This is a genomic window from Micromonospora sp. NPDC048830 (assembly GCF_043198215.1).
Lineage (GTDB): Bacteria > Actinomycetota > Actinomycetes > Mycobacteriales > Micromonosporaceae > Micromonospora.
The window spans coordinates 1-57671 of record NZ_JBICUP010000034.1 but is presented as its reverse complement, the minus strand read 5'-3'; the positions used below and the strand labels follow the sequence as shown (position 1 = coordinate 57671).

General features: G+C 68.7%; 45 protein-coding genes and 3 pseudogenes (1 of these 48 running past the window's edge). 24 read left to right on the top strand and 24 right to left on the bottom strand.

Annotation, left to right across the window (positions count from 1 at the left end; genetic code table 11):
* Together ACGFIZ_RS24980 and ACGFIZ_RS24975 are read right to left on the bottom strand one after the other, a co-directional pair.
* On the bottom strand, positions 1-241 hold the 5' portion of the coding sequence (locus tag ACGFIZ_RS24980; RefSeq protein ID WP_393423018.1) for a hydroxymethylglutaryl-CoA reductase, degradative. The gene continues 1043 nt to the left of window position 1, outside the view; the window shows 241 of its 1284 coding nt (coding positions 1-241); it begins with the start codon at positions 239-241; its stop codon lies off the left edge, out of view.
* Positions 242-399: 158 nt separating this feature from the next.
* Positions 400-2337, bottom strand: a complete 1938-nt coding sequence (locus ACGFIZ_RS24975; protein ID WP_393423016.1) for a helix-turn-helix domain-containing protein — start codon at positions 2335-2337, stop codon at positions 400-402.
* A 78-nt stretch (positions 2338-2415) separates the two neighbouring features.
* On the opposite strand from ACGFIZ_RS24975, the pseudogene ACGFIZ_RS24970 reads away from it, so the two are divergent.
* Together ACGFIZ_RS24970 and ACGFIZ_RS24965 are read left to right on the top strand one after the other, a co-directional pair.
* A pseudogene (locus ACGFIZ_RS24970) lies at positions 2416-2550 on the top strand (DUF6244 family protein); the annotation flags it as partial.
* Between the two features lie 326 nt (positions 2551-2876).
* Positions 2877-3131, top strand: coding sequence for a hypothetical protein (locus ACGFIZ_RS24965; RefSeq protein ID WP_393423014.1), 255 nt, complete (start codon positions 2877-2879; stop codon positions 3129-3131).
* A gap of 79 nt (positions 3132-3210) precedes the next feature.
* Here ACGFIZ_RS24965 and manA read toward each other — a convergent pair whose 3' ends face one another.
* The 9 genes and pseudogenes from manA to ACGFIZ_RS24920 all read right to left on the bottom strand — a co-directional run.
* Positions 3211-4302: a mannose-6-phosphate isomerase, class I gene (gene manA / locus ACGFIZ_RS24960; RefSeq protein WP_393423012.1), complete on the bottom strand. Its 1092-nt coding sequence runs from the start codon at positions 4300-4302 to the stop codon at positions 3211-3213.
* Positions 4303-4345: 43 nt separating this feature from the next.
* Complete coding sequence (locus ACGFIZ_RS24955; RefSeq protein ID WP_393423011.1) at positions 4346-5092, bottom strand: GntR family transcriptional regulator; 747 nt, start codon at positions 5090-5092, stop codon at positions 4346-4348.
* Between the two features lie 56 nt (positions 5093-5148).
* Positions 5149-6501, bottom strand: a complete 1353-nt coding sequence (locus ACGFIZ_RS24950) for a M20 family metallopeptidase (protein ID WP_393423009.1) — start codon at positions 6499-6501, stop codon at positions 5149-5151.
* The gene (locus tag ACGFIZ_RS24945) at positions 6498-7307 is read right to left on the bottom strand and encodes a PfkB family carbohydrate kinase (RefSeq protein WP_393423007.1); all 810 of its coding nucleotides are present in this window, start codon (positions 7305-7307) and stop codon (positions 6498-6500) included. The genes ACGFIZ_RS24950 and ACGFIZ_RS24945 overlap by 4 nt, the downstream gene beginning before the upstream one ends.
* A complete protein-coding gene (locus ACGFIZ_RS24940) occupies positions 7304-8080 on the bottom strand; it encodes an ATP-binding cassette domain-containing protein (RefSeq protein WP_393423005.1) in 777 nt (258 codons plus the stop codon). The genes ACGFIZ_RS24945 and ACGFIZ_RS24940 overlap by 4 nt, the downstream gene beginning before the upstream one ends.
* Entirely contained in the window at positions 8077-9033 is a 957-nt protein-coding gene (locus tag ACGFIZ_RS24935) for an ABC transporter permease (RefSeq protein WP_393423003.1), read from the bottom strand. The genes ACGFIZ_RS24940 and ACGFIZ_RS24935 overlap by 4 nt, the downstream gene beginning before the upstream one ends.
* Positions 9034-9172: 139 nt before the next feature.
* Positions 9173-10249 (bottom strand): substrate-binding domain-containing protein, encoded by a 1077-nt coding sequence (locus ACGFIZ_RS24930; RefSeq protein ID WP_393423001.1) that lies wholly within the window; start codon positions 10247-10249, stop codon positions 9173-9175.
* A gap of 18 nt (positions 10250-10267) precedes the next feature.
* Positions 10268-11281 (bottom strand): SIS domain-containing protein, encoded by a 1014-nt coding sequence (locus tag ACGFIZ_RS24925; protein ID WP_393422999.1) that lies wholly within the window; start codon positions 11279-11281, stop codon positions 10268-10270.
* A gap of 524 nt (positions 11282-11805) precedes the next feature.
* A pseudogene (locus tag ACGFIZ_RS24920) lies at positions 11806-12489 on the bottom strand (transposase); the annotation flags it as partial.
* Positions 12490-13434: 945 nt separating this feature from the next.
* On the opposite strand from ACGFIZ_RS24920, the gene ACGFIZ_RS24915 reads away from it, so the two are divergent.
* The 3 genes from ACGFIZ_RS24915 to ACGFIZ_RS24905 all read left to right on the top strand — a co-directional run bounded on the left by ACGFIZ_RS24915 (position 13435) and on the right by ACGFIZ_RS24905 (position 15826).
* Complete coding sequence (locus ACGFIZ_RS24915; RefSeq protein WP_393422997.1) at positions 13435-13974, top strand: cupin domain-containing protein; 540 nt, start codon at positions 13435-13437, stop codon at positions 13972-13974.
* Positions 13975-14301: 327 nt separating this feature from the next.
* Positions 14302-14610, top strand: a complete 309-nt coding sequence (locus ACGFIZ_RS24910; RefSeq protein ID WP_393422995.1) for a hypothetical protein — start codon at positions 14302-14304, stop codon at positions 14608-14610.
* Positions 14611-14614: 4 nt separating this feature from the next.
* Positions 14615-15826 carry a PLP-dependent aminotransferase family protein gene (locus ACGFIZ_RS24905; RefSeq protein WP_393422993.1) on the top strand — a complete coding sequence of 404 codons (1212 nt, stop codon included), beginning with the start codon at positions 14615-14617 and terminating at the stop codon, positions 15824-15826.
* A 98-nt stretch (positions 15827-15924) separates the two neighbouring features.
* Here ACGFIZ_RS24905 and ACGFIZ_RS24900 read toward each other — a convergent pair whose 3' ends face one another.
* Positions 15925-16191 (bottom strand): hypothetical protein, encoded by a 267-nt coding sequence (locus ACGFIZ_RS24900; protein WP_393422991.1) that lies wholly within the window; start codon positions 16189-16191, stop codon positions 15925-15927.
* Here ACGFIZ_RS24900 and ACGFIZ_RS24895 point away from each other — a divergent pair.
* Together ACGFIZ_RS24895 and ACGFIZ_RS24890 are read left to right on the top strand one after the other, a co-directional pair.
* Positions 16190-17647 carry an endo alpha-1,4 polygalactosaminidase gene (locus ACGFIZ_RS24895; RefSeq protein ID WP_393422989.1) on the top strand — a complete coding sequence of 486 codons (1458 nt, stop codon included), beginning with the start codon at positions 16190-16192 and terminating at the stop codon, positions 17645-17647. The genes ACGFIZ_RS24900 and ACGFIZ_RS24895 overlap by 2 nt on opposite strands.
* Before the next feature lie 114 nt (positions 17648-17761).
* Entirely contained in the window at positions 17762-17920 is a 159-nt protein-coding gene (locus ACGFIZ_RS24890; RefSeq protein ID WP_393422987.1) for a hypothetical protein, read from the top strand.
* Here ACGFIZ_RS24890 and ACGFIZ_RS24885 read toward each other — a convergent pair.
* A complete protein-coding gene (locus ACGFIZ_RS24885; protein ID WP_393422985.1) occupies positions 17889-18800 on the bottom strand; it encodes a LysR family transcriptional regulator in 912 nt (303 codons plus the stop codon). The genes ACGFIZ_RS24890 and ACGFIZ_RS24885 overlap by 32 nt on opposite strands.
* A gap of 108 nt (positions 18801-18908) precedes the next feature.
* On the opposite strand from ACGFIZ_RS24885, the gene ACGFIZ_RS24880 reads away from it, so the two are divergent.
* The 5 genes from ACGFIZ_RS24880 to ACGFIZ_RS24860 all read left to right on the top strand — a co-directional run bounded on the left by ACGFIZ_RS24880 (position 18909) and on the right by ACGFIZ_RS24860 (position 24111).
* Positions 18909-19490 (top strand): Glu/Leu/Phe/Val dehydrogenase dimerization domain-containing protein, encoded by a 582-nt coding sequence (locus ACGFIZ_RS24880; protein ID WP_393422983.1) that lies wholly within the window; start codon positions 18909-18911, stop codon positions 19488-19490.
* A complete protein-coding gene (locus tag ACGFIZ_RS24875) occupies positions 19409-19930 on the top strand; it encodes an aldehyde dehydrogenase family protein (protein WP_393422981.1) in 522 nt (173 codons plus the stop codon). The genes ACGFIZ_RS24880 and ACGFIZ_RS24875 overlap by 82 nt, the downstream gene beginning before the upstream one ends.
* Positions 19927-22143, top strand: a complete 2217-nt coding sequence (locus ACGFIZ_RS24870; protein WP_393422979.1) for a thiamine pyrophosphate-dependent enzyme — start codon at positions 19927-19929, stop codon at positions 22141-22143. Before ACGFIZ_RS24875 ends, ACGFIZ_RS24870 begins: the two co-directional genes overlap by 4 nt.
* On the top strand, positions 22140-23315 hold the full coding sequence (locus ACGFIZ_RS24865; protein ID WP_393422977.1) for an acyl-CoA dehydrogenase family protein: 1176 nt from the start codon (positions 22140-22142) through the stop codon (positions 23313-23315). Before ACGFIZ_RS24870 ends, ACGFIZ_RS24865 begins: the two co-directional genes overlap by 4 nt.
* Positions 23316-23775: 460 nt before the next feature.
* Positions 23776-24111, top strand: coding sequence for a molybdopterin cofactor-binding domain-containing protein (locus ACGFIZ_RS24860; protein WP_393422975.1), 336 nt, complete (start codon positions 23776-23778; stop codon positions 24109-24111).
* Between the two features lie 94 nt (positions 24112-24205).
* Here ACGFIZ_RS24860 and ACGFIZ_RS24855 read toward each other — a convergent pair whose 3' ends face one another.
* The 6 genes from ACGFIZ_RS24855 to ACGFIZ_RS24830 all read right to left on the bottom strand — a co-directional run bounded on the left by ACGFIZ_RS24855 (position 24206) and on the right by ACGFIZ_RS24830 (position 29740).
* A complete protein-coding gene (locus ACGFIZ_RS24855; RefSeq protein ID WP_393422973.1) occupies positions 24206-25399 on the bottom strand; it encodes an NAD(P)/FAD-dependent oxidoreductase in 1194 nt (397 codons plus the stop codon).
* The gene (locus tag ACGFIZ_RS24850) at positions 25389-26381 is read right to left on the bottom strand and encodes an ornithine cyclodeaminase family protein (protein WP_393422971.1); all 993 of its coding nucleotides are present in this window, start codon (positions 26379-26381) and stop codon (positions 25389-25391) included. The genes ACGFIZ_RS24855 and ACGFIZ_RS24850 overlap by 11 nt, the downstream gene beginning before the upstream one ends.
* Positions 26378-27058: a GntR family transcriptional regulator gene (locus ACGFIZ_RS24845; protein ID WP_393422969.1), complete on the bottom strand. Its 681-nt coding sequence runs from the start codon at positions 27056-27058 to the stop codon at positions 26378-26380. Before ACGFIZ_RS24845 ends, ACGFIZ_RS24850 begins: the two co-directional genes overlap by 4 nt.
* Before the next feature lie 83 nt (positions 27059-27141).
* Positions 27142-27948, bottom strand: a complete 807-nt coding sequence (locus tag ACGFIZ_RS24840; protein WP_393422967.1) for an SDR family NAD(P)-dependent oxidoreductase — start codon at positions 27946-27948, stop codon at positions 27142-27144.
* Between the two features lie 26 nt (positions 27949-27974).
* Positions 27975-28799 (bottom strand): M55 family metallopeptidase, encoded by an 825-nt coding sequence (locus ACGFIZ_RS24835; protein ID WP_393422965.1) that lies wholly within the window; start codon positions 28797-28799, stop codon positions 27975-27977.
* On the bottom strand, positions 28796-29740 hold the full coding sequence (locus ACGFIZ_RS24830) for a N(4)-(beta-N-acetylglucosaminyl)-L-asparaginase (RefSeq protein ID WP_393422963.1): 945 nt from the start codon (positions 29738-29740) through the stop codon (positions 28796-28798). Before ACGFIZ_RS24830 ends, ACGFIZ_RS24835 begins: the two co-directional genes overlap by 4 nt.
* 154 nt (positions 29741-29894) lie before the next feature.
* Between ACGFIZ_RS24830 and ACGFIZ_RS24825 the strand changes: the two genes are divergently transcribed.
* From ACGFIZ_RS24825 to ACGFIZ_RS24795, 7 genes are read left to right on the top strand one after another with little or no spacing between them, the layout of a single operon-like run.
* Positions 29895-30836 carry a dipeptidase gene (locus tag ACGFIZ_RS24825; protein ID WP_393422961.1) on the top strand — a complete coding sequence of 314 codons (942 nt, stop codon included), beginning with the start codon at positions 29895-29897 and terminating at the stop codon, positions 30834-30836.
* Positions 30833-32203, top strand: a complete 1371-nt coding sequence (locus ACGFIZ_RS24820) for a serine hydrolase domain-containing protein (RefSeq protein WP_393422959.1) — start codon at positions 30833-30835, stop codon at positions 32201-32203. Before ACGFIZ_RS24825 ends, ACGFIZ_RS24820 begins: the two co-directional genes overlap by 4 nt.
* Before the next feature lie 53 nt (positions 32204-32256).
* A complete protein-coding gene (locus ACGFIZ_RS24815; protein WP_393422957.1) occupies positions 32257-33858 on the top strand; it encodes an ABC transporter substrate-binding protein in 1602 nt (533 codons plus the stop codon).
* Positions 33855-34877 carry an ABC transporter permease gene (locus ACGFIZ_RS24810; protein ID WP_393422955.1) on the top strand — a complete coding sequence of 341 codons (1023 nt, stop codon included), beginning with the start codon at positions 33855-33857 and terminating at the stop codon, positions 34875-34877. Before ACGFIZ_RS24815 ends, ACGFIZ_RS24810 begins: the two co-directional genes overlap by 4 nt.
* A gap of 2 nt (positions 34878-34879) precedes the next feature.
* Positions 34880-35743: an ABC transporter permease gene (locus ACGFIZ_RS24805; RefSeq protein ID WP_393422953.1), complete on the top strand. Its 864-nt coding sequence runs from the start codon at positions 34880-34882 to the stop codon at positions 35741-35743.
* A gap of 23 nt (positions 35744-35766) precedes the next feature.
* Positions 35767-37632 (top strand): dipeptide ABC transporter ATP-binding protein, encoded by a 1866-nt coding sequence (locus ACGFIZ_RS24800; RefSeq protein WP_393422951.1) that lies wholly within the window; start codon positions 35767-35769, stop codon positions 37630-37632.
* A 17-nt stretch (positions 37633-37649) separates the two neighbouring features.
* Positions 37650-38405, top strand: coding sequence for an MBL fold metallo-hydrolase (locus ACGFIZ_RS24795; protein ID WP_393422949.1), 756 nt, complete (start codon positions 37650-37652; stop codon positions 38403-38405).
* A 195-nt stretch (positions 38406-38600) separates the two neighbouring features.
* Here the strand turns inward: ACGFIZ_RS24795 and ACGFIZ_RS24790 are convergent, their stop codons facing one another.
* From ACGFIZ_RS24790 to ACGFIZ_RS24780, 3 genes are all read right to left on the bottom strand, one after another.
* Positions 38601-38987: a hypothetical protein gene (locus ACGFIZ_RS24790; protein ID WP_393422947.1), complete on the bottom strand. Its 387-nt coding sequence runs from the start codon at positions 38985-38987 to the stop codon at positions 38601-38603.
* A complete protein-coding gene (locus ACGFIZ_RS24785; protein ID WP_393422945.1) occupies positions 38987-47896 on the bottom strand; it encodes a SpvB/TcaC N-terminal domain-containing protein in 8910 nt (2969 codons plus the stop codon). The genes ACGFIZ_RS24790 and ACGFIZ_RS24785 overlap by 1 nt, the downstream gene beginning before the upstream one ends.
* 290 nt (positions 47897-48186) lie before the next feature.
* Entirely contained in the window at positions 48187-49887 is a 1701-nt protein-coding gene (locus tag ACGFIZ_RS24780; RefSeq protein WP_393423053.1) for a 2-isopropylmalate synthase, read from the bottom strand.
* 261 nt (positions 49888-50148) lie between these two features.
* On the opposite strand from ACGFIZ_RS24780, the gene ACGFIZ_RS24775 reads away from it, so the two are divergent.
* The 3 genes and pseudogenes from ACGFIZ_RS24775 to ACGFIZ_RS24765 all read left to right on the top strand — a co-directional run.
* On the top strand, positions 50149-50817 hold the full coding sequence (locus ACGFIZ_RS24775) for a FadR/GntR family transcriptional regulator (protein ID WP_393422943.1): 669 nt from the start codon (positions 50149-50151) through the stop codon (positions 50815-50817).
* Positions 50814-51632 (top strand): ABC transporter ATP-binding protein, encoded by an 819-nt coding sequence (locus ACGFIZ_RS24770; protein WP_393422941.1) that lies wholly within the window; start codon positions 50814-50816, stop codon positions 51630-51632. Before ACGFIZ_RS24775 ends, ACGFIZ_RS24770 begins: the two co-directional genes overlap by 4 nt.
* Positions 51633-51679: 47 nt before the next feature.
* Positions 51680-52275: pseudogene (locus ACGFIZ_RS24765) on the top strand (transposase); the annotation flags it as partial.
* 66 nt (positions 52276-52341) lie between these two features.
* Here the strand turns inward: ACGFIZ_RS24765 and ACGFIZ_RS24760 are convergent.
* A complete protein-coding gene (locus tag ACGFIZ_RS24760; protein ID WP_393422939.1) occupies positions 52342-53064 on the bottom strand; it encodes a hypothetical protein in 723 nt (240 codons plus the stop codon).
* A 408-nt stretch (positions 53065-53472) separates the two neighbouring features.
* Here ACGFIZ_RS24760 and ACGFIZ_RS24755 point away from each other — a divergent pair, with 408 nt between their 5' ends.
* Positions 53473-54765: a serine/threonine-protein kinase gene (locus ACGFIZ_RS24755; RefSeq protein ID WP_393422937.1), complete on the top strand. Its 1293-nt coding sequence runs from the start codon at positions 53473-53475 to the stop codon at positions 54763-54765.
* A gap of 91 nt (positions 54766-54856) precedes the next feature.
* Positions 54857-56617, top strand: a complete 1761-nt coding sequence (locus ACGFIZ_RS24750) for a substrate-binding domain-containing protein (protein WP_393422935.1) — start codon at positions 54857-54859, stop codon at positions 56615-56617.
* A gap of 3 nt (positions 56618-56620) precedes the next feature.
* On the opposite strand, the gene ACGFIZ_RS24745 is transcribed toward ACGFIZ_RS24750, so the two are convergent.
* Positions 56621-57565, bottom strand: a complete 945-nt coding sequence (locus tag ACGFIZ_RS24745) for a LysR family transcriptional regulator (protein ID WP_393422933.1) — start codon at positions 57563-57565, stop codon at positions 56621-56623.
* Positions 57566-57671 lie beyond the last annotated feature (106 nt).

Here is a 57671-nt window from a genome sequence, read left to right as displayed (position 1 = left end):
GCACGAGTACGTCACGGCCATTGATCGTGAAGTTGGTGGCCACGCCGACCGGGAGGCTCATCACGCCGATGACGTTCTCGATGAGGTGATTGGCCTGTTCCACCTGCAGCCCAGACACGGGTTCCAGCACGTCAAGACGCGCCAGTTCCACGCCGGTGTTCTCTGCGATGAGCCGGCGCCGCTCCGCTACCGTACGGTCACGCAGCCCGGCCAGCCTGCTGGTGGTGGAGGTGGTGGTCATCGTTCCTCCTCGCGCGGCGAAGGCCGCGCCTGTGGTTTGCCGACAGCGAACTGGTTCCGCCTGTCGACCCACGCTAGAAGCAGGTGATCTGCACCACCATAGATCAGAAATCCAGTGTCAAGCGGCAACAGGTAGATGTTGCATCCATGCAGGGGCGGTCAGATGGTCACCAAGCGGTGCAGCCGCACGGCGATGGCGACGCGGAACCGCCGCTCCGGCGTCCGCCAGTCCGCGCCCAGGAGCTCGTCGACCCGATCCAGCCGCTGCAACACCGTGTTCACGTGGATGCCAAGCGCGCGGGCGGTCCGGGCCGGGCTGCCCTGCTGATCGAGGTACAGGGCCAGCGTTTCCAGCAGCTCGGTGTGCCGTTCGGCGTCCCAGGTGAGCACCGGGCCGATCAGTTCGCGGGTGAACGCCTTGACGTCCACGGCGCTGTCACCGAACAGCGCGAGGTAGGGCGCGTAGGCGTCGACGCTGGTGACGCCGGACGCCACGCCGAGACGATCCAGCAGCCGCACGCAGTCGGCCGCCTGGGACCACCGGTGGGCGAGATCACTCAGCGTGCCGGGACGGCCGACGACGACAAGGGGCTCCCGGCCGGTCGCTGCACGCACCCGCCGAGCCACGGCCGCGCCGGCCCGCTCACCGCTCTCGTCGGGGGACAACACGGCGACCAGCGAGCCCTGCTCGCCGGCGAGCAGGGCGACAGCCGGGTCCTGCAGGGCGCGCACCGCCGCCGACCGGTCGTCGTCGCGGACCCACACGGCGATGGGCACGCGCGCGGCCTGCAGATCGACGTGGCGGGCGCGGGCCCGTTGGCGCAGGTGCGCATCGGGTGGCCGTGACGAATCCAGCAGGTCGGCGAGCAGCTCACCACGGACCTGCTCCTCGGCGCGTACGACGGCGTCCTGCTGCAGGGTTTGCAGCGCCAGGATGAGCCCGGCACGCTCGACCGTGCGCTTGTCGACCGCGCCGAAGTCCTCCGCACCCGAGCCGACGATGATGGCGCCCAGCGTCGACCGCCCCGCCACCGCCGCCGCCACGCCGTACACGTCGGCCGAGGGCACCTCGACGAGCTGACCCGACCAGCTGCTCTCGTCGAGCGCTGCGGCGATCGCGGTGGTGGATTGGAAGGACAGCGGGACCGGGCTGCCGTTCGCGTCGGTCGCGGCCACCGCCATCAGTGAACGGTCGGTGATCACCACGGCGCGGCGCAAGGCGCGGCTGAGGGTTGCGGCGATGCCCCCGGCGTCCCCGCCGCCGAGCACCACAGCGGTGAGCTCCTCGTGCACCTGCGCGGCCCGCTCCACCGCAGCCGCGTGCCGCGCGGCCTCGGCCGACGCCTTCTCGGCCTCCCGCGCCGAGCGATGGGCAATCTCCAACAGCTCGACGGTCTGCAACACGACCGCCGCGTGATCGGCGAAGGCGGACAGCAGCGCCACCTCGTCGGCGGTGAAGCGGTGGTCGCTGCGGTAGGCGGCGAACAGCACGCCGAGCACCTCGTCCCCGGCCAGCAGCGGCACCCCGAGCAGCGAGACCAGTCCTTCGCCCGCCACCGCGGCGTCGATCTGCGGGTCGTGGCGGACCTGGGCGGTCGGGTAGCCGCTGATCCAGCGCGGCGCCCGGGTCTGCGCCACCTCGCTGGCCAGGCCCGCGCCCGGCGGGACACGCAGCCGCCGAAACGCGTCGGTGATCGCCCCCAGCGTCGAGCTGACCCGCAGCTCACCAGTTTCTTGGTCGAACTCCGACAGGTACATCACGTCGCTGCCCACCAGATCATGAGCGCGTTGCACCAGCCGATCCAGCAGCGGGCCGACACTGCGCAGCTCGGCCAGCTCCCGGGCGCTGGAGAACAGCGCCGACAGCTGCTGGTCGCGGCGCCGCCATCGGCTGACCGCGGCGTGAACCTCGCCGACCCGGCGCCGCAACTCGGCGCCCTGCGCCGCCGTGCCACCCTCACTCAACCGGTCCAACACATCTGCTGGGATCTCCTGGCCAGCCGTCAACCCGTCGATCAGGGCCAGCACGGCGTCGACGCCGCCGGTCTTTGGCCGCCGGCCCTGCCCCACCGCCAGCTTGCTAGACGGATCAACCATCAGCTGCCCCTCCCGGCTGGATGACTCATACATGGTCGCACACGTCACGTCGTTTCAACGTGTCCCGAAATCCGCCATCAGCCTGGGCCGCTGCTGCACGCGTTGGACAGCATCAAGCAGGTCCTGGTACTAGCGCTCCAGCGCACCGGCACCGCCCGGCAGTACGTCGAGGGCCATTCAGAAGTAGGTCGGCGCCCATGGATGTCACGGTGAGTAGGATCGGTGTGCGCTCGCGACCGGGGTTCGGTCTCTTCCGGCGCCGGGCCGGTCACCGGGGCCGCGGTAGCCGTTGCGCCAGCGCGAAGCCGGCGCTGCTCAACAACAGCAAATCGGATCACCTCAAGCCGGGATAGCTGCGTGACCTCGTCACCGAGGGACTCGGGCTTCCCAGGAAAGGCTGCATCTGCTGGAGAGGTGCGTGGATGAGCGGGAGATCGCGTGGGCGCTGCTGTCGCTGCCGGCTTCAGTCATAGTGGGCTTTCTGGCCTTCCCTGTGCCTGGGCAGCGTTGTGCTGGGGAACCGCGCCGGGGTCCGGGGGGTGACCTGGGCGTCCAGGGACGCCGCGCGTAGCGCCAAGGCCACAGCCCGGTCGCGGGCCGCGTCGACCCGCTCGGCGGTCGGCCGATCCATCCTGACCATCGTCTGGCATCTGCTGTCCGACGACCAAGCCACCTTCACCGACCTGGGACCCACCCACGTCGACAACCGCGCTGGCACCCAACGCGCCATCCGCAACCACATCCGCGGCCTGAACGCCCTCGGCTACCAGGTCACCCTCCAACCCGCCGCCTAACCACATCAGCAACCCTCATCCCAGCTCCGCCTCGCTGCGCCGGGATGCTGCCGCGCGTACAGGAACGGTCATTTTCGGATTAGGATTCGCGGCCGGGACCGGCCAGCACGAGACGGCCCGGCCCCCGCATCGACAGGCCTTTCGCGTCGGCCAGGTAGGCGGCCTGGCCCGGGCCGAGCTCGAGCCGGTCTGCGCCGTCGATGAGTTCGACCGGCCCTTCGACACAGAGGGCGATCTGCTGTCCGGCCAAGGAGAGCGGCACGGGCTCCGGGCTCGCCGCCGTGGCGTCCAGAAGCGCGAATTCCGTCACCGCAGGGGTATAGAGCCGTCCTGCGCTGTGGTACCGCGAAACCTCGACGGCCGCTTCGCTGTCGAAATCGACACACCGCATGAGCGCGTCCACGTCGACGAGTTTGGTCGTCAGCCCGGCCCGCAGAACCGTGTCGGAGTTGGCCATGACTTCCAATGCCAGGCCCGAGGAATAGGCGTGAATCATGCCGGAGGGCACGAAGACCGCCTCCCCGGGCGCCAGGACGAACCGGCGCAGCAGGACGGCTGCGGCGACTCCGGCGTCCCCAGGGTATTGCTCGGCGAGGTCGGCCAGCCAGGGAAGCTCGCCGCCGAATCCCTTCACCTCGTCGGCGGATGCGTCCAGGGCAGTCTGCAACGCGCGGCGCCGTCGGTCGCCATCGGGTCCCGGGCCGGTGAGCTCGGCCCGCATGCGGCGAGCAAGGTCCGCGTCGAGCCGGTCGAGGTCGCGAACGCATTCGGCGACGGGGCGAAAGCCGACCAGGCCGGTGAACGGCGTCAGGGCGAAAACCATCTCGGGCTTGTGGACCGGGTCCTTGAACCGCCGCCGGGGATCGTCCCGCGGAATGCCCCGCGCCTCGTCCTCGCGAAAGCCGGCCTCGGCCAGGTGCGGCTCGGGGTGCACCTGCAACGAGACGGAACGACCCGGGGCGAGCAGCTTCACCAGAAACGGAAGCCGGCTGCCGACCACGTCGAGAAGGGTCTTGTCACTGCCGGCAACGGGACTGGGCGCGTCCTCGTGGGCTCCGAACCACACCTCGGCCACCGGCCGGTCAGGATCGGGCGGATCGCCCAGGAACGCGGGGATGGCGGTCGGTGATCCCCAGTCGTAGTGCCGGGCGACGGCCAGGATGCGTTGCACTGCCGTGTCCTTCGAGGTTGTAGGGGGTGACCCGGTCTAGTCACTAGCGGCGGCGGACGACGTTGAAGGCGATCTCGCTGCTGCGGTGGTAGTCGATGGCGTACAGCAGCCGTTTGCCCTCGCGGGTCACACAGGTCTCCTCGACCAGCAGCCAGGGGTCGTACCGGGCCAGATCGTAGGTCTTCGAGTACTCGGCCGGGAGGTTCGCGGCGGACAGCCGGGCGATCGAGAAGGCGATGTAGTGCCCGTGCCCTTCCAGGCTCTTGGTGACGGACGCGCCCCAGTTGCGGAACTTCAGCGGGCCGGGCAGTGCGTCCCGCCGGACGATGTTGATGCTGAAGACCATGGGCTGGTCGTCGCCGAGCCTCAGGCGCACGAGCCGGATGACCGGGTCGCCCTCGTTCAGCTGCAGCTCGCGGGCGACCCGGGCGTCCGCGGTTCCCTCTTCCACGCTCAGCACCACATTGGTGACCTTGTAGCCGAGTCCCTGCAGCAACGCGGTGATGCTCTCGTAGATGTTCACCGGCCGCTCGATCGGCACTGAACCCAGGGCCGACACGAACCGACCTCGTCCCTGGATGGCGGTGACCAATCCGTCCTGCTCCAGCAGCTTCAACGCTTCCCGGATCTTGTTGCGGGAGACTCCGAAGTGTTCTGACAGCTCGGGTTCGGTGGGCAGCTGATCGCCCGGCCCCATCTCGTCCTGGGTGATGAGCTGGCGGATGGCTTCCTTGAGCTGGGGAGCCATGGTCGAGCGCTTGGCGGGGCGAGCGCCGGCTGGGGACGTCAAGGTTCTCTCCTCGTCAGAGCGCGGCCACGGGGAAGCAGGCATGGGTCACTTTACGTTCAGTGGCCGAGCCGGCCGTCTGAAGACTGCTGCTGGCTGTTGCACCAGGCCAGCGCGGCGCGGGCGAGGAAGGAAGCGGACAGGGCGATGTTCCCCAGCAGCACGCGCTCGTCGGCCGCATGAGCACGACGGACGTCGCCGGGCCCGCACACCAGGGCCGGGATCCCCATGGCCTCGTAGAAGTTGGCGTCGGACTGCGCTGCGGCCGTGACCGGCGCGGCCAGCGGATTGACCCGCGCGTCGGCACTCGCCAGACGCGTCCGCTCGGCCATCATCCGGCGGACGAATTCGCTGTCGGGGTCGGTGTACGCCGGGGGCCAGGTGTCGGTCCAGGTGAACTCGACCGGGTGCTCGCGCAGCCACGGGTCGAGCTCCGAGGCCGTACGGATGTGGTGCTCGATCTCCGCGCGGATCTGCTCGGAGGTGTTCCCGGGTGGGAAGGACAGCAGGTAGTCGATGCGCGCCCGGTCGGGGAAGAACGGCGCCGCCTCGACGCCGACGTCCGCGCGCAGGACACCGGGATGAATGATGAAGGCGCCCGGCGGGAAGGCCGGATGCGCCTTGCTGAAGGCCCACTGCTCCTCGAGTTGGCGCATGGCGTGGTAGACGTAGACCGCCTTGTCGATGGCGTTGACGCCGATCGCGTCGCCCGAGCCGCCGGCCCGGATGGCGAGATTACGCGCGGCCCAGTGCGCCGACTTGCCGCGAACGGTCAGCGAGAAGAGGTAGTTGCCCGCCGCGACGTTGGAGATGTCAAGAACCCGTGGCTCCGGCGACGTGGGCTCCGGCACCAGAGCACCGTCCACCGTGTAGCCGGCTTTCAGCACAGCGGTTGTGCCGATTTCGTGGCTCATCGTCTCTTCGCCGACCACAGAGTGGATGTGCAGGTCTCCGGCCAGCGTGACGCCGGTGTCCCGGAGGGCCTTGGCGGCGAGCCACATGGCCGCGTGCCCGGCTTTCATGTCAGTGGCGCCGAGCCCGTACAGGTAGCCGTCCTCGACGACCGCCTTCCAGGGGTCGTCGAAGCGGCCCTGCTGCGGGGCCACGGTGTCGATGTGCCCGTTCAGCGCCAGGGAGCGACCGCCGCCGCGGCCGGGCCGCACGGCGACCAGGTTGGGCCTGCCCTCGGCCTCCTCGACCCAGTTGAGGTCGAAACCCAGGGGACGCAATGCCTCGGCCAGGACCTGGTTGGCGCGGCGTTCCCCGCCCTCGTAATCCGCTGCGTTGACGCCGGGCTGCAACGGGTTGACGCTGCGGCAGGCGACCAGGTCGACGAGCAGCTGTTCGGCGTCGCCGGCGGAGGCGGCGATCGAGGCGTCGATCGCCGCCAGGGTGCCGTCAAGGTCGTTCACCGTGACTCCTTGTCCAGTGGCAGGTGGGGCCAGCCCGAGTGGTACGCGCAGGTGGCCGCCGCGAAGCGGGCGCCCGTCTCCAGCGCCTCGGGCAGGGATCGGCGGCTGAGGCGGGCCGCGATGAAGCCGGCGATGAAGCTGTCGCCGGCGCCGGTGGTGTCGACGATGATCGCCGGTAGGGCGGCCTGCTCGTACCAGCGGTCCCCGCTGAGACAGACCGAGCCCTCGGCGCCGCGCGTCGCGACGACCACTCCCACTCCGGCGGCGGCCGCGCCGGCGGCGAGCTCGCGGGCGTCGCCGGTCTCACCGGCCGAGAGGAACGCGACATCGAGGTCGGCCAGCCCGGCGGCGACCGCGCAGTCCTGGCTGACGGTGCTCCGGCCGGCCAGCGCCTTCCGCAGTCGGGTCGCCTCCGGCAGCATGCCGATGTGCACCCAGTCGGCCTCGGCGATTTGATCGAGCTGCGCCTCCGTGGGGAAATAGGCTGCGGTCACGCCGAAGTCCTCCCGATCGAAGGTGCGGTCGCCGTTGGCGGCGACGCTGATCTCCGTGACCGCCGTGGGTCCGTCGAGCACGGTGAGGTCGTCGGTGGAGATCCCGTTGACCTCGAGCCCGGACCGGATGACCGCTTGCAGCGCGTCGGTGCCCACCGCGCCGAAGTAGCGCACCGCCACTCCGGCCCGGGCGAGCTGGACCGCCACGTTGAAGGCGTTGCCCCCGGAGTAGTCGCGGTCCTCGCTGCCCCGGTAGCGGTCCACGCAGTTGTCGCCGACGACCGCGACCCAGGGCTGTCGTCCGGTGCTCATAAGGTCTGCGCTCCGGTCATGATCGCGACGGCGTCGGTCATCGAGTGGCTCTGCGGGGTGATGGTGCCGGCGCACTTCCCCAGGCGCTGAATGTGGATGCGGTCGGCGACCTCGAACACCTGGGGCATGTTGTGGCTGATCAGAATGACCGCGGTGCCCCGGTCGCGCAAGGTTCTGATCAGCTGGAGCACCTGGTTGGACTCGCGCACCCCGAGCGCGGCGGTCGGCTCGTCCAGCACGACGACCTTCGACCCGAAGGCCGCGGCCCGGGCCACCGCGACGGCCTGACGCTGGCCGCCGGAGAGGTTCTCGACCGGCACGGTCACGTCTTGCAGCGTCGAGATTCCCAACTCGGCCAATTCGGCCCGAGCCCGCTCGCGCATTCCCTTGACGTCGAGGGCCCGCAACATCGTCCCTGCGAAGCCCTTGCGCCGGATCTCCCGCCCGAGGAAGAGGTTGGCGGCGACGTCGAGCGTCGGGGAGACCGCCAGCGTCTGGTAGACCGTCTCCAGTCCCGCGTCCCGCGCGTCCTGGGGCCGCTTGAAACTGACCGGCGAGCCGTTCATGAACAGCTCACCCGAGGTCGGGATCTCCGCACCGGTCAGGCACTTGATCAGCGTGGACTTGCCTGCGCCGTTGTCGCCGACCACGGCGAGGATCTCACCCGGGAAGAGCTGGAGCCCGACTCCGTCGAGGCCTACCACCCGTCCGTACGTCTTGACCAGGTCCCGTGCCTCGAGGACGGGCTTGCCGGCAACTGTCTCGACCGTCATGACTTCGCCTTCCGGATCCACTGGTCGACTGCCACGGCCACGATCACCAGGATTCCGACCGTCAGGGTCTGATAGAGGACGTCGAGGCCGGCGAGTGCCAAACCGTTGCGGAACACACCGACGATGAGGGCGCCCAGCAGCGTGCCCCAGATGGCGCCCCGGCCACCGAACAGGCTCGTCCCACCGATGACGACCGCGGTGATGGAGTCCAGGTTGAGGTCGATGCCGGAGTTCGGGCTGGCCGCGTTGGTACGCCCGATCTGGATCCACGCGGTGACCGCGATGATCGCCCCGGCGACGAGGTAGACCGAGGCGAGCACCCGGTCCACGCGGATACCCGAGAGCCGCGCGGCTTCCTTGTCGTCGCCCACGGCGTAGACGTGCCGCCCCCACGCCGTCCGGTTCAAGACGTACGCGATCAGGATGTAGAGGGCGAGCATGATGAGCACGCCGACGCTGACCTTGATGCCGAGCACCGAGAGAGTGTTGCCGGTGAGGGTGAGCGTGTCGGACAACTGCGAGCCGCGCACCGTGTTGCCGCTGGTGTAGAGCAGTGTCAGAGCGGTGAAGATGCTCAGCGTCCCCAGTGTCACGATGAACGGCGGAAGCTTGAGGCGAGTCACGAGAAGCCCGTTCAGGCCGCCCGCGGCGATGCCGGCGAGGAGCCCGAGCACCAGGCTGAGCGTCGGCGGGACGCCGGTGGACGACGCCGACTGAGCCATGACCATGGCGGCCAGGATCATGGCCGCGCCGACCGAGAGATCGATCCCCGCGGTCAGGATGACCAGGGTCTGTGCGATCGCGAGGGTGCCGACGACGGCGACCTGCTGGGTGATCAGGGAAAGGTTGGCCGGAGCCAGGAAGCGGTCGTTGAGCAGTCCGAACACGAGCACCGAGACGACGAGGACGACGGCGGGGCTGATGGCGGGATGCCGGTGCAGCAGGTCGCGCACGCGAGAAAGAGGTGTCGAGCGGTCGAGAAAGGCCGAAGACAGATCTGGTGCCGCGGTCGGCGGCGGTACCGTGTTGGTCATCTGAGTTCTCCAGAACCGTGCCGGGCGGGGGTGCTCGCGCGCCCCCGCCCTCCAGCCGTCAGAAACAATCCTTGAGGCCCTCGGTCGTGTCGATGCTCTGCACGCCGTCCTGAGGGTCTTCGGTCACGAGGTTGACGCCGGTGCTGACGAAGTCCTTGCCCTCGTCCGACTTCGGTTCCGTGCCGTTGACCACCAGGTCGTGGATGGCCTTGACGCCCATTTCCGCCATCTTCAGCGGGTACTGCTGGGCGGTGGCCTGCAGGATGCCGTCCTTGACGTAGTTCACGCCGTCGCAGGCGCCGTCGATCGAGACCGTGATCAGGCCCTCGGTCTTGCCCGCCGCCTTCAGCGCCTGATAGCCGCCGTACGAGGCCGGCTCATTGATGCCGTAGATGACGTTGATGTTCGGGTTCTTGCTGAGCAGCGTCTCGGTCGCGGTGCGGCCGCCGTCCTCGGTGCCCTTCGTCGGCAGGTTGCCGACGATGGTGTACTTGCCGCCCTTGCCGCCCGTGTAGTTGCCGGTCTTGGCCTCGTCGCCGTTGACCTTAGGGTCCGCCACGTCGATGCCCATTCCGGTGAGGAACCCCTGGTCCCGGGCGTAGTCCACGGTCAGCACCTTGTCGCCGAACAGGTCGAGAAGGGCGATGATGGCGTCCTTGCCGTCGAGCTTCTTCGCCGTCCACTCGCCGACCAGGCGGCCCGCCTCGAAGTTGTCGGTGGCGTAAGTCGTGTCGACCAGCGACGCCGGGTCCGGCACCGTGTCGAGGGCGATGACCTTCACGCCGGCGTCCCGCGCCTTGGCGATGGCGTCGAAGACTCCCGGCCCGTTCGGGGTGATGAGGATGCCCTGGTCGCCGCGAGAGATGGCGTTCTCGATGGCCTGGATCTGGGTGTCCTCGTCGCCATCCACCTTGCCGGCGGCGACGGTCAGGTTCACGCCCAGGTCCTGCGAGGCCTTCGTGGCGCCGTCGGCCATCTTCTTGAAGAAGGAGGTGCCCTGGGTCTTGATGATCAGCGAGACCGACACCTTCTTGTCGTCGCCGCCGGCTGAGGAGCCGCTGTCCGACGAGCAGGCCGCGAGGCCCATCATGAGGAGCGCCGCGCTGGAGGCGGCGAGGGCCTTCCGATTAACCATGGGGGTTCCTTATCTGGGTCAGTAGTCGATGCGGCGGTAGTACCGACGGGTCGTCAAAGGGTGGTTGCGGACCTTCTCGAGGTGCACGCTGAAGCGCTCGAGAACGGTCGCGTGCACGACGTGGCTTACGAGGGCGCGCAGTCCGGCGCCGACGCCGGGCATCGCGAAGTCGGCCGTGTCGATGACGGTGAACGTGTCGGTCACGGTCGGGACGAAGCGCTCGACCCGCTCGGCGAGCTCACGGGTGGGGCCTTCCCCCTTGAGCAGAAAGACGCTGACGCCCTTCTCGACGAGCTCCAGCGTTCCGTGGAAGAAGTCCGAGGCGTGCACCGGACGCGTCCGGATCCACTGCATCTCCTCGAGGATGCAGGTGGCGAAGTACCACGACTCGGTCCAGGACGGGCCGGCCCCGGTGAAGATGTGGTAGCGCTCGTCGGAGAACTGGCTGGCCAGCTCGGCGGCGCGATCCTCGAACGCGCGCTTGATCTCGAGCAGGTGGCCTGGCAGTGACTTCAGTCCGCTCACCAGCTCGGCGTAGTCCTCCCGCTCGCCGCGGTGCTTCTGGATCGAGAGGGCGATCAGCAGCGACTGCAGATAGAAGGACTCGGACGAGGTGTCGTCGGCGGCCCGGACGGTGAAGTTGTGATCGGCCGCCTTCGCCAGCGGGGACTCGTCGTTCCCCGTCAGCGCGACGACCGTGGCGCCCCTCTGCTGAGCGAACTCGCTGATTGCCAGGGCCTCCTTGGTCGTGCCCGACAGCGAGGGGATGACGACGATGGACTGCGGGCCCAGGTTCTTCGAGTCCACGGCCAGCAGCTCAGCCGCGTTCTCGAGGAACGTGGGGAACGCCGACTCACGCTGCATGAGCTGCGCCGCCGGTTGCATGAGGACACCGGCGCCGCCGGCGCCGAGGAAGAAGAGATTCTGGGCGCCCGCGTTCAGCAGCCGGCCGACGAGGGCGTCGATCGACTCGGCCAGGGCGACCGCGGACGCCTGGATGGCCACGAAACGGTCTTCGTCGAAGTTCAGCAAAGCTCTGGCTCACTTTCGTGCGGAACGCGCGGTGCTCGCGCTGAGCGATCGGGCTTCCGCCCTGTTGTCCCTGACTTGCAATGCATCACCGACCTCGGTTGTCTGATGACTCGGCAAGTCGATGGACGATAGTTTTGTGTTGTCTGATGATCCTGTCAAGAGTGCGAACGAGCTCGTAACCGGACCTAACAGATGGACAATGTTCCGTTACGCACGGTGTTACCAGAGCCGGAGATTTGCTCCGCAACGACGAGATCCCTCAGCGCACGCCCGGGGGCTGCCGTAGACGTGGCGCCATTCGTCCGGTACGCATGTGTTTGGCGTGTTCAGTGCGCTCTAGGGCCTGTGTCGAAGTCGATCACAGCCACTCGCTGGTCGGGGCGATCTGCACGGTGGCTTCGTAGCGCACGGCGAGCTTGTCGAAGCGGGTCGCGACGGCACCGTTGCGCTTCAGGCGGTTGATGCCGCATTCCACGGCATGGCGCTGCTTGTACCACTCGGGGTCGAGGGCTGGTGGCTGGACGCCCTTCGAGCCGAGTTTGCGGCGTGGCGGCGAGGACGTTGCCGATCTTGTGGAACCAGCAGCGCTGCTCCCGTGTCTCGGGGAGCACCTCACGCAGCGCGTTCCAGAACCCGAGCGCGCCGTCGCCGACGGCCAGGATCGGGGCGCGCATGCCCCGCCGCTTGCAGTCGCGTAGCAGGTCGGCCCACGACCCGGCCGACTCGCGGTAGCCCTCCGCGAGGGCGACGAGTTCCTTACGGCCGTCGACGCGCACTCCGACGATCACCAGCAGGCACAGTTTTGCCTCGTCGAGGCGCACGTTCAGGTGCACGCCGTCGGCCCACACGTACACGTAGTCGGCCGCCGACAGGTCCCGGGCGTTGAAGGCGCGGGCCTCGTCCTGCCACTGCACGGTCAGCCGGGTGATCGTGGCCGCGGACAGCCCGGCGCTGGTGCCCAGGAACTGCTCCAGGGCGGGCACGAAGTCCTGCGAGGACAGGCCGTGCAGGTACAGCAGTGGCAGCACCTCGCTGATTTGCGGGGACCTGCGGCACCACGCGGGCAGGATCGCCGAGGCGAACCGCCGCCGCTCACCCGTCTCGTCGACGCGTTTGTCGTTGACCCGCGGCGCCACGACCTCGACCGCCCCGGCCGAGGTGAGCACCTGCCGCGGCCGGGCGTGGCCGTTGCGTACCACCATCCTGCGGAGGCCGCCGACCTGTACGCCGCGCTCCGACCGATCCACGAGGCGGCGTACGCCGCCCTGGGGCCCACCATGCGGCAACTGCGCGACCTGTCCGCCAGATAGGTGGGTACGCGGCTACCCGTTCTTGGCCACAGTAGCCGCTGGCGATGACGGGTCCCCAGCCCGCACGACCACGAGCAGGTCCAAGGAGACACTCGCGGACTGCGCCGGAGTCCTGGGATCGGACCCGACGGCGCGCCCGTGGCGCGGGGGCTCGACAGTGGTCATGCCCCAACCGACCCGGGTGGCACCGGTTTGTGCGCTTCGTGGGTTAAGAGCGATTCCCAAGATAGCGGACAGCCAGTTGCGCAGTTAACAAGCGAGCATACGATGTGCGCAGTAGATCAACGAGCCGGTGCTTGTCCGCGGTACCGCCCCAACCCACCATCGTGCTCAAGGAAGGCCTTCGTGCATGGAGCCGTCGTAGCCTAACCGGTCGAGTGTGGAAGAGGTCCCTCCCGAGTGGACCGCGCCGGGCGCCTGACCAGGAATCGTTGACTGTGGCGCGCGGCCACCAACCCGGCGCAGGCGTGTTCTGCTCGGCGGCGCCGCTGGCCCTCGGCGACCAGATGTCACCGCCGGCTGGCCGCCAGGTAAACGTGCTGCCTCCGCGTCCGACCATGGCGGTGCCGCGGCTGCTCGCCGACGTGTCAGGCGTCCTCGAACCCTGGGTCGGGCCACCGTGACGCCACGAGCACACCACGTTGGCCGGATCGAACCTCATCGGCCCCGCATGCCACGTCCGACGGTCGATGCAGGCGAAGGTCTTCTAGTCGTTCTCGAATAGTCGTTCCCGAACAGGACCGGAGCAAAGTGCGGCTCAGGTCAGACCCAATCATGTCTTTGCGGACTCTTGCATCACCACCGCTACTCGCTGCACCTCTGCGCACCGACGGGAGATTTGACATGCTTGCGCCAACGAATACGAGCAACGGAATTGGCTATCACGCCGGCAGCAAAAAGGTAGCGGTCCACTCGGCCAAGAATGGCGATGGTCTAGCCAGCCCTCAGGGGCAGACGTTGATCCCGACGATCAGCCAGCAACTGTGCGGGACGAACGGAATCTCGGCATGCACCGTAGTCATGCAACCGGGCAAGGTGTCACGGCTGCATTTACATGCGCGGACTGAGATCGTGGTGGTTTGCGTGGAGGGTTGGGCGGCCACGTTGATCGGGCCCGATTTCGAGCCGGTACTGCATGGACCTGGTGAGTTCCTGTACGTGCCCGAAGGCGTCCTCCACGCTGCCGTGAATTTGAGCTCGGAGCATCGTCTGGTGGCGTATGAGTTTCGGACTGACCCGAAGCTCAACGAGGATGTGGTGTTGGTGCCTGAGCAGGAAGAAGCCATGCTGGAGGCGGCGGCAGAGCTACAGGGTGGTTTTGCGGAGGGCAGGCTGAAGCTGCCGATCCACTGGGATCTCACGGGAACTTCCAACGGGTTTTGAGTCCGCAGTCAGGGTTCACACAGCACGCGTACCCGTATCACCACTGACCGGGCATCGACCGGAACGTCCGCGACAGTCGCTGATGGCACCCCTGCACTCCGCACGATACGGCTGCGCAGCGCGGTCAGGCCACCGTCCGTTAGGAGCCGGGGCCCGCACCAGGATGCGCTCTCCGTCGTCCACCACGTCATCGATCACCAGCGGGGTAACTTGGTCATCCCCGGCTCTATGGCCCCGTATCGCGTGTAGGAGATCGTGAAAATGGCCCCATCACCAATCGTTGGCGTCTGGCGAGTCAGGACCGAGGGAGCTCCTGTTCCGTACCACATGTTTGCCTTCCACTCCGACGGCACCCTCCATCAGTCCAATCCCCCGCTCGGCAACACCATCACAAGCGACACGGCCGGCTTGGGCGTCTGGCAGGAGCGAGAAGGCGCTGTCAAGGCCCGCTTCGAGGAGTACCGCCTCGCCTACCGCGACCACAGCATGACCCGCGGCGTAATAGAGCTCACGCTGAGCGTCAGCCACAACTCGTTTACCGGTACCGCCGAGTTCAACGTCTACGACCTAGATGACAAGCATCTTGACGGCCCCCTCCATGCCACCGTGGAAGGACGAAAAGTGACTTTGGAGTAGTCCCATGCCGGCAAACACCCCGCTGTCGTCCCTAGCCGATCGGGCCGTCGCTGACCCCATCGCGCCAATCTTTGGCGAAATCATGTCGCGACAAGCGGCCGATTCCTCGTTTGTCTCGCTGGCCGCGGGCTCACCCGACAACCGCCTGCTCCCCAACGACCTGCTCGACGCCCTGGTTCAAGACGCCCGCCAGGCCGACCAGCACCTCGGCCTACTCAACTACACCATGCCCCAAGGCCTGCCGTCGCTGCGTGCGCACTTTGCTCGGCTGCTCCAGGATCAGGGCGTCCGGTGCACTCCCGAGGGCCTGCTGATAACGAGCGGGGGCATGGAGGCCATCAGCCTGGCCGCAGAACTCACTCTCAACCCCGGAGATGTCGTCCTGGTCGAGAGCCCGGCCTTCCCCGGTGCCATGAGCGCCTTCCAGCGCTGCGGGGCCAGGGTGATCCATGTGGACTGTGACGACGACGGCATCATCCCCGAAGCTGTCGTCGAGGCCATCGCGCTGCATCGGCCCAAGCTCCTGTCGGTCATGCCCGACTTCCAGAATCCGTCCGGGCGGGTCATGCCCGCCGCGCGCCGGGAGCGCTTGGCGCTGATCATCGAGGACACCGGCGTCATGGCGATAGAAGACGGCGTCTACACGCAGCTCCGGTTTGCCGGCGATCCCCTGCCGCCCCTGCAGTCCTACGCGCCCGACCACGTCCTCTACGCCTCTTCCGTCTCGAAGATCCTCGCCCCCGCCATGCGCGTAGGCGCCCTCGTAGCTCCGCCCGCCTTTGTGGAGCACGCCCGACGCGTCAAGTCGGCCTACAACATGCAGGCCTCGGGATTCACCCAAGCCATCGCAGCTCGATTCCTGGACCCTGGAAAGTCTGTTCTCACGGACCACCTCCAGTCCCTCCGCACCGCCTACGCTGATCGGTACAGGGTCATGGACCAGGCACTCGCACAACATTTCCCGGGCAGCGCCGGCTATACCTGGACCAGACCCTCGGGCGGCATGTTCCTATGGCTCGAAGGGCCAGACTCCGTCGACTTCACCGCAGCCCTCGGCCTGGCACTGAAGGCGGGTGTGGCCTACATTCCCGGCTCGCTGTTCTATTCCGACCCCGGGCGTGGTCACCAGGCCGCCCGGCTCAACTACGCCAGCACCTCGCCTGACCGAATTCCTGAGGGCGTCGCCCGGCTCGCCATGGCGCTGTTGGGCTGGTAGCGGGATGCTCCCGCCACAGTCGTCGCATCACCCGGCCGGCGGTGGTGCACGGATGCTGACCGGCAGCCGTGCTCCGGGTGAGACCCCGTCCGCGTAGGTCAGGTGACATACGATGACTTGTACGACAGGTCCAGCGGGAGGCCCGTGACGGCGGATACGGTGCCCGTCAGTCCAGACTGACCGGTCCCACCCTCGCCGGCGACAATCGGACCATCACCACCGGCTACCAGGACCTGCGCATTCCGCTGGCGGCAAACCGTATCAACCGCACCACCCCAGGTGAGCTCCATCTCGATTTCTGGCACGACGGCAGCAGCACGGTGCACTTTGAGGAAATTCGCTTTGAATAGGAGTCGTGCTGCCATGGCCAAGACAAGAGCCCGCTACCTCACTGGGATCGGCGTCGTGGTACTGGCCGTCGTCCTCGGCCTGGTCGCAGCCCTGTCGCCTCGTGCCCAGGCCAGTACGACGGCAGTTACGGCTACGCAGCTCACGACAACGACGGGCCGGACGGGTCAGGGGCAGCCGGTGACCAACCTGGCCGAGGCCGATCTCACCGGCACCACCGATGACTGGAACCGCTACGTCGAGTTCATCGGCCGCTACTCCGGATACCTCACCTTCGTCGCGCCGCCCGACGTGTCGCCCAGGGAGGTGACCGCAGTCGACGTACGGGTCAACTACCGCGGTCCGGACCCCGAGACCCAGACCTGGACGTTCGCACTGTTCGATTGGGCGGCGAGCGGCTGGGTGCGCGTGGGCACCAATGGCGGCGCTCCACACTGGGGCCCGTGGACGTCGCTCGCCTGGCCCGGGTCCGCACCCTACGCCTGGTACATGTCACCCACCGGCGAGCTGCGGCTACAAATCACCTCCAACAACCGCCGTGACGCAGCCGACCTCGACTATGTCGCCATCTCGCTGACCTCGACTCCCGGGCAGCCGGCACCATCGGGCGGGGCCAGCTCCCCGTCCGCGTCAACTCCGCCACCCCCGTCGACCCAGCCGCACGTACCCACGTCACCTCCCGCTACGACGCCAACGACCGCTCCGCCGTCCCCGTCTACCCGACCCGTGACCACGACAGGCTCGGTACGGTGCCCCGACTGCTGGCGTCCGCCGCTGCAAGTCAGCTGGAACTGGGTCATCGCGGGCGTGCCAAAGCCTCCCTTCCGGGATGTCGACATCTACGACATCGACGGTTTTGATGCGTCCTCGGCGGACGTCGCCGCCCTCCATCGAGCCGGAATTCGAGTGGTCTGCTACATCAGCGCGGGCTCCTACGAGGACTGGCGCCCCGACGCGGGCCAGTTTCCGGCGAGCCTCCTCGGCCGGAACCTCGACGGTTGGGCCGGCGAACGGTGGCTCGACGTCCGCGGCATCAGTCCCACGAGCCCGCTGGCCCGCATCATGACGGCACGGATCGACATGTGCCGGGCGAAGGGGTTCGACGCTGTCGAGTTCGACAACATGGACGGCTACATCAACCGGACCGGGTTCCCGCTCACCGCCGCCGACCAACTCGCGTACAACCGGTTCCTCGCCAACACCGCCCACGCCCGTGGCCTCAGCACCGTGTTGAAGAACGACCTCGACCAGATCGACGATCTCGTCGACTACTTCGACATGGCGCTCAACGAGGAATGCAGCCGGTACAACGAGTGCGGCGAATACCAGCCGTTCATCGCCGCGGGCAAGCCGGTCCTCCACGCGGAATACGGCTCCTCGACCGCCTTCTGCCAGGCTGACAACGCGGCCAACATCAACGGCGTGCTCTTCTCACTCGACCTGGACGACTCCGTCTATCGCCCGTGCCGCTGAATCCCGTCATCGAAGCGCCGGCGGATCCATCGAGATCCGCCGGCGCTTTGCCGCCTCGCCGTTACTCGGCCGACCAGCAAGCAGGACAGCCTGCGGGTCCTGGAGGAGCGGGAGATGGACGAACACCTGTCGTGTCTGGAGCGCATCGGGGCCGACGGAACCGGGCGGGTCCAGGTCCGCGAGATTCCCGAATTCATGCTGCCCTACCGCGACCGGCGCACTCCCGCGTCGAGCCGCGACGTCAGCGACGCCGGGATCGCGCGGACTGCCTGAGCGCCGTGACGGCCGGCCCCACCACCGGGTCGCGGCGGTCGGACCGGTACAGAGCCAATACCTGACGCGAGACCGGCTCGGCAGCCGGCCCGAGGACCTGGCGCAGCTCAAGGCCCTCGTTGACGCCGCGGGCGAGCGCCGGCACGACCGCGACCCCGAGGCCAGCCCGCACGAGCTCGCGAACCACCTGGTAGTCGTTGCTGCGGAAGGCGATGCTCGGACTGAACCCGGCATCGGCGCAAAGGCGCACCAGGTTGCGCGAGCCGGCGGAGCCTTCCTTGCTCGCGATCCACTGCTCGTCGCCGAGATCAGCGAGGCCCCAGTCGGCACGGGCCGCGACCGGGTGCGCTCGACTGATCATGATCATAAGCGGGTCGTCCTGCAGCGGTACCGCCGTGAGCCCGGCCGGCCACGACCGCGGGACGAGCGGGTACTGGTACACGACGGCGATGTCGATCGCCCCGCTGAGCAGCGCGGGCAGCAGCTCGTCCGGCTCCCCCTCGTCCAGCAGGACCGCCACCTCGGGGTGGCGGCGCAGCAGCCGGGCCAGCGCCCCCGGGACGATGCTGGCACCGGCGGTGGGGAAGCTCCCGAGGTGGATGGCGCCCGCCGCCCCCGCGGCGAGCGCCCGGGCGTCGCGTTCCACGGACTCCAGCTGGCTCAGCAGGCCGGCGCTGCGCCCGGCCAGCCGATGGGCCGCCGCGGTGGGACGGGCGCTGTGGGGTCCTCGCTCGAACAACACCACGCCCGCCGCCCGTTCCAGGGCGCTCATCTGCTGCGAGACGGCCGAGGCCGTGTACCCCAGCGACTCCGCGGCCGCAGCGAACGAACCGCTCTGCACCACCTCCGCGAGGGTGCGCAGATGATGCACGTTGAGCATAAGTAGATCTTACGCTGGCCAGGTCGAGATCGTCTGCTCCGAGTCTTCCCCGAACCCGCCGGAGGCTGAGAGCGTGGCCGGACGAGCAGTACCGTTGGAGGCTGGACGATGCGCAACGGGAGTACCGGCGACATGCTCGCCGAGATGAACGAGTGGGGCCCGGAGAAGGTGGACCGCGTTCAGGATCAGCGGCTGGGCATGCGCGGGGTGCTGGTCATCGACAACGCCACGCGGGGAATGGGCATGGGGGACACCCGGATGAGCCCGACACTCACCGTCACCGAGGTGGCCCGCCTGGCCGGCACGATGACGTGGAAGTGGGCCGCCGTAGACCTGCTGTCCGGCGGGGCCAAGGCGGGCATCCGGGCCGATCCGGCGGCGGCGAACAAGGAGCAGATCCTCCGCTCGTTCGTGCAGCGCCTGCACAATGAGATTCCGCAGGAGTACGTGTTCGGACTCGACATGGGCCTGACCGAGAACGACGCCGCGATCGTGGCCGACGAGCTGGGCCGGGCGGCGGCCGTCGGCACCCCGGCCGAGCTCGGCGGCCTGCCCTACGACGAGCTGGGCATCACCGGCTACGGCGTGGCCGAGGCCGCCGACGCCGCGTGTGCGTGGCTGCCTGCGACGGCGCGCTCTTCTCCGGCTTCGGCACCGCCGGCCAGCGCTGCACTTCGCTGGGCACCGTGATCGTGCACGAGTCCTGGCACGACGAGTTCCTTGCCCGGTTCGGCGCGGCGGTCGAGGAGGCGGCCATCGGCGACCCGTTCGCGCCGGTCCTCTACGGGCCGATGCTCGACCGGCGTTTCGCCGAGCGGTTCGAGGAGTACCTCGGCTGGATCCGCCCGCACCACCCGGCCCACGGGTCGCCGCACATCAGCAGGATCACCGCCGCGAAGCCCCGGCCAGGATTCGTGAAAGACCCCGGGGCCGGGATCTTCTACCACCCGACCATCGTCTCCGGGGTGCGGCCGGACGACGAGCTGTTCCGCTCCGAGACGTTCGGCCCGATCGTCGGCGTGCTGGCCTACCGCGACCTGTCCGAGGCGATCCGGCTGGCCAATCTGCCCGGCTACGGGCTGTCGTCCTCGACTACGGCCTGTCCTGAGGCGCCCGGAGCCCATCGATGATCGAGTCTGTTGACGAGCACTTCGTCCGGCAGGTCACGTCGTGGACGAGCGAGCCGGACGGTGCCGACCGCCCGGACGGTGACCGTGCGGCCGCGTCGCCCGACGTGCTGTGGGCCTACTTCGATGCGCAGGTGCAGAGCCGCCATCTCGACTTCGCGGCGCGCTGGTTGCAGGAACGGGGCGAAGGCTTCTACACCATCGGCTCGGCCGGGCACGAGAGCAATGCCGCGGTCGCCATGGCGTTGCGCCCCACCGACCCGGCTCTGCTGCACTACCGGTCCGGCGGGTTCTTCGCGGCCAGGGCCCGTCAGGTTCCGGCATCGACGCCGATCGCCGACGTGTTGCGTGGCCTTATGGCGGTGGCCGACGATCCGATCTCCGGTGGGCGGCACAAGGTCTTCGGCCATCCCGCCTACGGCATCATCCCCCAGACCTCGACGATCGGCTCGCACCTGCCGCGGGCCGTCGGGCTGGCGTTTTCGATCTGTCGGGCCGCGGCGCTCGGGGTCACGACCCGGTGGCCGGCCGACTCAGTCGTCGTCACCAGCTTCGGTGACGCCTCGGCCAACCATTCGACCACGGTCGGTGCGCTGAACGCGGCGGCCTGGTGCACGCACCAGGGACTGCCTATGCCCCTGCTGATCGTCTGCGAGGACAACGGCATCGGCATCAGCACCAAGTCGCCGCCCGGCTGGATGGAGCACGCGCTGGCCCGCTACCCGGGCATCCGGTATGCCCGCGTCGACGGGGCCGAGCCGGAGCTGACGCTGGCCACGGCCCGCGACGTCGCTGCGGCGGTGCGGGCCGAATGGCGGCCGGCGATCCTCCACCTGAAGACGGTGCGGTACATGGGACACGCCGGCTCCGACGCGGAGCTTGCCTACCGGTCGCGAACCGAGATCGTCCGCGACTACGCCCGTGACCCGCTGCTGGCCACGGCCCGCCGTCTCGTCCAGCGCCGGCTCGCGACGCCGACCGGCATCCTTTACCGGTACGAGGCCACCCGCGCCGAGGTGATGTCCCAAGCCAGAGCGCTGCTCGGTGGGAAACGGCTCGACGACGCAGCGCAGGTCATGGCCCCGATCGCGTTCCCGCCCGTCGCCGCCACCCCGCCGCCCCGCCGGCCGCTAGGCGCGCCGGCGCCCGACGGCGAGCCGACCGCGACACTGGCCCAGGCCATCAACGCCGCGCTCGCCGGCGTGCTCGCCGAGCGGCCCGAGGCGGTGGTCTTCGGTGAGGACGTCGCCGCGAAGGGCGGCGTCTACGGGATTACCCGGGGCTTACGGAACCGCTTCGGCAGCGGTCGGGTCTTCGACACCATCCTGGACGAGCAGAGCATTCTCGGCGCCGCGCTCGGCGCCGCGCTGTCGGGCCTGCTGCCGATACCGGAGATCCAGTACCTGGCGTACCTGCACAACGCAGAGGACCAGTTGCGCGGCGAGGCGGCCAGCCTGGCCTTCTTCTCCAACGGCCAGTTCCGCAACGGTCTGGTCGTGCGGATCGCCGGGCTCGCCTACCAGCGCGGGTTCGGCGGCCACTTCCACAACGACAACTCCGTCGCGGTCCTGCGCGACATCCCGGGCGTCGTCATCGCCGTGGCAAGCCATCCGGCCGAGGCCGGGGAGCTGCTGCGCACCTGCGTCGCCCTGGCTCGCGATGAGGGCCGGGTGTGCGTCTTTCTCGAACCGATCGCCCTCTATTACACCCGCGACCTGCATCGACCCGGCGACAGCCTGTGGACGGTGCCGCGCTCGGCGGCGTCGGTCTCGCCGGGCGGTGACGCGTTCGGCCGGGTCAGTCTTCACGGCTCGGGCCGCGACCTGCTGATCGTCACCTTCGGCAACGGCCTGCCGATGAGCCTGCGGGTCGCGGGGCGCCTCGCGGAGCAGTCGATCCACTGCACCGTCCTTGACCTGCGTTGGCTGGCACCGCTGCCGGCCGCGGACATCGTGGCGGAAGCACGGCGGTTCACCCGGGTGCTGGTCGTCGACGAAACGCGCCGCGCCGGTGGTGTGTCCGAGGCCGTGGTCGCCGTGCTCAACGACGACGGGTACCAGGGCCGCGTCGCCCGGGTCAACAGCGACGACTCCTTCATCCCCCTCGGACCAGCGGCCGCTGCGGTCCTGCTGTCGGAACCGCAGATCCTCGCGGCGGCCCGCGGCCTGTGCGCCGAGCCCCCGGGCACCCCTCTGGTCGAAAGGAAAACGACATGACGAGCCCCCTCGCGCTGTTCGACGCCGAGACGCTGATCCACCCCGACGACGCGGCCATCCGGGATGTCGTACGGCAGTTCGTCGCCGACCGCATCCGCCCGGGCATCGCCGCCTGGTACGAGGCCGGCGCCCTGCCGGCCCGCGAGCTCGCCAAGGAGCTCGGCACCCTAGGCGTGCTCGGCATGCACATCGAGGGCTATGGCTGCGCCGGCACCAGCGCCACCGCGTACGGGCTCGCCTGCCTTGAGCTCGAGGCCGGCGACTCCGGCCTGCGCTCGCTCGTGTCAGTGCAGGGCTCGCTCGCGATGTTCGCCATCCACCGGTTCGGCTCGCCGGAGCAGAAGGACGCCTGGCTGCCCCGCATGGCGGCCGGCGAGGCCATCGGCTGCTTCGGCCTCACGGAACCCGACTTCGGCTCCAACCCCGACGGCATGCGCACCACAGCCCGCCGAGCCGGACCGCAGGAAGGCGCGGACTGGGTGCTGAACGGAAACAAAATGTGGATCACCAACGGCAGCATCGCAGACGTGGCCGTCGTGTGGGCGAAGACGCCGGACGGCATCCGCGGGTTCGTGATACCGACCAGCACGCCCGGATTCTCGGCTCCGGAGATCAGGCGGAAGATGTCGCTGCGCGCGTCGGTGACCAGCGAGCTCGTGCTGGACGAGGTGCGCCTGCCCGCCTCCGCGATGCTGCCCGGCGCCCGGGGCCTGTCCGGGCCTCTGTCATGCCTCAACGAGGCCAGGTACGGCATCGTCTTCGGCGCGCTCGGCGCCGCACGGGACTGCCTCGAGACGGCCCTCGCCTACGCCGGCGACCGGGAGATCTTCGGCCGTCCCCTGGCCGCCTTCCAGGCGACGCAGCTCAAGCTCGCCGACATGACCCTCGAGCTGGGCAAGGGCATGCTGCTCGCGCTGCACCTCGGCCGGCTCAAGGACTCCGGAGGCCTCCGGGCCGAGCAGGTCAGCCTCGGCAAGCTCAACAACGTCCGCGAGGCCATCGCCATCGCCCGCGAGTGCCGCACGATCCTCGGCGCGGCGGGCATCACGCACGAGTTCCCGATCATGCGGCACGCGAACAACCTGGAGTCCGTACTGACCTATGAGGGCACCACGGAAATCCACCAGCTGACGATCGGAAAGGCTCTGACCGGGCACAAAGCGTTCCGGTGACCGCGCAGGCATTCGGCCTGCCGGTGGCCCGGTCAGCGGGCGGAAATCCGCAGCGCGCCGTCCATCCCGGACGGTCTCGCCGGCGAGAAGTCGTCCTCGATTGGAAGCCCAGCTGGGCCCGCAGAATTCACCGCACCCGGCGGCCGTGCGTTGCTGGGCTTTCCGTTTCAGCGCCATGGCCGGGTCGAGGACATCGGCCTGGGTGCGCTGGCTCGTCTGCCGCGGCGCGGCGAACCCACCGGCCCGCAGTCGCGGGTCCACCGGTCCATCGTCTGCCGGGGAGTCGCACCCGCGGCCCGAACGCATCAGGGTGTTCCATCGCAGCTCTCGCCCGCACCAGCCGGCCCGCTCACGGGTGGAGTACGCCGCCGGGTCCCGCAGCCTCCTGGATCAACCGGTAACGAACAACCCCGCCGCCCGCGCCCGCTGCATATGCTTGCTTTCCTCACGGTCCGCCATCGTGGCGTACGGCTGCGGCGCGGCGATCGACCGCCCGGGAGTGGTCGGCCAGCTGACCGGCGGCACCGTGCACGGCCACGGCATCGCGCTGACCGAGGCGCTGCGCCACGACGGGGCGGGCAGCCCGACGGCGGAGTCCCTCCTGCAGTACCGGATCCCCACCGCCTGGGACGCGCCCGATGTCACGGTGCGCATCATCGAATCCGGACGGCGCGCAATGCCCCGGGGCGTCAAGGGGGCCGGCGAGGCCGGCGTCGTCGGCACGCCCGCCGCGATCGCGGCAGCGGTACGCGACGTCCTCCGGCGGGCTGGCGCGAGCCCCGGGCAGACCGCTTGACTCGATCACCTGCCAATCCGGGAACTGGTCATCCGCCGTCTACTGCGCGAACACCGAGGCAGGTTCGGATCCCATTACGGGCCGACGCGCTCAGTCAGCGAAGCGGGTCGAGCGCGAGCAGTTCGGATGCCGGCTCACCGGTAGCGATCTGGCGAGCGAGGAGCATGCCCGTTGCGGGTCCCTGGGTCACTCCCCACATGCCATGACCACCGGCGGCGTAGACACCGTCGATTCTGGTGCTGCCGACCACGGGGATCCCGTCGGAGGTGATGGGCCGCGACCCGACCCATTCGTGCGCTCGCGTGCTCCAGTCCACTCCGCGAAGAACGCCCGCGGCCGCGCGTGCCATCGCATCGAGGCGGCCTTCTCGTGCGGGTGCGGACTCGGGCGCGAACTCCATGATCCCCGCGATCCGCAGACCCCCCGCAACCGGGGTGCAGGCGAGTCGTTGCTCGGGGAGGTAGATGGGATACGGAGCGGGTACGTCGGTCGCGACCGTGAAGGAGTAGCCGCGCCCCGCCCGGACGGGTGTCCGCACCCCCAGAGGTCTGGTGAGGGTGCTGAGCCGGGAACCCGTGGCGATCACCGCGACATCGGTCTTGATGGTGTCGAGGTGCGTCACGACGCGGACACCGGGTCGGATTTCGACCACATTGCGGGCCTTTATGTAGCCACCGCGCTCCTGCACGGCGTGCGACAGGTCGGCGAGGAAGGCCGCTGGATCCACGTGCCGCGTGTCGATGAGCTCCACGACTGACTGGATCGCCGAGCCGAGCTGCGGCGCCTTGTGCTGAGCCGCCTCGACGGAGAGCTCGATCAGGTCAGGACCGACAGGAAAGTGTCTCGCAGCACCTCGGTCGCGGTACCCGACCAGGATGGGGCTGTGCGTGACGGAGGCCGTCACACCGTGCGCCGCCAGCTGGTCGAACGCCTCAAGGCATCGGCCGTTCAGCCCGCTCATGGCGTGCCGCGCAGCCTCCCAGCGGCGACGGGTGCAGTTGGCTGCGAAGCGTGTCAGGAACCACCACATGCTGGGGTCCGACCAGGAGCTGACCGAGAAAGGATGGCTGCTTCGGAACAGCCCGTGCAGCCCCTCGCGAACCGTGCCCGGCTCGGTCAGGGGTACGGCGCGCGCCGGCATCACCCAGCCGGCATTCGCCCAGGAGCTCCCGGCGCCCACTGACTCCCTCTCCAGCACGGTCACCTCGAAGCCGTCCTGCTGGAGGAACCAGGCCGTGCAGAGGCCGACGATCCCGCCACCCACGACGATGGCCCGTCTAGTGGTCATCGCCGAGGCCCGGGGCGAGCAACCGTGCGACGGCGAGATCGGACACCGCCATGCCCACCGACTTGAACACCGTCTGTCCGGAACGCTGCTGCGGCTGGGCGAGCGCGGCCGCCAGCGAGCGCAGCTGGTCGGCGTGGAGGGCGCCGACGCGGATCGCGGAGATTATCTCGCCGGCCTCGGCAAGGCAACCGTGTACGTCGTCGACGACGATGTCAGTCGCTCGTGCGAGCAGATCACCGGGGAGCTCGGCCATGTCGGCACGGTAGGACCCGACAGCGTTGACGTGGACCTCGCTCGCCAAGGACGCGGCGTCGAACAGCGGCCTCGTGGACGCCGTTGCACAGCAGACGACCTGCGCCGTTGACACGGCCTCGTCGGCGTCGCGGATCACCTCGAAGGTGACGCCAGGAGTGTTCGCGCTGAGATCAGCGACCAAGCGCTCAGCGCGCTCGACTGTGCGATTCCAGATACGCACCTCGCTGATCGGGCGCACCAGGCGGACCGCCGCCACCTGCTCGCCTGCCAGGTGGCCGGCGCCCAGGATCGCGAGTCTGGTCGCGCCGGGGGGCGCGAGCACGTCTGTCGCGAGACTGACCATGGCAGCGGTGCGGAGGAGGGTGAGCCCGGCTGCGTCAGCACTCCAGATCGCTTTGCCCGAGCCGTCGAGCCAGAGGATGAGGCCGTCTACAGTCGTCAGCCGGGCCGATTCGGTGTCGGCGTGCGCGCTGACCCGCAGCACCTTCACTACCGCGTGTCCGTCGACGGAGCTCCGGGCGGCCATCACGAGGAGTCGTCCGTCTCCCAGGGACAGACGGAGGGGCTGTTCGACGGCGCCGTCCGCGCTGGCCATCACCGCCTCGCGTACGGCCACGCAGGCTGCACTGAGCGACACCTGCGCTCGTACGGAGGGCGACGTGAGGAACGGAAGGGTGGCCGGCTGATCGATCGTCTGAACGTGCCTGACAGCACTGCCTTCTTTCACTGCGGGCTCTCGTCCCGGCCCGCCCAGAGGCCACGCGTGTGCATCAAGTGCCTTCTCATCAGATCCGAGGCTGCATCGGGTTTGCCCGCCTCGATGAGATCCAGGAGCTCTGCGTGCTCCTGAGCGGAGTGCAGGAACGCGGCTGAACCGGCGACCTGTTGAAGACCGTAGAGGCGCACCTGGTCGCGCAGCAGACCCACGGTCTTGACGAGTCGCGCGTTGCCGGTGAGCTCCAGGATCCCCAGGTGAAGGTCACGGTCCCGCGCGACGAAGTTGACCATGTCTCCCTGGACCGCGAACTCGGTGGTCTCCGCGGCTATCTCCCGTAGTGCCGTCAGGTCCGGTGTCAGGCCCATCGCCGCGACCCGCGCGACTCCGGGCACCTCCAGCATCATGCGTAAATCCATCAGCTCGTCGAGGTCGGCGTCGGTGAGCGTCACGACACGGAATCCCCGGTTGCGCACCATCTCGACGAGCTCGTCTCGCGCGAGGTCCAGCAGCGCTTCGCGAACCGGCGTAATCGAGACGGCGAGCTGGTTTGCGACGGACCCGATCGAGTGAAGCTCGCCCGCGCGCAGCCCGCCGGAGATGATCAACGCTCGGAGTGCCTGGCCGCACTGGTCCCGAAGTGGAATGCGGGCGACCTCGGACAGCCCCGGGATCGAAGGTGTGGTCATGCCAGGCCTCTCTGAATCGATGGTCTGTGGCCGAGTGCACGTTGCCGCCGGCTCAACCTATGCGATGTCGTGGCTCCCACTGTTCAGTTGCTCGCATCGCCGTAGTTGAACGTTGTCAGGCAGCCGCCATCTACGGCGAGGATCGATCCGGTCATGAACGTGGACGAGTCCGATGCGAGGAACAATGCGACGTCGGCCACCTCCTGCACGGTGCCCTGCCGCCCGAGCGGTTGTCGCGCGGCCGCCCGTTCCCGGATCTCAGTTGCGACCGTGAACTGCTCCGGGGTCAAGGTGGGTCCGCGCCGGCCCAGCCCGGTGTCGATGTATCCGGGACAGATCGCGTTGACGCGCACGCCCTCAGGGCCGTAATCGACAGCCAGTTGACGAGTCAGGTTGATGATCGCGGCCTTCGAGGAGCAGTAGGCCGCAGCCAGCGGAGCCCCGATCAGGCCGTACGTCGATGCGATGTTGACAACGGCGCCGCCGTGCTTGGAGGACATCAGATGAGGCAAGGCGTACTTCGTGCAGTTGAAAGTGCCACCGATGTTGACCGTGAGCACGCGCGCGAAGTCTTCAGGCTCAACCTCGTGCAATCGCGCCTTGGTGCCGCCGACGCCCGCATTGTTGACGATGATGTCCATGCCGCCGAAGCTGCCCACTGCGCGTTCGACGAGTCCCTCCACCTGCTTGGGTTCGGCGATGTTCACCTGATCGAAAATGGCGGCGCCGCCGTCGGCCGTGATCTCACGTGCGGTGCGCTCCGCGTCGTCGCCGAGGACGTCGACCACGACCACGTTCGCTCCAACTCGGCCCAGCGTGGTCGCGATCGCCCTGCCGATGCCGTTGCCGGCCCCGGTGACCATCGCAGTGCGTCCGGTGAGTCGCGTCATCACGATCCTTTCGGAGCGGGCCGGCGTCATTCGACCAACCCGCGACAGAGCAGCACTACCGTGATGAAGCAGCGGTAGAGCGTGAGGGGATCGTCGGCGCGGAGGACGGCCGTGTGCGAACTCGTGCGTTCGACCCCCGCCACGCGGGCCGCGAGCTCGCAGTAGTCGGACGTGTGGAAGGCGATGTCCATTGTCAAGGGAGCCGTGAACTGCGGTGGTGTTGCCGCCTCGGCATCGGACACGGCCTGATATGCGGTCTCGCGGATGAGGTCTCGAGCCGACTGTGGGTGCAGGGACTCGGCCGCGAAGCGACTCACCGACCGTTTCACGACCGCCGCCCGCACCCGCGGCGCGAAGGAAGCGGTCTCCACGGCGGTGGCCTCGTCCCCCGTCACGAGAACAATCGGTACGCCGTGCGCCGCAGCGACCAGCGCGTTGACTCCCGACTCGCCCGCGATGACTCCGTTGATGCGGACCTCCGCGATCGCCGGCCGGAAGTAGGTGTGTGACAGGGCTGACCCGGCCGCGCTCATGGAGCCGTGGTAGGCGATCAGGAACACCGCGTCGAAGGAGCCGTCGAGCCCTTCCATCATGTACATGGGCTTGTAGCGACCGGAGAGGTACCGAGCGTTGCCAGCGAGCGAGTCCGGTTTGATGTTGCTCATCTTGGAGTGGGCGTCGTTGACGACAAACTCCGTGGCACCCGCCGCGATCGCGCCTTCGATCGCGGCGTTGATCTCACCGGTCAGCAACTGCGTGAAGTACTCGTACCGGGGGCCGCCGGCACTGACCTGTTCCCAGTCGACCACCCCTGCCACCCCCTCCATGTCGGAGGAAACGAACACCTTCACAGCATCGCCCTGGGATGGAGCTCGGGTCCGGTGGAGGACTCGGTCATGACGACGTAGTACCCGCCAGGCTTGCCCGCCGCGGCTCCGTGGCGACCGTCCGGCGTGAGCGCCAGGCAGCGCAGCTCCGCTCGGAAGTCATCGGGCAGCGTTGCGGCATCCTCGAGCATGTGGCGACAGGCTTCGTCGGGGTCCAGGCCACGCGCCAGCGCGCTCACCACAGTGCGAGCGCCCACGGCACGCATGCTCAGCTCGCCACGACCGGTGCAGGCCGCTCCGCCGTACCGGATGTCGGCGTAGTTGCCGGCGCCGGGGAGCGCCGAATCCCCGACGCGCCCCGGGTACTTCCACGGGTACCCGCTGGTCGAGACGCCGACAACCAGTTCACCGGCGCGGTCCAATGCCAGGATGTCGACGGTTCCCCAGGGGCCATCGGGCGGGTTGAGCCTGTGTACAAGGCGGAGAGCCGTCTCTCGATACCGAGCGTCACCCTTCTGCGCCGGGGTGGCGTCGCCCTCGACCGACTCGGTCGAGGGCCTCAGTCCGGAGACGAAGAGGGCTCTTGCTTCCTCGGTGAGCAGCTCGGCCTTCTGGAAGCCGTTCTCGTCAGCGAACCGCTCGGCGCCTTCGCCGACCAGGAGGCAGTGCTGCGGTAGTCGCTCCAAGACGCGTCGGGCGATCGAGATGGGGTTGGGGTAGGAACGCACGGCACCGACGGCACCGAACTGACGCGTGGAGCCGACCATGATCGAGGCATCCAGCTCTACGATGCCCATGGCATTGGGCAGGCCGCCGGTGCCGACGTAGTGGTCCGCGAGATTGTCCTCGCACAGGATCAGGCCCGCCTCAACAGCATCGAGCGCCGATCCGCCCGCGGCGAGGATCTCCATCGCGCGGGGAAGTCCGACCTCGCTGCGCTCGCTGCCGATCACTACCGGTTGCACGGGATTCCTTGTCGTCCTCGGTGTTGCGCTGGCGGATCCTCGCGATGCCTCTGTGGCCGCTGTTCCCAGAACCCTTGACACGGTGCGAGTAAGGTATTACACCTTACCTCTCGAAGCAATAGCGTGGCGGAGGACACAGTAAGAGGGAGTCGCTGTGATCGTCGACGGAACCTGTACGCCGGACTCGTGGTGGTCCGGATACCAGGACTGGATCGAGGGTGGCTTCACTGCCTGCGTGCTGAGCGTCGGCGGCGGAAGCGCGCCCGCCTCTGCGGTCGCGGCGCTGGGCGAGGTCCACCGACGCCTCCGCGAGACTGCCCGCCTTCAGCTGGTGCTGACCGCGGCGGAGATGCGTCACGCAGCCGCGCAGAGCCAGCTTGCGGTCCTCCTGCACTTCCAGACCACGCACCTACTGGGCGGGAATCCCGATCTGGTGGAGGTGTTCTGGCGACTCGGGGTGCGGATGTTCGGTCTGGCGTACAACCGGACCAGCCCGGTCGCTGGCGGGGCGCTCGACCCGGTCGACGAAGGCTTGAGCGCAGTCGGACGGCGCATGATCGCCGAGATGAACCGATTGGGCATCCTGGCCGATTTCGCCCACACCGGCTGGCGTTCCTGCGCCGAGGCGCTGGAGCTGTCATCGGGGCCCTGTGTCGCTTCGCACTCGAACGCGCATGCCGTGCACGCCCATCCGCGCAACCTGCCTGACTCGATCATCAAGGGCATCGCGGCATCAGGGGGAATCGTGGGAATGAACGGGTTCCCCGCTTTCGTATCGAGCGATGCCGCACCCACGCTCGATCAGTTCATCGACCACATGGTCCACATCGACAGCCTCGTCGGCCCTGGTCATGTCGGCTTGGGGTTGGACTACTGCACGATCACCTCGGCCGAGTACGAGGAGATGGTCGACAGCGGGGACTGGACCACCGACGACTACCCACCGCCGCCGTGGAACTACCCGCAAGGGATCGAGAATCCGCGGTCGATCGATTCGCTCGCCCAGCGCATGAGCGCGCGAGGGTACGCCGACCAGGAGATCAACGGCATCCTGGGGGCGAACTGGATGCGCGTGTTCGAGTTGGCGTTCCCATGAGCGACCGTCCCGTACACGCCGGCGGTGAGCTGAATCCCGAGCTGATCGAGCAGGCGCGGCGTGCCATGTCGCGCGGCGACGTCCCGGGCATGGCGATCGGCGTCCTTCACGACGGTGCTGCCGCGAGCGCTGGACTCGGGGTCACCAACATCGAGCATCCCCTTCCCGTCACCGGCGACACGCTGTTCCAGATCGGCTCGATCACCAAGACCTTCACCGTCACGGCCCTGCTTCAGCAGCTCGAGCGGGGCCACATCGATCTGGACGATCCCATCCGCCGGTTCATTCCCGACTTCGCCGTCCGAGACGCCGACGTATCAGCAACGGTCACTCTGCGTGACTGCATGACCCACTCGTGCGGGTGGGAAGGGGAGTTCTTCGCCAACACAGGCTGGGGCGACGATGCGTTGGCCGCGATGGTCGGCCGCATGTCCGAGCTGCCCCAGACGACGCCGATCGGGCAGATGTGGTCCTACAACAATGCCGCGTTCTATCCGCTGGGTCGCGTGCTCGAGGTCGTGGAAGGAGCGCCCTTCGAGCAGGTGATCCGTCGGTCGATCCTGGAACCTCTTGAGCTGGAGGGCGCATGCTTCTTCGCCCATGAGCTCCTGCACCGCAACTTCGCCGTAGGTCATACCCGGCGCGACGGGCGCACGATGATCGCGCGTCCCTGGGCGATGCCACGCAGCTCGAATCCGGTCGGCGGGATCGTCGCCAGCGTCGACCACTTGTTGTCCTACGCGCGTTTTCAGCTCGAAGGTGGCACCCTCCTCGGCGACAGCCTTCGCCTCGCGGCCCAGCGGCCGAACGGCCCAGCGGCGGACACTCCGAGCGTCGGGCTGGGGTGGTGGCTCGCCGGAGACGGTGAGGACCGGGTGGTCGAGCACGGCGGGGGCGCGAACGGCCAGCCGGCCCTGCTCGCGATGCTGCCGGAGCGCTCCTTCGCGATCGCCGTACTCACCAACGGCAGCGGCGGCTGGCTAGCTGCGCACGAGCTGCTCGCGTGGGTCAAGCAGGCCTACTTCGGCATCGAGGATGCGCACGCCACACGGTTGCCGGAAAGCTCGCTCGAGGACTGCACCGGCGCATACGAGACCATGCTCGACCGCTATGAGATCCGCGAGGACGACAGTGGCAGGACCCTGAGCGGAAGCGTGCTGGGGGACTGGCTCGAGGACATGGACCCACCGACTTCCGCAGAGCCCTGGATCGTTCCGGTCGAGCGAGCCACCGGCGACACGCTGCTCATGTCGCCCGGAACCCCTTCCGAGCAGGAGGCGAGCTTGCTGCGACGCAGCGACGACACCGTCGGCTGGTTGCGTCTCCACCGCCGCGCGGTGCCCCGCGTCCACCACCAGGCGGGCTGACCGATGTCCATCACGCGGTGCGGTACCCACTCCCAAGAAGGAGACAGAAGCACATGATAAAGCGATCTGGCATCGCCGCCGTCGTAGCCGTGGCCCTCGCTGTCCTCGCAACAGGCTGTTCGAGCAACGACCGCGCGCCGAGTGATGGAAGGTCGAAGTCTCGACCCATCGCCAAGCTCACCATCGGATCGACCCAGGTATCGACCCTCGACTACACCAAGAACAATGCGGGATACGGATCCGGCGTGGGCAGTCTGGCGCTTGAACCACTGCTGGTACTCGGCACCGACGGCAAGATCAAGCCGTGGCTCGCGGAGTCGTGGAGCCAGCCCGATGCCACAACGTACGTCTACCAGCTCCGCAAGGGCGTGAAGTTCACCGACGGCAACGAGCTGAAGGCGAGCGACGCGGCATTCTCGCTCAACTACTACCGCCAGCCCGGTTCGACCAACGCATATAACTTTCCCTCGACTCTGCAGAGCATCACGGCAACAGAGCCCTACACGCTGACGATCAAGTTCAGTGAGCCGAACGCCGCATGGGCGTCGGCGCCCACTCGAGCGTCCTTGGGCATCTTCGGGCAGAGCCATTTCGAGGCGCACAAGGCAACGTTCGGTAAGCCCGGAACGGCAGTCGTCGGGACCGGACCGTGGAAGGTCGACTCGTTCAATCCGACGGTGGGCGCCGAGCTCTCGAAGAACACGGCCTATTGGGGCGGGCCTGTCAACATCGACCGGATCGCTGTCAAGTTCTTCTCGAATGAGACGAGCCAGGCGATCGCGTTCCGCGCACACGAGATCGACATGGCCTTCCCGTTCGACAACCGCTCGTTCGCAGCTACCGCCGGAACCAAGATCCTGACAGCTCCCGGCCCCGGCGACCAGGGCAACTTCAGCATGAACGTCCTCCAGGCGCCCTGGGACGATGTCCACGTGCGGCGCGCGGTGGCCTACGCCTTGGACAAGGAGTCCTTGATCAAGGCGTACGGCGGGTACGCCGAGCCGCTGGACACGCTGATCTCGCCAGGGCTGCTCGCACAGCTCGGGAATAAGAACGACGTCGACGCCACGCTCGCGAAGGTGACGGACTACCCGTTCGATCTCGACAAGGCAAGGGCAGAGATGGCGCAGTCGAAGTATCCGGACGGAGCAGATGCGACTCTGTCGGTCTCGGACTCGGGTCAGACCTTCGCGACGACGAGCCAGGCGATCGCCGCACAGCTCAAGGAGATCGGGATCCGCGTGAAGCTCGACGTGCAGACCTCGGAAGCCAACTCCGCCGAGGTCACCGGCGCGGATCGCAAGGCGATTCGAGCTGGTTTCAGCGTGTGGGGTGCCGTGTCCGCCGATCCGGGTGAAGCGTTCGGCTACAGCATCGGCAGTGCCAATGCCACCCAGGGCAACTGGAACGCCACCAACTGGAGTACGCCGCAGACCGACGCGCTCATCGCCGATGGAATGCGTGAAAGCGACCCTTCGAAGCGGCTCGCGATCTATGGCGACCTGCTGCAGGACTTCGCCGCGGACGTGCCGTTCGTTCCGTTGTTCCTGATCGATGCGACCGCCGCTCTGTCCCCGGAGTTTGCCTGGCCCCACTTCGACGGGTTCTGGCGCTTCCGTGGCCCCTGGGCGCTGGAGATCGAGAAGGCCTCGTGACTCAGGCCATTCTCAGCACCAACGAGGTCGAGGTCGTTCCGCCGGGGCGTCGGTGCCGGCGGAACGACCGATGGGGACTGGTGGCGTTCATCGTTCGCCGGTTGGCCATTCTGTTGCTCCTGCTCCTTCTGATCTCGTTCGCCGTCTTCTCGCTCATCTACCTGGCGCCCGGCAGCCCGATCGACGCTCTGCTTGGTCCCCATCCACGCACGCCCGAGGCCGTCGCTGCCCTCACTGAGCGCTACCACCTGGACGAGCCGTTTCTCCAGCAGTACTGGCACTGGCTCGGCAACGCCGTGCGGCTGGACCTTGGGACCTCCATCCAGACCTCCCTGCCCGTGACCGACGAGATCGGTTTTCGTGCTCCGACCACGCTCCTCCTGGGTCTGTACGCGTTCCTGCTTACCCTGGTCCTCGGGGTCAGTCTCGGGATCCTCGCCGCGCTGAAGCAAGGATCAGCGGTTGACCGCAGTACGGTCGCAGCAGTCGTGGTCGCGCTGTCGACGCCGACCTTCGTGCTGGCCGTATTCCTCTTGTACCTCTTCTCCGTCCGCTTGGGCTGGTTCCCCGCGTTCGGCAAGGGCGAAGGCTTCCTCGACGGTCTGTGGCACCTGACCCTCCCGGCCCTGGCGCTTGCCCTGGGCGGATGTGCCTTCGTCGTCAAGCACACGAGGTCAGCGCTGATCGGAGTCCTCGACCAGGACTACATCGTGTTCGCGAAAGCCCGTGGCCTGGCGTATCGCCGCGTGCTGTTCTCCTACGCGTTGAAGAACGCCCTGATCCCGGTCATCACCATCAGCGGGCTGATCTTCTCGGGGTTGATCATCGGTGCCGTCCTCATCGAGGTGGTCTTCTCCGTCCAGGGGCTCGGACAGCTATTGGTGCAGTCGGCGACGGCCAAGGACCTACCTGTCATCCAAGGAGTCACGTTACTGACCGCGACACTCATCATGTTGACGGCCCTGGTGACTGATCTGGTCTACATGCTGGTGGATCCGAGAATTCGGGTGGGAGCCTGAGCATGAACCTGCAGCGCACGGAACTCGGCGCCGGGCCTACGCGCAAGCGTCGCCGACCGAGGCTCACCCTTGTCACGGTCTCGTTCGTGGTCATCGGCATCGTCGTCCTGCTCGTGCTGTTCGGACCTCTTCTTGCGCCCCAGGACCCAACTGCGCAGGACCTCGCCGACATCAACGCCGGGCCATCGACCGCGCACCTGTTGGGCACGGACGTGCTCGGACGCGACACATTCTCGCGGTTGATCGTCGGCGCGCGCTCGGCATTCATCGGGCCCCTGCTCATCGCCCTCGGTTCCATGATCATCGGCAACATCCTCGGCCTGGTCTCCGGTTATCGCGGCGGCCGCGTGGATGCGGTGATCATGCGCTGGGTGGACTTCATGTGGTCCGTCCCGACGTTGTTGGTCCTGATCGTCGTGGCGGCCGCGGTCGGAGCGAGCTACTGGCTGGCAGTTGGCCTGATGGTCGCGCTCACGGCGCCCTTCGACACGCGCGTGATCCGCGGAGCGACGTTGGAGCAGGTGCCGCGGCCATATGTGGAGGCCGTCAAGGTCCTGGGCGTCTCGGACCGACGCATCATGGTGCACCACATCTGGCCGAACCTGTCCGCCACCGCTCTCGCCAACGCCTTCCTCATCTTCGCGAGTTCTGTCGGCATCCTTGCCGCGCTCTCCTTCCTGGGGCTGGGGGTTGCGCCTGGCACGCCCGACTGGGGCTTGATGCTGGCAGAGAACGAGAGCCTGCTCTTCAGTCAACCTCTGGCCGCGCTCGCACCGGGTCTCATGCTGGCCCTGACCGCGACGTCGATGAACCTGGTGGGCGACTGGATCTACGAGCGCATGTCGAACCGAGGCATGTCGCGTTGACTGCGGCGAAAGGCGTGGGTGGCGTGAACACTTCGATCGGGGCGACGTCGTCGCATGCACCGCTGCTCGCGGTGAGGAACCTCACGGTGGAAAGGCGTTCCGGCGAGAACGTGCAAGCGATCGTTTCGTCGGTCAACCTCGCCGTCGGGTCCGGTGAGGCCGTCGGCATCGTGGGTGAATCCGGCAGTGGAAAGTCAGTCACCGCTCGGGCCATCGCGGGCCTGCTTCCCCGTGGGCTGCGCGCGACCGGCAGCGTTGAACTCGGTGGCAGCGAACTTCTCGGACTTTCGGAACGCGAGTGGCGTCGATCGGTTCGAGGCAGCGAGATCGGCTTGATCATGCAGGACCCGTTCACGATGCTGAACCCGATCATGCGTTGTGGCGACATCGTCGCGGAGTCGCTGCAACCCGGGCGGCACCGGACCCGGCGTCAGGACCGCGAGGAGGCCGTACGCCGGTTGGCAGAGGTGGGCATCACCGATCCGACCGTCGCCGATCGCTATCCGTTCCAGCTCTCGGGCGGTATGAGGCAGCGCGTGGGCATCGCCGCAGCGTTGGCGCGAGACCCTCGGATACTCATCGCGGACGAGCCTTCCACTGCCCTTGATGTCACGACTCAGCGAGACATCCTCGCGCTCATCAAACGGATCCAGGCAGCCCGCGGGATGGGACTCATCCTGATCACCCATGACCTGCGGGTGGCGTTCTCGATGTGTGACCGCGCGTACGTGCTGTACGCGGGAACCGTGCTCGAGCAGGGGCCGGCGGACGAGCTCGACACAGCACCACTTCACCCCTACAGCCAAGCGCTGCTGCTCTCGGAGCCGCCCATCGATCGGCGCCTCCACAAGCTCGTGACGATCGCCGGATCCGTTCCGAGCCCGGACACGACCCCCCGTGGCTGCGTGTTCGGACCCCGCTGTACCTGGGTCGAGCCGGCGTGCGGGCAGGCAGCGCCGGCATTGATCGAGGTAGCGCCGGGCCGCAAGTCCGCGTGCCTGCGAATCCTTGCCATCCGACCCGAGATGGAGGATCAGCGTCGCGAGATCGAGCAACCTCACCCACCTGTCGCACCAGCCGGCGGAAAGCCGTTCGTCGCGACCCGCGCTCTCTCGAAGGTGTACGGCACCGGCGTCAGAGCCTGTGACGACGTCTCCATCGAGGTCAGGGCCAACGAGAGCATCGGCATCGTCGGCGAGTCCGGGTCGGGCAAGACGAGCCTCGCGCGGATGCTCGTCGGGCTCGAAGAGCCGACCGGGGGCTCCATCGTGATCGACGGGATCGAGGTCACGAGTTGGCAGCGGGTCAAGCGGGCAGACCGTCAACACATCCGGAGCATCGTCCAGATCGTGTTCCAGGACCCGTACTCGAGCCTCAACCCGATGCGAACCGTCGGCTGGACTCTACGGGAAGCCGTGCTCACGCACCGACCCGAAACCGTTGACGCCGACAACGAAGTGGCCCGCCTGCTGGATGAGGTCGGTCTGGATCCGAACGTCGCGCAGCGCCGCCCCGGTGGGCTTTCCGGCGGTATGAGGCAGCGGGTCGCCATTGCCAGGGCACTGGCCACTCGACCGCGGCTCCTCATCTGCGACGAGTCGGTGTCCGCGCTCGACGTCTCCGTACAGGCGCAGGTCCTCAACCTACTCGGTCGACTCCGCGGCGAGCGGGGCATCGGCTACGTCTTCATCACCCACGACCTCGCCGTGGTTCGGCAGGTGACCGAGCGGGTGTACGTGATGCATCGTGGCCGCGTGGTCGAGTCGGGACCCACCGACCGAGTCATCGACGCACCCGAAGACCCGTACACCGCGAAGCTGCTTGCCTCGGCCCCACGGGGCGACTCCGGATGGCTCACCGAGCCCACGGCTGGCAGCGGGCCGGCATGACAACGGGGCGACTCCCGGTGGTGGAGGACTGGTTCCGCGCCACCGACATCGATGAGGTCGTGACGCTGATCGAAGAGCCCCACGTGCATCCGTTCCTGTGTGCGAACTCGTGGCTGATCAGGGGTGCCCGTCGCAACCTGCTCTTCGACTGCGGTCTGGGTGTCGCGTCGATGCGCGCGTTCGTCGTGGAGCATCTCGGGCTGGCCGAACCTGTAGCGGTGCTCAGCCACGGCCACCTCGACCACATGGGTTCCGCCCACGAGTTCAGTCAGGTCTGGGCTCATCCGGCCGAGCAGCCCTGGCGTCCTGGTCAGGGCTCTCTCGTGGGCACCGAGCTCATGAGAATTCTGGGCATGGACGACGCGGCGGTCGCGTCGATGCCCGAGATAATGGTGACAGCGGCCCCCGCCGCCGACTGGCTCGTCAAGGACTACGAACTGCGTCCCGTCACGCCGACCAGGTCGCTGAGCGACGGCGAGCGGATCGATCTTGGCGATCTCACCCTCGACGTGCTCCACCTGCCTGGACACACGCCGGGGAGCATCGCGCTGATGGTGCAGGAGACTCGCATGCTGCTGACCGGTGACGTGCTCTACGAGGGAACCTTGCTGGACCAGCTCCACGGGTCGAACATTCCGCAGTATCTGGAGTCGATGAGCCGATTGGGCGAGCTGGAACCGTCCCTGGTACTGCCAGGGCACGGACCGGTGTTCGACGCCGAACGTATGGCGGCGCTCGCCGGCCGCTATCTCAGCAGCAAGGCGCTCAGATGACGCGGCCGTTGCCGCCGTCGATGGTGGCCAGGGCGCGGGTACGACGCCCCGTGGGCAGCCCGCAACCGACACACCGAACGGTCCGCATTTCGAACACGTCGACACACGGTTCGTTCCGGTGCTGACCGCCGAGGAGGTCGACGCGGCGACCCGGCAGCATGCCGCGTATCAGCCGCCGGGCGGCGTAGAAGCTGATCAGCTTGGCTGGTCGTCGGGGTCGAAGAAGCGCTGGCGGGAGTGCTGCGCCCGCCAGCCGTCGCCGACCATGAACCAGCCGGCCATCTCGCTGCGGCCCAGGTCGTACAGGTCGGCCCAGGAGCCGTCGTCCCGCTGCCAGCCGAGCGGCAGGTCGCCGTTGTCGAGAGCGTTCAACAGCTCGAAGAGGGCCTGGTCCACCACATCCGGGATGAGCTCACGCACCGCGGCGCGGGCGGCCGGGTCGGCGGTCGCCTCGCGCCAGCGGGTGCCGTCCGGGCCGCTCATGCGCCCGGCGGCGAGGTTGTCGCACGCGGCGATCGCCTCGTCCCGGACCCGGCGCATGAGCAGCTCGGCGAAGCGGGCCAATTCGGCTCGGTCGTCCATCACGGGTCAACATACGGGATACGGGTGGGTGCGGGTACGCCGCGCGCCTGCAGTTCCCGGACAGCCCGGTCGACGATCGAGCGGGCCAGGGTGGGATCCATGCCGGCGTTCGCCATCGCCTGCGACTCGATGCGGGAGATGACATCCCAGGTCGGGGCGGCGGTGGGGTTGGCGCGGCGCCACGCCCGGTACAGCCGGTTCTGGTTGGCGGTGATCCGGGTGTGGGCCACCCCGAGTTCGGCCATCACCTCGTTGGGTACGGCCAGCACCCCACCACCACGGGCCGGGTAGTTGGCGGCGTTGCGCATCGCGGCCTGGGAGACGGGGTGGTGCCCGCCACCCGAGACGTATCCGCGGAGCCGCATGTGGGTGACGATGGCGCCGGCCACCTTCGCGGCCACCGCTCCGGCGGCGCCGCCGATCGCGCCGCTGACCGCGCCGTCCTTGGCGGCTTGGCCGACGTCGCCGCCGGTGATCAGTGCCTCGGTGGCGCCGCCGGCCGCCCCGCCGGCCGCGCCGGAGGCGGCGCCGCCGCCAACGGTGACGGCTGTCCTGGCCAGCACGCTGCCGCCGAGCGCGGCCCCGCCGGCGCTGGCGCCGAGGGTCGCCGCGCCGAGGCCCCCGGCGACCGCGCCACCGCCGGCTGCGCCGGCCAGCCGCAGCGCACTGAACTCGCCGGCCTTGTACTGGCGGTAGCCCTCGATTCCGGCGCCGATCAGCGCGCCCACGCCGGCGCCGACGGCGATGTGCACCCACCTGCCGTCGGGGTCGGTGAGCCGGACCGGGTTGTTCTGGGCGTATGTGTAGAGGGCCAGGTTGGCGGGGCTGTGCACGCCGCCGTTGGGGGCGCCGTCCAGGTACGACTCGAGTGCCGGGTCGGGCGTCTGCCAGACCTGGGTACGGGGATCGTAGTAGCGGGCGCCGTAGTAGTAGAGGTTGGTCTCCGGGTCGAGTTCCTTGCCCGTGTACTGCTGCGGCACCGGCTGGGACGGGTGCTCGCTGACCCAGGTCTCGCCGCCGGGGAAGTACTGCAGGTGTTCGGCGAGGCCGCCGCGGGTGTCGGTGACGAAGCCGGTCGAGCCGAGGTGGTCGCCGTGCGCGTAGTACTGGCGGTTCTCGATCCGATGTTCCGGCTCGACGTACTTCGTGAGCAGCCGGGAGTCACCGACGTAGACGTGCTTGAAGGCGGCCTGGCCCCGGGTGGAGTAGTTCTGGTTGGGGTAGAGGTGGAATTGCGCGCCGTCCTTGACGACCCGGTTGCCCTCGTCGTCGTAGAGGTACCGGGCCTCGTTTGCGGTGCCGCCGGCGTTGTCGCAGGAGGCGGGGGTCTGCGGCAGGGTCTGGCTCTGCACGTTCGCGTGGCTGCAGGCGAGGCGGTTCTCCTCGTCCCAGATCAGCTGCCGGCGGGGTTTGGGTTGCTGGTCACGGCTGACCTGGTTGCCGTTGGCGTCGTAGCTGTTGGTGTAGATGCCGATGGTGGTCGGGGCGTGCGGTTGCGACCCCGCGTAGGCGTAGTCGTACGTGTAGCTCAGCTTGCCGTCGGTGCTGACGTTCCCGCCGCTGACCAGCTCGTGCACCTGCGCCTTGCGGCTGATGCGGTGGATGCTGTCGTAGCTGATGTCGGTGCGGTACCGGTCGGTGCGCGGGGTGCGCGGCTGGTAGCTGCCCTCGGCGTGGGTGAGCCGGTACAGGTCGTCGTAGCGGAAGGTCTGGGTGCTCGGCCCGCCGACCTGCATGCCGACGTCGGGGCTGCTCGGGGCCACCGTGTCGTTGGTGATCGCGGTGACGTTGCCGACGCTGTCGTAGGTGTACTTGAGGTTCTGGAAGACGTATCCCTGGGCGAGGTTGGCCTTCAGGTTCGCCAGCCGCCGGTCGGTGGGGTCGTACGTGTAGGCGGTGCGGGTGCCGTTGCCGGTCTCGAGCAAGGACCGCTGCTCGAACTTGTCGTAAATGAGCCGCTTCAGGTACGGGTACGTGAAGTCGCCCTTGACGCCGGTGGCGGAGTCGACCAGGCCGCCACTGTCGTAGTGGTACGACAGCACCTCGCCGTCGGGGTACGTCATGGTCAGCATCCGGTTGAAGCTGTCGTACCGGTACTGGGTGACGAAGGTGTAGGTGTGGCTGCCCTGGGCGGCCGACGTGCGGGTCTCCTTGGTGATCTCACCGAGCGGCCCGTACTCGCGGGCGACGGTGCCGGCGCCGTCGACGACGCCGACGACCCGGTCCGCGCCGTTGTTCGGGGCACCGGGCCCGCCGTACGTGTAGGTGACGTTGTTCGCCGGGAAGATCGGGTAGCGGATGGCCTTGAGGCGCTCGAAGTCGTAGTCGTACTCGATCGCCTTCTGCTCGGCGGCCAGCTTCGCGGTGACCTTGCGGATCACGTTGCCGGCGAGGTCGTAGCCGGTGTCGGTGCGGCCGGAGTCGGGGCTGGTGACGCTGGTCCGGCGGCCAAGGTTGTCGTACGTCGAGGAGGTGACGTTGGCCTTGTCGTCGGTGACGGTCAGCAGCTCACCGAGCGGGTTGTAGGTGTAGCTGGTCCAGATGACCGGCTGGCCGCCGGCCGGGTTGAACTCCTTGACCGCGGTGGTCTGCTGCTGCACGTCCTGGTAGGTCCGCCGGGTCTTGCCGTTCGCGTCGGTGGACACCACCTCGAACTGGGTGGTGCCGGCGCGATCGGGGCCGAACCCGTACGCGACGGTGGTCGTGGTGGTGTCCGGTAGCACGGTGCGGGTGGCCCGGTTGAGCACGTCGAAGGTCCGGACCGTGGGCGGGACGCTGTCCAGGCTCGGGTTGAACTCGGTGTTGGCGTCACCCTTCGGTTCGGTCAGCGGGAAGTACTCCTTGACCGCCCGGCCTGCGAAGTCGTACAGGACCCGCCCGGACACGATCATCACGTCCGCCGGGGCGGCGTCCGGCCCGGTCACGACGGTGGCGTCCTTCTTCGTCTGGATGACGCGCTGGAGCCCGTCGACGAACGTGATCGTGTCCATGGTGTCCGGCCGGACGGTGCCGTCGGCCTGCCGGTCGACGTGCCGGGTGACCGCGTACGGGACGGTCGCCTCGGGGTGGTACTCGAAGTCGATGGTGATCCGGCCGTCGGCCGCCTCGTACGGGCCGACCACGGTGTCCGGCCGCCCCACCGAGTCGTACGTGGTGCGGATGACCTGGTTGTTCTGGTCCGTGCTCGTCTCCACCACGCCGAACTTCAGGTTGTAGGTGCTGCTCGACCGGTAGCCGAAGCTGTCGGTCACCGACTCGACGTACTGGTCCACCGCGGTGTCGTACGCGTAGGCCAGCCGGTACCGCTGGCCGGTCCTGTTCGCCGGGTTGACGACGGCCCTCAGGTTGCCGTTACCGAAGTACTCGATGTCGGTGACGGCCGCCTCGCCGCCGGCGAGCATCGCCCGGACCTGGGTGACGTTGCCGGTGGCGCAGTCGACGGTGGACTCCCGGTGCCGCATCAGGGTGCCGCCGCCGTAGACGTCGATCCGGTTCGCGGTGCCGACGATGTGCGCGCTGCGGCAGGCCGGGTCGTCGCCGGTGTAGCGGATCCGGGTGTCGACGTCGTCGGCGGCACCGGCGTCGGCGCGGTCGACGTGCCGGGCCAGGTTGCCGAACTCGTCGTACTCCATCAGCGCGGAGGTCGTCTTGCCCGGGTTGGCCTGGCCCTCGTGGAAGCTCCGGTCGGTGCGGACCATCTGCGGGAAGATGGTGGCCGTGGTGCTGCCCAGATCGGCGGTGCCGGCCGGGTCGTCGACATTGCGCGGCTGGTAGGTGTTTTCGGTCGTCAGGAACGTCCGGCCCTCGGCGTCGCTGGTGATCTCGCGGGTCACCAGACCGCGGGTGTAGTGGCTGTCGGTGCGGTACTCGCGGGTGATGCTGCGGTAGACCGCGCCCCCGGCGCCGGCGTCGCGGACTCGTTCGGTCACCGTGCCGTAGCCGTAGAACTCGCGCTCCAGCCGGTTGAACACTCCGCCGCGGTACTCGTAGCTGGACAGTTGGACGTCCTGGCCGTCGCCGGGGCGGCCGTCGTCGACCGACACCCGGGACAGCACCCAGCGGGACTGCGGGGAGGCGTAGGTGTTGCCGTCCCGGGTGTAGTCGAACTCCATCCGGGCGCCGAGCGGCCGGTCGACGCTGCGCAGCAGGTTGGTCCGGCCGGTCCGGTTCTGCACCACGGCCAGCTGGTTGTCCTTCTTGGACGCGAGCTGGTCGGTGTAACCGTCGCCGTCGATGTCGCGGAGCATCTGCTCGGCGCGGCTGACGCCCGTGGAGACGTCCGCGCCGGGGTTGATGATGAGGCAGACCGCGATGAAGCAGACGGAGAACGTGAAGTAGACACCGCCGCCGAGCTTGGCGTTCTGGTCGGCGTTGAGGCCGTCGAGGCTGCCGTGGAACGGCACCGGGGGTTCGAACCCGTTGCCGGTGTTCAGGCCGACCCGCAGCGGGTTGCCGGCGAAGACCCGGTCGAGCAGTCCGTCGCCGTTCATGTCCTGCAGCGTGGCGCTGCTCGACGAGCTGGACTCGCTGTACGAGGCGCCGCCGGCGAAGCCGTAGAAGTCGGTGTTGAAGCCGATGTTCAGGCCGGCCTCGCCGCCGCTGCCGTCGTTGAGCGGGGCGGGGTTACGCCACGCCTCGGCCGCGCCGAACCGGTAGCCGAGGTTCAACGCGACCCGGCCGTCGGCGTACACCCGGTCGGGCAGGTCGTCGCCGTTGACGTCGAGCAGGTCGAACTGGCCGTCCGAGCTGCTGCCGCCGAGGCTGCCGCCGACGCCCAGCGGTGGCATGTCGTTGCCCGCGTCGGCGCCGTTGGCGGTGGTGGTGCCGGGCGGGCTGTCGTGCCCTCGACCGGTGGCGATGGTCCGCGCGGCGCTGCCCGCGCTGGCGTTGCCGGAGACGTTGCTGCTCTTGCGGACCGCGCCGTCCGGCAGTGCGCCGCGGGTGTCGCCGAGCGCGCCGGTCGGGTCGGTGTACTGGATGCCGCCGGACCCGACGACGTCGGGGAAGCGGTCGCCGTTCATGTCGAGGAAGTCGACCTGGCCGGTGCTGTCCCCGGTCGCGACGCTGCCGCCGATGCTGCCGATCGGGCCGCCGACCCCGCCGGTCAGCGAGACCTGCTGGGACCGGGACACCCGGGGCACCGCGACGCCGGTGAAGTCGGCGGCCTGCGGCAGGTTGACCGATTCGACGCCGAGGCGGGAGCTGCGCGCGTCGGTGCGCGTCACCCAGGAGTGCTGACCGGCGCTCCACCGGTTGTCGCGGGGCGCGGGCGCGAACGGCACCGCCTTGGGCGGGTCGACGCGGGGGTCGTTGGCGAAGGCGTCCTTCTGCGCCTGCGGGTCGACCCTGTCGGGCAGCTGGTCGCCGACGTTCTCGTCGATCACCAGGTCGGCCTGGGCGATGGGCTGGCCGGCCCGGTCCCGGTTGCCGTTGTAGCCGATCGCGCCCCAGCCCCGGTACGGCTGCGGGAACGCGCCCTCGGCCGCCGCACTGTGCAGGGCGGCGGGGACGGTGGTGCCGCCGACGTCGGCGGCGGCGCCGGTCAGGTACGCGGCCAGCCCGGTGTCGCGGGTGCTGAAGTCGACGAACAGGTCGTCTCCTGCGGCGGCGTCCACGGTGACCGGGGTGGGCGCGGACACCACGCCGTTGGTGATGTCGATGTGCTGCTTGGCGAGCAGGTCGCCGCGCCGCTTGACGGTGAACGTCACCCGGGCGGTCGGCGTGGCGGTGCCGAAGTCGAAGGCGAGGTTCGGGGTGACGGTGACCTGCCCGTCGGCGGTCACGCGGTGGGCTTGCTGCGGAGCGGTGAGCGTGTCCGCCGGGTACATGTCGATGGCGTACGGCGGGTACAGGTCGATGAGGGGGTTGCCGTCGGCGTCGGTGACCCGGTCGAGGCCCTGGGCCGTGGTGTAGTGGGCGCGTGGGGTCCAGGTGAGCTGGTCGAGGTCGATCGGTGAGTCGACAGCCACCCGCCAGCGCAGCACCTGCCCCTGCTGCACCGGCACGTCGAGGTCGACCGGCACGGTGCCGGTGGTGTCGGCGGTCAGCGTCCGCTCCAGCACCGGCGCGTTGTCACGGGTGATGAGCACGGTGACGTCGTCGGTGGTGGCGGCGCGTTTGGTCAGGTCGCCGGAGAGGTGCAGGGTGCCGGTGACCGGCACCTTCACCTCCGCGGCCCGCCCGCCGAGGGTGAAGTCGCGGGACGGCTGGTAGCGGTGCACGGGCAGGCCGTTGACGTCCAGCGCCTCGGGCAGGTTGAGGTAGGTGATCTGCGGGTCCCAGGCGACCTGGTCCAGGGACCCGTCGAACCGGGACTGGACCCGGAAGTAGAGCCGGTCGCCGCGGGACACGGTGACCGAGCCGACGCCGTCCGGGGTGTGCGCGCTGTTGTCGCGGGCGCCGATCTCCTGCGCCCACAGCTCGGTGTCCTCCCGCTGGATGGCGACCCGGACGCCGTCGGCGGTGGTCGAGGCAGCCCGGGCGGCGGCGGTGCCCTCGGCGAGCGCGACCGCGCCGTCGATCCGGACGGCGCCGTCGTACGGGGCGACCCAGCGACGAACCGTGTCGAGCAGCGGGAACGAGTCGATCAGCCGTTCCCGTTCGGCCGGGTTGTCGGGGAGCAGCCCGTCGGTGTCCACCTGGCCGGAGGTCACCGGGACCGGGGTGTCCGAGCTGATCCCGTACACCGGCACGCCGTCCGCGCCGACGCGGCCGAACAGCACGGCGGAGCCGTTCACCAGGTCGCTGATCCCGTCGCCGTTGACGTCTGTGAAGTACTGGTCGGTGGTGGCGGTGGTGTTGACGTAGTCGAGCTGCGCGGCGACCGCGCCGACGTAGCCCTCGACGCCCACGGTGAGGCTGGTGCTGCGTTCGCCCTGGATGCCGGGGAGATTCAGCGGTCGGGCCTCGTCGGCGAAGCGCAGCTCGCCGTGCGGGCCGGAGAGGTTCTTGCGGTAGCGCACCGCGCCGCCGCTGCGGAACACCTTGTCCGGCAGGCTGTCGCCGTCGACGTCGACCAGGGCGAGCACGCCCTCGTCGTCGGAGCGGCTGCCGCCGACCTTGACCCCGACCGACCCGGACTTGCTCGGGGAGGTGCCGACGCCGAGATAGAGGTGGCCGCCGAAGCCGGTGCTGGCGTTGGCGTTGAGGGCGCTCGCATCGCCGGCCCGCTCGCCGGTGAGGTTCAACGCGCCCTTGCCGAGGCCGTCGCCGGGCACGGTCCAGTCGGCCTGGCTGAACGCCTGGTAGGCGCCGGAGGCGTCGCGGATGTCGTCGTAGTAGCCGAAGTCGTGGGCGGCGAACGCGGTGCCGCGGTCGTCGTACTGGGTGATCTTGGCGAGCAGGCTCTTGGCGAACGCGCCGGTCGTGTACGTGAACTCGTACCGCCGGATCAGGTCGTCGTCGAAGGTGACGTCGACGCGGCGGAGCCGGTCGGCCGTGACCCGTTTGAAGCCGCCCCGCGCGTCGATGGTCTTGTCGACCCGCAGCGGCTCGTCCAGTTCCCGGTCGCGGGTGAAGGTGACGGCGTAGCGGCCTTCGGTGTCGCCGGAGCCCGTGTAGGTGATCCGCTCCAGGTAGAGGTTGCGGCCGGGTTCGGCACCGCCGGCCACACCGGGGTCGTCCACCTGGGCGTAGTGGTAGCGCATGAAGTTGCCGCGCGGATCGCGTACCTCACGCAGCGCCCAGATGAGCACGTTGCCGGCCGCGTCGCCGAGGACCGAGTTGGCCGCGGGTGCGCTCGCGCCGGGCAGGCCGCCGTAGAACCAGCGGGTGCCGGACCGGTCGGTGACCTCCCAGGTGTACGCGCGTGGGTGGTCGCCGTGGCGCACGATCCGGGCGAACTCCCCCTCGACCCGGGTGTGGAAGACCTTCTCCGCGGTACGCGCCGGCGGCGGGCCCCGGTGCGCGACCGGGGTGAGTTGCTCGCCGTTGAGCAGGTACGTCTCGGTCTCCCGGTTCGCGTCGTAGCGGGGTACGCCCCAGCGGGTGTCGACGGTGATGACCGGGACGGCCAGGTCCCAGCCGGTGCCCAGCCAGGTGCTGCTGGCCGACGAGTTGTAGGCGACCGCGAGCTGCGGCTGGATGCCGAGCCGGCCGGGCGGCGTCTCGAGCGGGTAGCTGAGCCGGTTCTCACCCTGGTTGTTGGGCTCCGGCGGGCTGATGAGGTTGATGCCCGTGCCCGGGTTGGCCGCCTCGATGCCCTTGATCTGGTTGGGGTTGAACTGCGTGCCCTCCGGGTGCTCCGGCGCCGACACCGTCGCGTTGATCATCTGCGTGAAGTGGTCGGTGACGGAGGTGACCATGTGGGTGGTCTCGTCCACCGCGACCCGCGGCAGCGGCTTCCAGCACAGCGCCACGTCGTCGTAGAAGTACGTGTAGACGTCCTGCGCCGTCATCTCGTCGGGGATGAGCGCCGGGTCGTAGGGCAGGGAGACCTCGATCTCGGTGGCGAAGGTCTGCGGGTGCGGGGTGAACCGGTAGCCGCCGCGGGGCCGGGCGGTCACGTTCGTCATGCCGGTGTCCAGCTTGGACAGCTGGCCGGGCGGTAGCGGGGTGATGCCGATGCCGGTGGGGGTCCGCACCGCGCCGGGTTTGATCACCAGCTTCGCCCGGTCGTACGTGATGGTGCGCGGCTGGGTCTCCCCCGGCGCGACGATCTCCTGGTAATCCGGCAGAGCGGTCGTCCCCGTCGCCGCGGTGGCCGGCGCCGCCGTCGCGCCACCGGTGTCGCCGGTCGACCCGCACACCTCCATGGCCACGGGGCTGAGTGCGGGATCGCTCGTCCGGTCCGCCGCTCCGGAGGTGGACAGCATCGCGGCGACCAGCACGAGGACGGTCGCGACGGCCGTCGGCCTGGTCAACCGGTGGTGGCGGAACTGACCGCGACGCACGGCATCGACAATCATCATCGGCCCCGTTCACTGGGTATCCGGGCACATACGGTGAGCAGTATCGACCGCGGCCAAAGTCGTGGGACAGGGCCGTTGATGCTCGGAATTCTGACCCGATCGGTCGTTGACGTGACGTGAGGACTGATCTACGTTGCGTCACTCACCACGTCCGCCTGTGGTGGCCGGCCGACGACCCGGTCAGCCCGCCGTCCTGTCGCTTTCGCGCGGTTCGGGCAATCGCCAGCACCTCAGCTCTAGTCAAAATTCTGCCGGATCGCCGTCGGTGCCGGCGGCGTAGCTGCGGTGGGTCATTTTCGACCTGCCAGGGCGCTTGCCGTCGAGTTTGCCGCGCGGATGACCGCGTTCAGCGTGGCGGTGAGCACGGAGCGGTCGGCACCGCCCGTCCAGCTGACGCCGTCGGGGGCCCGGTGTTCCAGGAGGGTGAGCGCGTCGCTGTCGCTGCCGGCCCGGACGCTGGTCTGATGCAGGCTCAGGACGTCGACGGGTCGGCCGTGGACGGCGAGTGCCGAGGTGAGCGCCTCGACGGGGCCCGTCTCGCTGTGGGTGCTCGTGTGCACCTCACCGTCCACGCGCAGTGTGACGGTGGTGGTGACTCGCCCGGCGGCTTCGGTGGTCTCGTAGCTCATCAGCGCCACGTCGGCGCCTGTCCCGTCGGACAGGTACGCCTCCCGGAAGATCGCCCACAGCTGCGCGGCCGACAGCTCGGTGCCGGTCACGTCGGTGTGGTGCTGCACGTGTCGTGCGAGGTCGATCTGGAGCCGTCGCGGCAGTTCAATGCCGTACTGGGTCTCCAAGAGGTAGGTAATGCCGCCCTTTCCAGACTGGGAGTTGACCCGGATGACGGCGTCGTAGGAGCGCCCGATGTCGGCAGGGTCGATGGGCAGATACGGCACCCGCCACTCGATCTCCCGCTCCGGACGTCCTTGGACGGTCGCGCGGGCGTGGTGCTCGGCGAAGCCCTTCTTGATGGCGTCCTGGTGGGTACCGCTGAAGGCTGTGTGGACGAGGTCGCCGGCGTAGGGGTGGCGGGGGTGCAGGTCGAGTTGATTGCAGTGCTCGACGATGCGGCGGATCTCGCCGATGTCAGAGAAGTCGATCATCGGGTCGACGCCTTGTGCGTGCAGGTTGAGCGCTAGCGTCGCGATGTCGACGTTGCCGGTGCGCTCACCGTTGCCGAAGATGCAGCCCTCGACGCGCTGTGCTCCGGCAAGTACGGCAAGCTCGGCGCATGCGATGCCAGTGCCGCGGTCGTTGTGCGGGTGGATCGAGAGTATGACGCTTTCGCGGCGGGTGAGGTTCTTGTGCATGTACTCGATCTGGTCGGCGTACACGTTCGGGGTCGCGATCTCGACGGTCGCCGGCAGGTTGAGGATCACGGGTCGCTCCGGCGCGGCATCCCACAGCGTCGTGATGGCGTCGCAGATGTCGAGGACATAGTCGGGCTCAGTCAGGTTGAAGACCTCGGGCGAGAACTCGAACCTCGCGTTCGGCATCCCGTCGGTGAGTTTCAGGACGTCACGTCCACCGGCGAGGATCAGCTCCTTCAGCTCACTCGCCGGATGACCGAGCACGACGTCACGCCAAACCGGTGCGGTCGCGGTGTACATGTGGATCACGACCGGATTCGCGATGCCCCGGACTGATTCCACCGTCCGCTCGATCAGGTCGCGGCGGGCCGGGGTGAAGACCACGATCGTGACGTCGTCGGGGACGATGTCGGCCTCGGCGATGAGGCGGACAAAATCGAAGTCGGTCTGTGATGCCGACGGATAGCCGACCTCGATCTCCTTGTAGCCCATCGCCACCATCAGCTCGAAGAACCGCCGCTTGCGGGCCGGGTCCATCGGCTCGGGCAGGGCCTGGTTGCCATCGCGGAGGTCGACCGGCACCCACAGCGGCGCCCGTGTCAGGCGGCGGTTCGGCCACTCACGCTCGGTGAGCGGGATCTCGACCCGGGCGTAGACGTCGCGGTAGCGGTGCGACGGCATCTGCGAGTGTCGCTGGCGGTTCCAGGCTGGTGCGTCGTACGGAACCGGGCCGGCTGGCGTGGCGATGGTGGGGAATGCAGACATGATGGCCGTTCCTTCTCGTGATCTATCGAAGGGCGAACCGGCGCATGTATCGGCTCCACGGAGGGGAGCCGGTCCGACTAGGCCCCGCCGTGGCGACGAAGGAGAAGCGCCATCTGCATCAGCACATCGACACCATAGCACAACTCCTCAGACAAGCAGAGGAGTAGTATCCGGTACGTGGAACAGGTAAGACGCACATCGCTGGCCGACCAAGCTGCCGGGCTCCTCCTCGCACGGATCCGGTCAGGTGAGTGGGAGCTCGGCGCAAAGCTCCCTGGCGAGACGACTCTGGCGCCCCAGCTCGGTGTCGGCCGGTCGACCGTGCGCGAGGCCATCCGGCAACTGGCGGGCCGCGGAGTGCTGCAGTCCCGGCAAGGTGCAGGCGTCTTCGTCACCGCGCTCGACGCCTCCGAGGACTGGGACCTGATTCTGCGACGGGCAGACATCAGCGCCGTCATCGAGGCACGGATCGCGATCGAAGGAGAGGCCGCAGCACTGGCCGCCGAGCGGCGGACACCCGCCGACCTACGCGCGATGCGCCGCGCCCTCGAACGCCGCCAGGAGCAGCGTGTCGCCATCGAAGAGCATGTTGACACCGACATGGCGTTTCACCGCAGCATCATCGCGGCCTCACACAACGAGATCCTGGCCGGACTGTTCGACGACTTCGTGCCCCGCCTGCGCGAGGCGATGGTCGAGATGCTCCGGATCCGGGGCCACTTCGGCGACGACGCCGACCATGATGCGCACGTCTGGATGCTCGACGCCATCGTCGCTCGCGACGCCGACACGGCTCGAGCACTGAGCCGCGCGCACCTCCGATCACTCCAACAAGGCCTCACGTGATTACCACCGTTCTCGACCTGCGGAACGTGACCTTCAGACGCAACAAGAACATCATCATCCACGGCATCGACCTCACCGTTTGCGCCGGACAGCACTGGGCGCTCCTCGGACCAAACGGCGCTGGCAAGAGCACGGTCCTCGCCCTCTGCGGCGCACAGACCCACCCCACCTCCGGCACTGTCGAAGTACTTGGGCGCCGGCTCGGACGCGTCGAACTGCAGGCTCTACGCCGCGACATCGGCCACGTCAATCCACGCCATCCGCTACGTTCGCCACTGTCCGTCCGCGAGGTCGTGCTCACCGGCATCACGGGCACGATCGAGACGCCACCGCGATGGACGCCGACGGTCGAGCAGATCGAGAAGGCCGACTCACTCATCGCCTCGGTAGGACTGGCTCAACGCCGAACAGCAACCTGGCCGACCCTCTCGCAGGGTGAACGGGGGCGCACGCTCATCGCCCGCGCCCTGGCCTGTGAACCCCGACTCCTTCTCCTCGACGAACCAACGACTGGCCTTGACGTCGCCGCACGTGAGCAACTGCTTGAAACGATCGACAATCTCCCCGACGCCTCGCCCGACCTGGCGTCAGTACTTGTCACGCACCACCTAGAAGAATTGCCAGCAACGACAACACACGCGCTGCTCATTTCCGGCGGCCGAACCATCGCCAGCGGCCCGGTCGAGGCCGTCGTCACGTCCGAGGAGATCTCGCGAGCCTTCCACCATCCGATCAACGTCAGTCGCGCTGGCGGCCGATGGCACGCGCGAGCCCAGTCCTCCTCTTCCGACCCCATACCGGTGCCTACGCTGTAGCGCCGTCGACAAAGGTCACGTACGCGCTGGTGGCGTAAGAGACGGCCGGCGCGCCGTGGCGGGACGTGCCGGGCTGCCACGGGCCCTGGCAGAGGGTGTACGGACTGTATCGGCGCTGGCAGCGGGACGGCACGTGGCAACGGATCGTGACCGGGCTGCAGGCCAGCGCTGACGCGGCCGGGGCGATCGCGTGGGACGTCAGCGTGGATTCCACCAGTGCGCGGGCGCATCACCACGCCGCCGGAGCGCGTGAAAGGGGGGACCTGCAGAAGGAACCACCCGCCGGCGTACGTTCCGAGCCTGCCGGCCACGCGTCGGGCCGGTCTCGGGGCGGGTTGACCACGAAGCTGCACCTGGCGTGTGAGCAGGGGCAGAAGCCGCTGTCGATCGTGCTGACCGCCGGGCAGCGCGGTGACAGCCCGCAAGGTCGACCAGGCAGCCAGCCGGCGGAAGAAGGGGTCCAGGGACGGCCGGCCCCCGTTGTTCGACGCGGTGACCTATCAGCAGCGTCACGCCGTGGAGTGCGGCATCAACCGGCTGAAGCACCACCGCGGGGGTGGCAACTCGGTACGACAAGCTCGCCGTCCGCTACGAAGCTACCGTGCACGTCGCAGCGATCAACGAGTCGCTGTCCCGCTTCTGAAACGCGGCCTGGTCGCACCCGTTGCCCTGTGTCGACTTGCCCGAACCGTTGACGCGGGCTTCTTGGTCAGTTCGGGTAGCCGTCCCGCTGCGGCGGAGTCTGCCAGCGCGTCGCGTCCGACTGCCAGGGCTCGTTCGGGGAATCGCTGCGTAGCGAATCGATCCAGCGTGAGCCGGGGACCATCGCTGGCTCCGGTTCGTCGGCCATACCCCGGTTTGCCGGATCCTCAGCCTGTTTGGTCGAGCCGAGCCGGTCCGCGCCGAGCGGGCGGAATCCATCCGCGTCGAGCGGGCGGTCCCGTTCCGATGCCGGCGGAATGATCTTGGCCGGGACAACGGCTGTCGGCTCATCGGCGTCTGACTGCGGCCAGCGCCGCCACCGCTGGATACTGGCCACCCCGACCAGGAGCAGCGAGCCCAGCAGCAGCGTCGTCCCCGTCCGCACAGGGGTGAGCACGTCAATCTGGTAACCCGCCACGTTCAGCTTGTGACTGAGTAGGTCCAGCAGCCGTGCCGGGCTGAAGAGCAGGCCTACGTAGCTGACCGAGTACGTCAGGCCGGTCAGCACCGAGCCGAGCGGGGAGGTCCGGACGGTGGCAATAAGCCCGAGGAGAAGGCCAGCAGCCGCCAGCACCAGCAACGGCTTCAGCAGAGCGTCGGGTTCGAGCACGCCACCGCTTTCCTGTGCATCCTCGAACACCCGGAGGGACCGGGCCTGCCCGGCGGCGAGCAGGACCCAGGCCAGCGGACCCAGGATGAGCGCGGCGATCGCGGTCTTGATGTGTCGCATTCGGGCAACGTACTGAGCTTCCCCCGTTGATCCACAGTCCGATAAGCGAAACTTAACTCGCCGTCACGCTACGTTGTCCGGCGTAGCTGACGGTGGCCGTGACGGGGCGGTCTACGGATCGAAAGCTCAGCGGCGCTCGACCTCTCCAGCCGACGGCGGGTGCATCCCACTCCCCCGTCGCGCACATGGGGAACCACACATCCCGCTGACGACCACAGCAACGGCCCATTGCGACCAGCGGCAAGGGACTGCGGCGCCAGTCGAACCGGGAGACGACAGGACACGCGAAAGGCGAGTGGTGTTCGTGCTGGCCGGGTCGTGACACCATACCTATGTCGTCCGTCGCATCGGCGCGGCTCGTCAAGGGTTTCGGTGGAGTCACAATGGCCGGGCTGACAGGGGGCAACGATGCCGGGTACCACGCCGCTGAGTCCGCATGATCCACGCACGGCGGGGCCCTATCAGCTGATCGGGCGGCTGGGCGCGGGCGGCCAGGGCATTGTCTACCTGGGCAGGGACGGGAACGACAACCTGGTGGCGGTCAAGATGATCAATGTCGACCTGCGCCACAGCCCCCGGATCAAGTCTCAGTTCGCGAAGGAGATCGCCGCCGCGCGACGGGTCGCCCCCTTCTGTACGGCTCAGATCCTGTTCGCCGAGGTGGACGCGGACCCACCGTACGTGGTCAGCGAGTTCATCGAGGGCCCGACCCTGCAACGGCACGTCCGTGAGCGGGGCCCGATCGCCGGGAACGCGTTGCACCGACTGGCCGTCGGCACCGCCACCGCGCTGACCGCGATCCACCAGTCCGACGTGGTCCACCGCGACCTGAAGCCGGACAACGTCATTCTCGGGCGGGACGGCCCGCGCGTGATCGACTTCGGCATCGCCCGCGCACTCGACGTCACCGAAACGATGACCAGGCAGGTGATGGGAACGGCGCCGTACATGGCACCGGAGCGGTTTCACAACCACCGGGTGGGCCCGGCCTGTGACGTGTTCGCCTGGGCGGCGACCATCGCCTTCGCGGCAGCGGGCCGGCCACCGTTCGGCAACGATTCGATCGTCGCGGTGATGAACCGCGTCCTGCACGAGCCACCGGACCTGCATGGCCTCTCCGACGCGCTGGACGACCTGATCCGGCAGTGCCTGCAGAAGGACCAGGATGCACGGCCGAACGCCGAACAGGTCCTGCTGCGGCTGCTCGGGCACACCGCGCGGCCCTCGACGGACCTGCTGCTCGAGAGCGTCCTCAAGCAGGGCAACGAAGCCGCCACCGCACCGGCGCCGTCGCACCCGGCGCCCGGATTCCCGTCCCTGGGCCATGCGGCCAGGCCGACCCTGCCCGACGTCCCCGAGCACGCGCCGGTCACGCACGCCGCCGGCGCCCCGACGCTTCGAAGGAACAGCGAGCCCACCGCCCCGGTACGGCGGGGCCCCCGGTCGGGTCGGCTCCGCCGGGAGTTCGGGGACCCGTGGGGGATCTCGATCGCGATCTTCCTCGGTGCGGTCGGAATGGCGTCCGGCTACGTCGCGTCGACCGCGGTCACCGCCGCAGTACTCACCGGCGCGGCGACCTTCGTCGTGGTGTACTTCGTCCGTCTGCTGGTCGCCGCCGCGTTGGCCCCAAGCACCGAGCCGGACCCCGCGGAGGCATCGACAGCCGACCAGGCCACGACCCTGCTCCGGGACGGGCCCTGACCCACGAACACGATCCGGTCGGTCCGCACGGCGGACCGGCCGGGCTGGTGGCTGATGTCCACGCCGTCAGCCGACACCCTGGAGGGACCACATGGTTTCAGGCCGACCGACTGCCCGGCCGTGGCTGCCGTACACCGCGGCCATCGTGGCCGGAGTCGCGGTCGTCACGGCGGCCTACCTGATCGTCCAGCCGGCGGCTGACGTCGGGTGCACGCCGCTGGAGGTCAGCTCGTCGACCGAGAAGGACGTGCTGCTCGGCGAGCTGGCAGAACGCTACAACAAGAGCGATCGGCGGTTCGGTGACCGGTGCGCCGTCGTGACCGTACACGGCCTCACCTCCGGTGCGGCGACGGACGCCCTGGCCGGCGACTGGGCAGTCAAGCAGCCCAACCTGCCACGGCCGCAGGTGTGGATGCCGACGTCGACCCTGTGGACCGGGCAGTTGAAGTTGCTGGACGAGGCCGCCGGGCGCCCGGCGCAGACTCCCGGCCGGTACCCGTCGATCGCGAACAGCCCGCTGGTCATCGCCATGCCGCAGCCGAAGGGAAAGCTGCTCCAACAGCAGGGTCCACTCGGCTGGGGTGACATCCTGGGCCTGTCCGGGCGCACGGGCTGGGCCACCTACGGTCGCCCCGAGTGGGGGCGGTTCACCTTCGGCAAGGTCAACCCGCACCTGTCCACCTCTGGGCTGGCAGCCACGATCGCCACGTATTACGCGGCCATCAACCGGGCCAGCGACCTTACCGAGAGTGACCTCGCGAATCCAGCGGTGACCCAGTTCGTCCGCCGCATCGAGGCCAACGTGTCCCACTACAGCGACGACATCGTGGATCTGCTGAAAACCCGCGCCGAGGCGGACCTGTCCGGCGTCGGCGCGGCGGCCGCGACCGACATGAGCGCGGTGGTGACGCAGGAGGAGTTGGTCTACCAGTACAACAAGGGGGAGCTGAGCCCGACCCGGGGCGAAAAGCCGAGAGTTCCCCTGGTCGCGGTGTATCCGAAGGAGGGCACGTTCAACCTCGACCACCCGTACGTGGTCCTCCCCTCGGCCAGCCCGGAGCAACGGGACGCCGCTGCCGACTTCCTGGCGTTCCTCCAGGAGTCGCCGCAGCAGCGGAGCTTCAGCCGGCTCGGTTTCCGCGATCACGAGCGGAACGCGTCCGACCCGCTGATCGCCTCCGTCGGCGGGCGCGGGGCCCACGACCTCACCTACTTCGACCCGCCGGATCCCACCGTGGTCAAGGCGATCCTCGCCGGCTGGGGCACGCTGCGCAAGAAGGCGAACATCCTCGTGGCTGTCGACACGTCCGGTTCGATGAACGCGAAGATCGGTGACCGGACCAGGTTCCAGGTGGCGACCAGGGCCGCCGCCAAGGGCTTCGGCCTCTTGAACGCCGAGGACCAGGTCGCGCTCTGGTCGTTCTCGTCCGAGACGGGACAGCGGCCGAAGTCGCCGTACAGCGAGGAGGTCCGGCTGTCGGCGTTCGACCAGGGGGCACTCACCAATGAGATCAACAATCTCCATGTCGAGGGCGGCACCGCTCTGTACGCCACCGTACGGGCGGCACACCGCCACATGCTCGACCACTACGACCAATCCCGGATCAACGCGGTGGTCGTACTGACGGACGGCAAGAACGAGTACAACAAGGACAACGATCTCGCCCGGTTGCTCCAGGACGTCGCGTTGGATCCGGAACGACCGGTCAAGATCTTCTGCATCGCCTTTGATGAGCAGTCCGATTTCGGGACGCTGGACCGGATCGCCAAGGCGTCCGCGGGCAAGGCATTCGATGCCCGCGACCCGGCGAAGATCGACGACGCATTCGTCAAGCTGGTCAGTAGCTTTTAACTGTTAGTGCTTGTCGCTTGTAGGAACATCAGGGTGGTGGATGGGCCGGCGGGCGACTGCGTGGAGGTCGCGGGCGGGGCCGGTGAGCTGTCGGCCGGCGGGCCAGACGGCGCGGAGCTGGCGGTGCAGGCTCAAGCCGCTGACGGCTACGGCGACCAGAGCGCCGGCCGGGAGCTCGGTGCTGACCGCCAGGGAGCTGAGGACGGCGGGGCCGCTGCCCGCCGCGACGGCGTGCTTGATGGCCGTGGTCGAGGAGAGTTCGAGGAGCGGGGCGGCGAGGGTGTCGATGCCGTGCTCGCGCAGGGCGCTCTCCAGGGCGCGGCGGGTGCCGGAACCGGCCTCGCGGGACACCAGCGGCGTGGCGGCCAGTTCGGCGGGGCTGACGCCGCGCCGGCGGCGGGCCCACGGATGGGTGGGGGCGACGACGACGGTGAGCCGGTCCGCGGCGACGGTGGCCGCGTCCAGGCCGGGTGGCAGGTCGGGGCCCTCGACGAAGCCGAGGTCGGCGTTGCCGGCGAGGAGCCGGGCGGCCACCTCCGCCGAGTTGACGGCCTGCAGGGTGACGCTGAGGTCGGGGTGCCGGGCGCGTAGCGCCACCAGCCAGGCCGGTAGCAGGTACTCGGCGACGGTCTGGCTGGCGGCGATGGTCAGCCGGCTCTCGCGTGTGACGCGCAGTGCCTGAACGGCGGCGGCGAGGGAGTCGGCGGCATCCACCACGCCGCGCGCCCAGTCGGCGACCAGCGCTCCGGCGGGGGTGAGGACGGAGCCGCGCGGCGTGCGCTGCAGCAGGGTCAGGCCGACGCGGCGTTCCAGGTGGCGTAGCCGGGCACTGGCCGCCGGCTGGGAGATGCGGTGTTCCGCCGCGGCCTGCCCGATGCTGCCGAGGCGGGCGACGGAGAGCAGCAGGTCGAAACTGGCCAGGTCGGTCACCTGCGACGGCAGAGGCATAAGGGCAGGTTTTAACGATCCCCACGGATAAATCCGGGGGATTTTCCTCCGGGGCCAGGCCCTGGATTCCCAGCTCGGACCGCACCTGATCCACCGTCCCGGAAGG

Excerpts from the sequence above, each read along its gene's own strand:
- ACGFIZ_RS24780 (WP_393423053.1), bottom strand. The coding sequence starts at position 49,887 with ATGCCGTCGCACCGCTACCGCGACGTCTACGCCCGGGTCGAGATCCCG.
- ACGFIZ_RS24750 (WP_393422935.1), top strand. The coding sequence starts at position 54,857 with ATGGTTTCAGGCCGACCGACTGCCCGGCCGTGGCTGCCGTACACCGCG.
- ACGFIZ_RS24790 (WP_393422947.1), bottom strand. The coding sequence starts at position 38,987 with ATGGACGACCGAGCCGAATTGGCCCGCTTCGCCGAGCTGCTCATGCGC.
- ACGFIZ_RS24745 (WP_393422933.1), bottom strand. The coding sequence starts at position 57,565 with ATGCCTCTGCCGTCGCAGGTGACCGACCTGGCCAGTTTCGACCTGCTG.
- ACGFIZ_RS24885 (WP_393422985.1), bottom strand. The coding sequence starts at position 18,800 with ATGCTCAACGTGCATCATCTGCGCACCCTCGCGGAGGTGGTGCAGAGC.
- ACGFIZ_RS24760 (WP_393422939.1), bottom strand. The coding sequence starts at position 53,064 with ATGCGACACATCAAGACCGCGATCGCCGCGCTCATCCTGGGTCCGCTG.
- ACGFIZ_RS24815 (WP_393422957.1), top strand. The coding sequence starts at position 32,257 with ATGATAAAGCGATCTGGCATCGCCGCCGTCGTAGCCGTGGCCCTCGCT.
- ACGFIZ_RS24975 (WP_393423016.1), bottom strand. The coding sequence starts at position 2,337 with ATGGTTGATCCGTCTAGCAAGCTGGCGGTGGGGCAGGGCCGGCGGCCA.
- ACGFIZ_RS24855 (WP_393422973.1), bottom strand. The coding sequence starts at position 25,399 with ATGACCACTAGACGGGCCATCGTCGTGGGTGGCGGGATCGTCGGCCTC.
- ACGFIZ_RS24930 (WP_393423001.1), bottom strand. The coding sequence starts at position 10,249 with ATGGTTAATCGGAAGGCCCTCGCCGCCTCCAGCGCGGCGCTCCTCATG.
- ACGFIZ_RS24845 (WP_393422969.1), bottom strand. The coding sequence starts at position 27,058 with ATGACCACACCTTCGATCCCGGGGCTGTCCGAGGTCGCCCGCATTCCA.
- ACGFIZ_RS24905 (WP_393422993.1), top strand. The coding sequence starts at position 14,615 with ATGCCGGCAAACACCCCGCTGTCGTCCCTAGCCGATCGGGCCGTCGCT.
- ACGFIZ_RS24870 (WP_393422979.1), top strand. The coding sequence starts at position 19,927 with ATGATCGAGTCTGTTGACGAGCACTTCGTCCGGCAGGTCACGTCGTGG.
- ACGFIZ_RS24915 (WP_393422997.1), top strand. The coding sequence starts at position 13,435 with ATGCTTGCGCCAACGAATACGAGCAACGGAATTGGCTATCACGCCGGC.
- ACGFIZ_RS24910 (WP_393422995.1), top strand. The coding sequence starts at position 14,302 with ATGTTTGCCTTCCACTCCGACGGCACCCTCCATCAGTCCAATCCCCCG.
- ACGFIZ_RS24865 (WP_393422977.1), top strand. The coding sequence starts at position 22,140 with ATGACGAGCCCCCTCGCGCTGTTCGACGCCGAGACGCTGATCCACCCC.
- ACGFIZ_RS24940 (WP_393423005.1), bottom strand. The coding sequence starts at position 8,080 with ATGACGGTCGAGACAGTTGCCGGCAAGCCCGTCCTCGAGGCACGGGAC.
- ACGFIZ_RS24890 (WP_393422987.1), top strand. The coding sequence starts at position 17,762 with ATGGACGAACACCTGTCGTGTCTGGAGCGCATCGGGGCCGACGGAACC.
- ACGFIZ_RS24840 (WP_393422967.1), bottom strand. The coding sequence starts at position 27,948 with ATGACGCGACTCACCGGACGCACTGCGATGGTCACCGGGGCCGGCAAC.
- ACGFIZ_RS24900 (WP_393422991.1), bottom strand. The coding sequence starts at position 16,191 with ATGGCAGCACGACTCCTATTCAAAGCGAATTTCCTCAAAGTGCACCGT.
- ACGFIZ_RS24820 (WP_393422959.1), top strand. The coding sequence starts at position 30,833 with ATGAGCGACCGTCCCGTACACGCCGGCGGTGAGCTGAATCCCGAGCTG.
- ACGFIZ_RS24785 (WP_393422945.1), bottom strand. The coding sequence starts at position 47,896 with ATGATGATTGTCGATGCCGTGCGTCGCGGTCAGTTCCGCCACCACCGG.
- ACGFIZ_RS24880 (WP_393422983.1), top strand. The coding sequence starts at position 18,909 with ATGCGCAACGGGAGTACCGGCGACATGCTCGCCGAGATGAACGAGTGG.
- ACGFIZ_RS24805 (WP_393422953.1), top strand. The coding sequence starts at position 34,880 with ATGAACCTGCAGCGCACGGAACTCGGCGCCGGGCCTACGCGCAAGCGT.
- ACGFIZ_RS24945 (WP_393423007.1), bottom strand. The coding sequence starts at position 7,307 with ATGAGCACCGGACGACAGCCCTGGGTCGCGGTCGTCGGCGACAACTGC.
- ACGFIZ_RS24895 (WP_393422989.1), top strand. The coding sequence starts at position 16,190 with ATGGCCAAGACAAGAGCCCGCTACCTCACTGGGATCGGCGTCGTGGTA.
- ACGFIZ_RS24755 (WP_393422937.1), top strand. The coding sequence starts at position 53,473 with ATGCCGGGTACCACGCCGCTGAGTCCGCATGATCCACGCACGGCGGGG.